This window comes from Hymenobacter bucti, assembly GCF_042681145.1.
GTDB lineage: Bacteria > Bacteroidota > Bacteroidia > Cytophagales > Hymenobacteraceae > Hymenobacter > Hymenobacter bucti.
Map to the genome: position 1 here is coordinate 253,017 of NZ_JBHUFD010000006.1, position 55,204 is coordinate 308,220.

Below are 55,204 nucleotides of genomic sequence, written 5' to 3' on the forward strand. Positions count from 1 at the left end.
CCGATGTTGTGCAGCTGGGCGTAGCGGCGCACGTAGGTGTGGGTGGCCGGCTGGGCCAGCACCAGCGGCGCGTGCTGCCGCAAGAGCCGCTCTTGAAACTCTTCCCGGCTCAGCTCAGGCCGCCGGTAGTGGATTTTGACCAGGCTAAGCGGGTCGCGGTGCTGCGCGCTGGGCAGCAGAATGTACTCGCGGGCAATTTCGCGGGTCACCAGGCGAAACACCGTTTGCTCGTCGGCAATAATACGCTTGTCGTACTGCTCCTGCTTCAGCACGCGCTTGATGTCGGCCTCCGCCGCGTAGGCGATGTAGGCAAAGCCATCGAAGCGCGGGCGCACGTAGGCGGGCACCTGGGCGTAGGGGTCGGCCACGAGCTTGCCATTATCCTGCGTCATGGCCCGGTAGGGCGGGTGGAAATTGGACGACGGGCCGCCCGCCACGCGGTGCACCTGGTCGTAGCGCAGCACTAGCTCATTCTCAGTGCCCGGCTCCTCGTAGGCGAATTTGGGGCCGTGCACCTTGCGCCAGTACTCATCCCAGTGCTCAAAATCGAGGTTGGGATTGCTCTCCAGCGCGATTTCGGCGGGCTCCGCATCGGGGTTTTCGATACCCTCGCCGCGGCGGTCACGGGTGGCACCCTCGTCGATGGTGCGCTCGGTGCGGGGCGTGGTATCGGCCCGCGTGAGGAACGTGGGCGTGACGATGAGCGGCGCCGTGGTGGTGTGGTAGCTGCTGAGCGCGGGCGGCCGGTGGCCATTGTCGGCGCGGTCGTCGGCGGCAGCTAGGCTATTAGGTTGGGTTGACATAAAGGCTGATTAGGAAGAGGAGGAATGAATTAATTAAAAATTACAAATGAAGAATTAAAAATTTGTAAGACAGACTTTTAATTCTTCGTTTATAATTTTTAATTCTCAATTTCAAGCCGTAGGATACGGAATCAGCCGGTCGGTGCGCAGCTGGGCGAAGAGGTCAAAAAACGACTCGTCGCTGCGCTGATACACGTGGAAGCCCGCCTGGCGGCTCTTCGACGTATCGGTCATCACCTCAATGGGGCGCCCTAGGTCGAGGTCGGTGTGCCAGGCCGAGGCCAGCCGGTTCAGGTCGGGCTCGACCAGGTTGTGGCGCGCGGCTAGGTCGCGCCACAGCGGCGCGTCGGCGGCCATGGCGTTTTCGAGCGGGTGCACGGTGCCGTCGAAGCCCGCGGCCTCGATGCCGAACCAGGCGGCCAGCCGCGGCCACAGCCAGCTCCAGCGGAAGTAGTCGCCGTTGGTGACGTTGAAGGCTTCGTTGCGGGCGGTTTCGGCCGTGGCGGCCCAGGCGAGCTGCTTGGCAATCACGCGGGCGTCGGTCACGTCTGATAGCCCCTCCCACTGCGCCTGCGAGCCGGGCCACTGGAAGGGCTGGCCAGTTTCCTTGCAGATACTGGCGTACACGGCCAGTGTGCTGCCCATGTTCATGAGGTTGCCCACGGCCTTGCCAATGATGGTGTGCGGGCGGTGGATGCTCCAGGTAAAGCCATCGCGCTCGGCGGCGGCGTACACTTCATCTTCCTGAGCGTAGTAAAAATTCTCCAGGTCGAGGCGCGGCATTTCTTCGCGCAGCGGCGTGGGCGGCAGCGAGTTGCCCTGGGCGTAGGAGTCGAACGGCCCTAGGTAGTGCTTGAGGCCCGTGACGAGCGCCACGTGCTGCACCGTCTTTTTGGGGCTGAGGGCGGCCAGCAGGTTGCGCACCATGCCGCCATTCACGCGGATGTTCTCGGCCTCGGTGTCGTTGCGGAGCCAGCTGGTGAGGAACACGTGGGTCGGGGCCACGTCGGCCAGGGCGGTGGCCAGGCTGGCGGGGTCGAGCAGGTCGGCGGCCACGGGGTGCAGGCCGGCCAGGTCGGTCTGGGGGCGGCGGGCCAGGCCGTAAGTGGTCCAGCCCGTGGCAATTAGCTCGTGGGCTAGGTTGCTGCCAATGATGCCGCTGGCCCCCACAATAAGCGCTATTTTTTCCATCGAAGTACGTACAAAAAAGAGTGGCTCCGGGGCACTTTAGGCCGCCGGCGCTGGGTGAACGGCGCCCTAGGGCGCCAGTCGACAAAATTACCGGCCCGGCCCAGCGTCTTCTTTGTACGAATCGCAGGATTACTTGTACGTCGTGAATTGCGCCCGATACGCCGACGGCGCCTGCCCCACCGCCTGCCGAAACCAGCGCGAGAAATGGGCCGCATCATAAAACGTGAGCCGGTAGGCAATGTCGCTGATGGGCAGCTGCGTACCAGTTAGCAAAACCCTGGCCTCGGTGGCGACCTTCTCCTTGAGCAAGTTGGCGGCGCTCTGGCCGGTGGCTTGGCGGCACAGCGCGCTCAGCTGCGAAGGCGTCAGGCAGAGGTCGGCCGCGTAGGAGTCCAGGGCCAGCACCGGCTCGGTGGCCGCCGCCAGGCGCGCCGCAATTAGCTGCAAAAACTGCTGCACCACCGGTGTCAGGGTTGTGGCTGGGGCAGCCGGCTGCTCCCAATCGCGCACGTCGGCCAGCAGCAGGCGCAGGTAGTGGCGGGCTTTTTCGAGGTGCGCTTGCTGGGCGTGCAGGTGCTCGCCGCTCTGGGCCAGCGCGGCGTACTCGGCCGGCGTGGCGGCGTGGTACACGTAAGGCGCGCCACCCGCCAGCACCGCCCCCAGCTGGTAGCCCGGCAGCAGGCCCGCATTGTAAAAATCGGGCGAGAAAAAGCAGTACAGCCCAGTTTGCGGGCCTTCGTGCAGGCGCCAGCTCAGGGCCGTGCCCGGCGGCACCAGCAAGATGGACCTAGGTGCCACAGCCACCACCTCGTCGTTCAGGGTGAAGCGGCCGCCACCCTCGCCAATCAGCGACAGCTTATAAAACGCGCGCCGGTGCAGCTCAATGTGCTGGCGGCAGGTGGCAAACCGCTCCTCGCGCCGGTACACTACCAGCTGCTCCAGCGCCTCGGTGGGCAGCTTGGGCAGCCGCGGCTCGGCCGTTTGGGGGTAGGTGTCGAAGCCGAAAGTGGGCAGCGCGGGCGTTTCCATCGGTTGTTAACCCCGGGGCCGGGCAATGGTTGCGGCCGGCCCCAAGCGCCCCCTAGGCTGCGCTTGCCGAGCCGGCGCCAGCAGCACGCGGGCAGCGCCCGCTCGGCGCAGTGAGTGAGGGGCGCTACGCACCCCTCGGGCCGCCGACTAGCCACCGCAAGGCAGCCTAGGCGGGCGGCGCTCCGCCGGCCGCTGGCTCGGTGCGGAAAACGCCACGCCTACGCAGCCCTGTCGAGTGGGGCGTTGGGGCTGGCCGACCTGGTTTGAGCCGCTTGCTCGGCCCGCGTGCGGTTGCGAGCCTGAGCAGCGATGAAATCCAGAAACTCCTCATCCGAGTAGAGCGGTGGCGGTGGCACTACCACGGGTTTTGGCTTGAACAAGTCACGCAATTTTGATAGCAATTCCATGATTAAATATGATTAAATTAATACCTTTCTTATAACGCTCAACCTACCAGTCTTAGTGCACGGCAGGCACGCAGCTGACCCACTATTCTGGGCATCCGGGCTGCACACCGGCGCTGGCGCCGCTACCCAGACGCAACGAGCCTAAAGCTCCAACTCGCTCAGCCGCTTAGCTTCTGCTGCCAAAAAAAAGCAACCTAGAGAGGCCCAGACACACTGCTCGGCGTAGCTACCTCGGCCGTGCCCGGGTGGCGCAGCCCCAGGCCATGGCTCACTTGCAGCAAGGCCCGGCCAGCCTGCACACCCAGGCCAAGGCGCCGCCAGTAAGAGGCCGCCGCGCCGGTTACTATCCGCTGGCTGCCAACGGCCAGAAAAATATAGCGTAGTTTGCTACCTAGGTGGTGGGTTGGCACGGGCTGGCTCGCGGGCGCTGCGGCAAGCCACTAGCAGAGTCTATCGCTTTGCCCGCCGCCGCCGCCCGTGCTTTCAGGGCCTCGCCCGACTCGCAGAGCTTGCTTGGCACCAGTTGCATCTTTTTGGCCGACTCCTGCACCACACCAGCTTTATTGCCCGCAAGGCCAGCTGTTAGCTCAAGCTCCTCGGTGATGCGGCCGCGGCGGCCCCAGCTGCGGGCACCGACGATGCACGTTGCAAAGCGAATGCCCACTACCATCACCACCAGCACGTTAGCCTGACCCAATTGTGGTCTAGGGCAAGCATCTTACCGCCTACCGGCCAGGCGCAACACCGCGCCCGGGGAGGTGAATCAGCGATGAAGAGCGTCCCCGCAAAAATTAAGTTTGTTCGCGCTGTGCGCAAAACAAGGTCAGCCAGCTTAAATTCATCCCGTGCTCGACTTAGTTTGCCTTACCCCCAACTAGTTTCACCTGTATGACCCGCACCTCTATTCTCAACCCCAGGAAGCGCAAGCATTCGCGCAAAAGTGAGTACGCCAAGCCTTTCAACTACAACAGTATAGCCTGGGCACTGCTAGCGGCACTGGCACTTTTTATAGCAGCAGTAAAGTGCTTTTGGTAGCCTAAGCTAGCCGCTGATAGCGTACTCCTTGTCGCTAGAGTCCAGTGCGTGCGCCCCATCACTATTGCGGTCCTCAAGGCAGGCCCGCAGCAAATAGCTATTGCCTTGGCCCATCCGCGGCCACCCGTTGCGAAGGGGCCACTGGCCCGCAGGCCAGCCGCCGCAGGCGCCCCATCAAGCAGAGGACACTGGCCAGCCCCTGGGTGGGGTGCAAGGGGCCCACGCCGATTCTAGCTTTGCCGCCGTTCGCATTGCTTTCTTCTTAAAGGTTCAGCTTGCTGCCAGGCACGCCTGCATGGCTAACTACTTGAATTTTAATGCTATTTAAAGCATAAATTCTCTGTAAAGCCGCACATGAAGAGTTCTTGAATTTTTTCAGGCTATTCCTTCATACTGCCTTAATGGCAAGGGCTTGAGCTTTGTATTACCCAGCACGCCAAAGGCCTTGCGCCGCGGCGACCTATTCCCTCGGTTTTGCTCTCCAGATTTAATTTAAGACCGGCTTTTTTTGCCGGTATTAACTGGTTTTCTGCTAGTTAGGCAGGGCCACTTGCGAAGCATGTAAAAATATTTATTTGGTACCTAGGGCCGCCGGCTTTCCCAGCGGCTCTGCCAACACAACCACGGGCCAATTGAGTAAGGCCGGCTTCCTGTGCTTCAGCGGAGCCGGCCGGCACTATTCGGCTCCTTACTTCAACCCATCATTTTCCGGGATTACCAAGCACCTATCTATGGTACTTAATGCTTTTATAAAGAGAACGTTTTTACTCCTGGCAATGAGCTCGGGCGGCTTGTTTTTTACCAGCTGCGCTGATAAGCAGGAGGAGAAAGAAGAACAAATTAAACTACTGGTCACCAGCCCCCTGCAGAAGGACACGACCATCACCAAGGAGTACGTGGCCCAGATTCACGCCTACCAGCACATCGAGCTGCGGGCCCTGGAAAAAGGCTACCTGCAAAAGATTTTTGTGGACGAGGGCCAGTCGGTGAAGAAGGGCCAGGCCATGTTCCAGATTACGCCCTTGATTTACAACGCCGACCTGCAGAAGTCGCAGGCCGAGGCCAACTACGTGGGTATCGAATACCAGAACACGAAGAACCTGGCCGACAGCAACATCGTGTCGAAGAACGAGTTGGCCCTGGCTCGCGCCAAGTTTAACAAGGCCAAAGCCGACGTATCGCTGGCCAAAACCCACTTGCAGTTCACGTCCATCAAAGCGCCCTTCGACGGTATGATGGACCACTTCCAGGGCCGGCTGGGTAGCCTCGTTGACGAGGGCGACCTGCTGACGACGCTCTCTGACAACAGCAAAATGTGGGTGTACTACAACGTGCCCGAGGCCGAGTACATCGCCTACAAGGAGCACGCAAAAGCCGGCGACAAGGAAGTAAGCGTGCGGCTGATGATGGCCAATAACGAGGTGTTTCCCTACCCCGGCAAGGTGCAAGCCATTGAAGCTGACTTTAATAACGAAACCGGCAACATCGCCTTCCGCGCCACCTTCCCCAACCCCAAAGGCTTGCTGCGCAACGGCGAAACCGGCAGCGTGCTCATGACCGTGCCGCTCAAACACGCGCTCATTATTCCGCAGAAAGCCACCTTCGAAGTGCTCGAAAAGAAGTTCGTGTACGTGGTGGACAAAAACAACGTGGTGCACCAGAAAGAGGTGAACATCGCCTCCGAAATGCCGGACCTCTACATCGTGAAGGATGGCATTTCGCCCAGCGACAAGATTTTGCTGGAAGGCATTCGCAAGGTGAAGGATGGCGAAAAAATCAGCTATACCTACGAGGCGCCCGAGCAGGTGCTGCCCAAGCTGAAGGTGTATTCGGAGTAGTGATTGTCAATTTATTAGCGTGATTTATGTTCAGTAAATTCATTCGTAGGCCAGTGTTTGCCATCGTGATATCGGTGGTAATCGTGTTCATGGGCATTCTGGCCATCAAGACCCTGCCCACCTCGCAGTTCCCCGAGATTTCGCCGCCGATGGTGATGGTGAGCTGTGCCTACCCCGGCGCCAGCGCCAAGGTGCTCACCGAGTCGGTCCTGATTCCGCTGGAGCAGGCCGTGAACGGCGTGCCGGGCATGAAATACATGACCTCCGACGCCGTGAGCGCCGGCGAGGCCAACATCCAGATTGTCTTTAACCTCGGTACCGACCCCGAGCAGGCGGTCGTGAACGTGAACACCCGCATCGCGCAAGTAGTGAACCGCCTGCCAGTGCTGGTGCAGCGCGAGGGCCTCATCGTGAACCGCGTGGTACCTAACATGCTGATGTACGTGAACTTGTACAGCAAGGACAAGAACACGGACATGAAGTACCTGTTCAACTACGCCGGCGTGAACATGATACCCGAGATCCAGCGCATCGACGGTATCGGGCGCGCCAGCATCCTAGGTAGCCGGCAGTATGCCATGCGTATTTGGCTGAAACCCGACCGGATGCGGGCCTACAACATCTCGGCCGACGACGTGATGAAGGCCCTCGGCGACCAGAGCGTGATTGGCTCGCCGGGCCGCATTGGCCGCTCGGACGGCGGCCGTGCCGAAGCGCTGGAATACGTGCTAACCTACCAGGGCCGCTTCAACGACGTGGACCAGTACAAGAACGTGATTCTGAAGGCCAACGCCAACGGTGAAATGCTGCGCCTGAAAGACGTGGCTGACGTATCCCTAGGGTCAGAATTCTACGATATTTACTCCAACCTCGATGGCTACCCTTCGGCGGCTATCATGCTGAAGCAGACCTACGGCTCGAACGCCAGCGACGTGATTGCCAGCGTGAAAGCCAAGCTAGAGGAGCTGAAGAAAACCATGCCGCCCGGCATGGATTACAAAATCAGCTACGACGTGTCGAACTTCCTCGACGCCTCGACCGAAAACGTAATTCACACCCTGCGCGACGCCTTTATTCTGGTGGCCATCGTGGTGTTTCTGTTCCTCGGCGACTGGCGCTCGACGCTCATCCCGATTATCGCCGTGCCGGTGTCGCTCATTGGGGCGTTCACGGCCATGCAGGCGTTTGGGTTGACTATCAACATGATTACGCTCTTTGCGCTGGTGCTCGCCATTGGTATCGTGGTCGATGATGCCATTGTGGTGGTCGAGGCCGTGCACGCCAAGATGGAGGAGAAACACCTCTCGCCCTTTGGGGCGGTGCGCGAGGTAATCGGTGAAATCAGCGGCGCCATTATCGCCATCACCATCCTAATGACGGCGGTGTTCGTGCCGGTGGCCTTCATGAGCGGTCCAGTGGGTATTTTCTACCGCCAGTTCTCGATTACGATGGCCACGGCCATTGTCATTTCAGGTGTCGTGGCCTTGACTCTGACTCCGGTGCTCTGCGCCATGATTCTAAAAAACAACCACGGCCAGCCGCGCAAAAAGACACCCATCAACCGCTTCATCGACTGGTTCAACCGCGGCTTTGAGAAGCTGACTGGCAGCTACACCAACGTGCTGGAGAAGGTCGTAGACCGCCGCGTGTTCACCTTCGGCGTGCTGATTGTGTTTGCCCTAGGCATCTTCGGCATCTCGTCCAAGCTGCCGTCCGGCTTCATTCCGGCCGAGGACCAGGGTATGCTCTATGCCATCATTCAGACGCCCCCCGGCTCGACCCTGGAGCGCACGAATGACATTTCGCAGCGCTTGCAACAGCTGGCCAAGGATGTGCCTGGCATCGAAAGTATTTCGACCCTAGCCGGCTACGAAGTACTGACGGAGGGCCGCGGCTCGAACGCCGGCACCTGTTTGATTAGCTTGAAGCCGTGGAGCGAGCGCAAGGAATCCATCCACGACGTAATTGAGTCGCTGGAGAAAAAGGCCAAGCAGATTCCCGGCGCGACCATCGAATTCTTCGAGCCGCCGGCGGTGCCGGGCTACGGCGCGGCGGGTGGCTTCCAGCTCCAATTGCTCGACAAAACCAACTCGGGCGACTACAAGGCGCTGGAAAAAGTAAACGAGGAGTTCATCGACAACCTGAAAAAACGCAAGGAGCTAGCCGGCCTGTTCACCTTCTTCTCGGCCAACTATCCGCAGTACGAGCTGAAGATTGATAACGACCTCGCCATGCAGAAGGGCGTGAGCATCGGCAACGCCATGAACACGCTGAGCATCATGATTGGCTCGACCTACGAGCTGGGCTTCATCAAGTACCAGCGCTTTTTCAAGGTCTACGTGCAGGCCTCGCCTGAGTACCGCCGCCTGCCCCAGGACATCCTGAACATGTGGGTGAAAAACGAAAAGGGTGAAATGGTGCCGTTCTCGGCCTTCATGAAAATCGTGAAGACGCAGGGTGCCAACGAAATCAACCGCTACAATATGTACACCACAGCCTCTATTCGCGGCGATGCGGCCCAGGGCTACAGCTCGGGCGAGGCCATCAAGGCCGTGCAGGAAGTGGCGGCCAAAACCCTACCTAGGGGTTACGATATCGACTGGGGCGGATTGTCGAAAGATGAATCGTCGCGCGGCAACGAAGCCATCTACATCTTCCTGATTGTGTTGGCGTTCGTGTACATGGTACTCGCCGCGCAGTACGAAAGCTTCCTGCTGCCGTTTGCGGTGGTGCTGTCGCTGCCGGCCGGTATTTTCGGCGCCTTCTTGTTCATCAAACTGTTTGGGCTAGCTAACAACATCTACGCCCAGGTGGGCCTAGTAATGCTGGTGGGTCTGTTGGGTAAGAACGCAGTGCTCATCGTGGAATTTGCAGTGCAGGAGCACGAGCACGGCATGAGCGTCCGCGACGCGGCAATTGCCGGGGCCAAGGCCCGCTTTCGCCCGATTCTGATGACCTCGTTCGCCTTTATCGCCGGCCTGATTCCGCTGGTAATCGCCACCGGCGCGGGCGCCATCGGCAACCGCACCATCGGCACGGCGGCCCTAGGGGGCATGCTGTTCGGGACAGTGTTCGGGGTAGTTATCGTGCCGGGCCTGTACTACATTTTTGGCACCATGGCCGCGAAGAGCAAGCTCATCGATGATGAGAACGAGTATCCGATTAGCGAAGGGTTTGAGCCACGGGTTTTAGTTGAAGAAGTTGAGTCGCATGCTTAAGAGACGCATTTATCAGGGCCTGACCGCCGCCGGCCTCGCGCTGGCGGTGGGGGCCTGCAAACTGCCCGAGCTGGCGCAGCGTAACCCCAACCGCACCACGCCCGCTACCTACGCAGGCAGCCCCCAGGACAGCACCAACTCGGCCCGCACGCGCTGGAAGCAGTTCTTCACCGACCCCAACCTGGTTTCGCTCATCGACAGCGCCCTCCAACGCAACCAGGAGCTCAACATCACGACCCAGGAGCTGGAATTGGCGCGCAACGAAATCCGCGCCCGCACCGGCGACTACATGCCATCAGTGAGCATTGGGGCGGGGGCCGACGTGGCCAAGCCCGGCCGCTACACGCTGCAAGGCGCCACCGAGGAGCGAGTTCCTATTCGGGATGACCGCGCCAACCCCACGCCGCTGGCCAACTACCAGGTGGGCATCTCGGCGAGCTGGGAAGTGGACATCTGGCACAAGTTGCGCAACGCCCGCAAGTCGGCCGCCACGCGCTACTTGGCTTCCATTGAGGGCCGGAACTTCATGGTGACCAACCTGATTGCCGAGATGGCCAACTCGTACTACGAGCTGCTGGCGCTGGATAATCAGCTGGCTATTATCCAGCAGAACATCGAGATTCAGGAAAACGCCCTGCGCATTGTGCGCCAGGAAAAGGAAAATGCCCGCGTGACCGAGCTGGCCGTGAAGCGCTTCGAGGCGCAGGTGCAGAACACCATCAGCCTGCAATACAAGACGCAGCAGCGCATCACCGAGACCGAGAACCACCTCAATTTTCTGGCCGGCCGCTACCCGCAGCCCATCACCCGCGACGACCAAACCTTTAACACCCAGGCGCCAACCGCCATCCAGACCGGCCTGCCGGCGCAGCTGCTCAATAACCGGCCCGACATCCGGCAGGCCGAGCAGCGGCTGGTGGCCGCCAAGCTCGACGTGCAGGTAGCCCGCGCCAACTTCTACCCGTCGCTGGGCATTTCGGGCGGGGCCGGCTTCGAAGCCTTCAAGCCCGGCTTGCTGTTCAACTCGCCCGAGTCGATGTTGTATAACCTGGCCGGCGACCTGGCCGCGCCGCTCATCAACCGCAACGGCATCAAGGCCATGTACTACAGCGCCAATGCCGTGCAGCTACAAGCCGTGTACAACTACGACCGTACCGTGCTGAATGCCTACGTGGAGGTGGCCAACCAGCTCGCCAACATCGGCAACCTGCAAAAGAGCTACGACGCCAAACTCAAGGAAGTGCAGGCCCTCAACCAGTCCATCCGCATCTCCAACAGCCTCTTCCGGGCCGTGCGGGCCGAGTACACCGAAGTGCTCTTCACCCAGCGCGACGCCCTGACATCAAAATTCGACCTCACCGAAACCCGCATGCAGCAGCTCAATGCCACCGTGAATATGTACCGGGCCCTAGGTGGCGGCTGGTATTAGTAGCGTCACTTGCTAAGTTAAGCTTTAGTAAAAAGCCCGTTTCCAGCCTGGAAACGGGCTTTTTTATTACCCTAGGGCCCTAGCTCGCGGGCGATTTCGCAGCCTGGCCGCTAGTTGGTGGGGCCTTTGTCGATGCTGGCTTCCAGCGTATTCTGCAAGCTCAGGGGCAGGGCCGAAAGCAAATCCAGGCCGGCGGCCTTCTCAATGGCGTCGACGCTGGTGCGGTAGCCGCCCCAGTCGGGGTTTACCTTGATGGTGTTGGGGGTAGTGACGGCAATGACGCGGGTGCTGCTTGTGAGGCGGCCTAGGTCATCGCGGCCGGCCGGCAGCACCACCACCACCTTCCAGCAACGGGATGGCACGGTAACCTGGCCGCCCGCAATGGTGGTGTAGTAGCCGGCGCTGCCCGTGCCGCCCCGGCCGTACGAGCCGCAAATGATGTAGAGCTCGTTGCCGCTGCGCACCAGCGAGCGGCAATATTCTTCCAGGTCGGCCCAGGTCTGCTGGTTGTTTTGCGGGGCCTGCGGCATCATGTTGCTCATCAGAAACGTGGCCGAGTTGTCGGCTTCCGAGGCCGTGCGGTCGGCGCTCGGGCAGTTGTGGCCCCGGTCGAAGCCGTAGCCCGAGTAGTCGCTGCTCGTTACTTGATACCAGCCACTGGGCAGGCTTTCATCGCTCCGAAAGTCGTCTTGCCGGGCCGCGCCACCTAGGTCGGCCTGGTCGAGGTGCCACGCTACCCAGTTGGGCTTGCCCTGGTTACGGTTGTAAGACAGGCTGTACTGCGGCTTGGTGAGCAAGTAGTTGGTGGGCGAGGCCAGGCTGGCCACCGCGCCGCTGGGGTTGCCCAGGGTCAGGTGGTTTACCACGTCGGCCGGGGCCACGTCGGTTTGGGAACAGGCGGCGGCCAGCAGCCCTAGGGCAGCCCAGGCGCCGAAACGGGATAGGGAATAATTCATCAAAAAGAAACGGACCCGCAAAGATGGGCCAGCGGCGCTGGGCGGGCGGGCTAGGTGCCCGCCCACGGGCCAATGCTTGGCCCGTGGCTATCGGCGCGGCCGCGGCCGTAGCGAGGCACCGCAGGCCCCACGAACCAGCCGGGTCTGCACAAAGCCCCGCTCAAAATCCACAAAAAAGCCCCGCCAGCAACGGCGGGGCCCATAAGCTTGCTGCGCTCCCAAGCGCTTACCGGTAGATGAGCAGCCTGCCATCGGCCCCTACCCACATCGATGCCTTCGCCGCCGCGTGCGCCCGGCGCCGGGCCCGCCTATCGAAAACCACCAGGTACAGAATACCCAGCAGCGGCCCCAGCGAAACCGAGCTGAGCAGGTGCAGGTGCCAGTACTGCGACTGACTCAGGCCCCAGTGGTGGGCGAGCATTCTGAGAAGGTATTCCATGAATGAATATACGCAATCCCAGCCGTTATGGCGAGGCTGGGCGGCTGCCCGCCCACCCCACCCTAGGGCCTCAGCGCGCGGGCTCCAGGCTATGCCAGGAAAGAAGGGTGAATACTTCGTGGGGCAGGAGCTGCGCGCCGTAGAGGAGCGCCAACGAATGCGAGGTTTGCTGCTGCCAGTGCGTAACTAATAAACTTGTTTCTTCCGCAGTCAGGCTGACCGTGGTTTGCCGGTTGTAGGTCAGCAGCGTGTCCCAGCCCCAACGAGCCAACAGCTGGCCCGCCTGCGTCAGAAACGCCCAAAGCTCATTGAATTGGCGCGGGCCCGCCGACAGCTCGATAGAAATATACAGGCCCATAGGATGCTCGAGCAAGCGCCCTACCGGATTTTCAAAATAGACGTGAGCAGGTGGCAGAGTAGTTGTATTAAACATAGAATAGATTAAAGTTTTTTGTATGCCCAAGTCCTTAGCACAAAGATATTTATCTGTTATCAATAGTCGTGCTATATTTTTACTAAGCTCCCCCGGTCCGCTAAGAATCACAGCTGTGAATCAAGTAGATATATAGCAAAAAAGCTTCGTCCAGGACGAAGCTTTTTTCGGATAGCCAGTTGGCCGGGCCGTTGGGCCGGGTAGCCTACCGCGGGGCTGCTACGTGAGGGGCAAGTGCCAGGCAGAGTGGGCGGCGCTTGGCCGGCACCTAGCCCGGGCCTGCACCACGGTCACGCCCACTTGGGGCGCGCAAAGGTTGCGGAGGGGCTCGTTGAGCGACGCGCACCAGGGGCAATGCCGGGTATTGGTGCCCATCCCTGCTTGCTGCTGGTCCGTTGCAATATGCTGCCCAACGTGGCACTGCGTGTTGTCGTGCCAAAAGCCAGGAGCGGCGGCGCGCGGCCGCGCATGAAAAGGATTGGTTTGCATAAGGAAGCCGAATAAGGTGCACACTACCACGTACGAATACGCTCGGCTAGCGGTTTATTAGATGAAAAAAGGACGACTATATTTTTATAAAATTCTATTTATCAAGTACTTATTTAGCAATCACGATAGCCGCTAGCTTGCCCAGGGGCAACGGGCCCCTGGCAGGGCCGCCCACCCGCGGCAAGAGCCGCCCACCGCCCTTGCCGGGCACTGCGCAGGCGCGGGCTGGGTTTGAGTTTGGCCGGCGGCCAAGCGGCCGGTGAACCATACCTGACCAAGCCGCCTACTACCGGCGGCGCATTAGCGAAGCGTAGCCCGTAACGTGCCGTATCCGTCCTGGTCTTACTAGCCGGCTAATTACCAGCCAGGAAGCCCCGTTAGCTAATGCCAACGGGGCTTCTTGGTTGGTAATCTCCCGGCGCTACGCAACCTCTTCACTGCTCCACAGCCGCGCTGGCTCCTGCCCGCGGCGGCACCTGCCACTGCACGCGTGCCCCGAGCGGTTTCATCCCGTAGCTAGCTGGGGGTGCACGGCCGCCAAGTACTTCGCAGTCGGCTGCCTGGCTCGCTTTCTGCCGCCCCTAGGGGCCCATCTGTAAAGCCTCGGGCCCGTTTGTTTGCGCCAGTAGTGCTGAAGGGCGCAGGGCCACCAGGCGCTCTTGGCAACGGCTAGGTAGCTATGGCCGGGAGACGGGCGCCCTACTCGGCTGGCTCGTCCAGGAATACGATGCGCCAACCTGCTCCCCGCCAGCCCGTCAGCTTAAATACGGGGCCCTGCCTCCCATCGGGGGCTTCTTCTACCAGTTCCTGCTCTCCGGGCAGCATGCCAGGGTGCCACAAATCAACCAAATAGCGCTCTATATCTTCTGAATAATTCATGCTTTTGCCTTACTGAAGAGGCAATTATACGACATGTTTCCCAAATAGTTCATCAATACTTCACTATTGCCACCTCCTTTTTACCTCGTCGCTACCACACTAAACAGGCCCTGGGCAGTGCTAGCGGCCACCTTAGGCAGCTGCCTAGGGTGCCGGCCCACCCACTCAATAGCAGCGGCACTAACGTAGCTGCGCGCAGTATCCGCCACGCAACGAGGCGGCGCAGCCAACTGCCGGGCGGTAGCAGCGGCGGCGCAGGTACAGGGTGGGTATAGCCCACGCGCTGCTGCGCTGCGCTGCAAGCTGAACGCAACAAGCCCCGGCTCCTGGCGGCTAGTCAGCCGCCAGGAGCCGGGGCTTGTTAACACCCGTTGAATAAGCGCGCGGAGCCCCGCAAGCTACCCCGCTACAGCACCGGGTCGGGCCGGAAATACTTGCCGCCGGGGAAGCTGATGACGTAGTCCGACTTGAAATGCGTGCTCGGGCGGTAGTAGTCGGTGCTGATGATTTGGGCGCCCGACTGCTCGGCGGCCTCGAAGCTGCTCTTGTCGTTGCGGCGGGCCTCCTGGGTGTCGCTGTCGGCGCGGGTGCGGATGATGTAGCCCTTCTGCACCAGCGCTTTAATGGCGGCCAGGTCCTTTTTGGCGTTGTTCATGATGTGGATGGCTGCCTCGGGTGTGCCCGGCTCAGCATCGGCAAACAGTACCCGGCCCTTCAGCGAAGGGTGGCCCTGAATGTAGGTGGCGCGCTTCGGGTCCTTCTCATCCAGCACGAACACGAACTTGCCCTGCGCGGCCCGCAGCGTGGGCCAGTTGCGGTGCAAAACGGCGCTTTCGAGGGTGGCGTATTTGCCGCGGACCTGGTCGGGGGTGATGAGTTGGTCGGCCCCTAGGTAGTCGCGGATTTCCTTGTCCAGCGCATCAAACACGGCCGGCGTAAAGGGCTCGGGCGTGGAGAAGCCCGGCCGCGACAGCGCCTCCGCCTTGGCATTCATGGTGATGAAAACCGGGTTGTGCGTGGGGTGGGCCAGCGACCATTTTTTCAGCTCCTGCAAGGCCAGCTTGAAGGTGGGCGCGTTGCTGCGGTAGTCGAGGTCCTGAATGTGAAACACCTTGAAGCCCGGCTCCTTCATGAGGCCGGCCGCGTCGTAGGCGGGCTGGCCGGGCGCCATATCCAGGCCCTTGGGGTGGGCGTATTTACCACCCTTCGTGTCGGCATACACGTCGATTTCCAGGGCCAGCAGCCCGAGGTCGAGCTGCTCGGTAAGGGTAGCGTGCTCGTAGTCAATCTTGCTGAAGCTGGCCGAGTCGGCCTTTTGCAGCATGGCAAACAGCTTGGGGTCAATGGCTTGCTTGTAGCTGTTATGCGAGCCGATGACCTGAATCTGGTTCATCAACGGCTCGGTGGGCTTGGTGAAGGCGAGCGAAGTCAGGCCGAGGAAAGCAGCGGAGAGAGGTAAGAATTTCATGATAATTGTAAAGTGATAGCGGGTGACTCGCCGCTCGTGAACCTCACCCCCCGGCCCCCTCTCCAAAAAAGAGGGGGAGCCTGACGCCTAACAACGTCTATTTGCGGTCGGCTCCCCCTCTTTTTTGGAGAGGGGGCTGGGGGGTGAGGTTCACGAGTTGGTATTAATACCCCGTATTCTGCACTAGATTGGTATTCAGCCGCAGCTCGATGGTGGGCACCGGGTACAGCCGGCGGAAGGTGCTTTTATCCATCTTCAGCACGTCGTTGGGCAGCGGGTATTCGGTCTCGAACTGGCCGAAGCGGATGAGGTCGTTGCGGCGCCAGGCCTCCCAGCTTAGCTCGCGGGCGCGCTCGTCGAGCATGCCGCTCAGGGCGATGCTGGTGGCCTGCTGGGCCCCGGCGCGGGCGCGGATTTTATTGACCAGTACCAACGGGGTTTGCAGCTCGCCGCCCACGTTGGTGGCGGGGGCGCCGCGCAAAATGGCTTCGGCCTTCATCAGGAGCACGTCGGCGAGGCGCAGCAGGGGCACGTCGTTGCCGTTGAGGCGGGTGGCCTGAATGGTGGTAGGGTCGGGGTAATACTTGATGGAGCGCACGCCCGACGCCTGGCTGGCCTGAGTGTTGCCCACGTCCATGGGCTTGGGCGGCACCAGGGTCAGCACCGGGTTGATGTTGATTTGGGTGGTCGAGTTGGGGTAGTAGACCGGCGTGGTGGTGAAGCCGCCGTTGCCATCGGGCGCGTACTGCGGGCCGGAGAGCCAGGTGGTGGTGCGGAAGTCGCCGGGCAGGTTGAAGCGCGCATAGAACTCGGGCGTGGTGCTCATGGCGATGCTCAGGCCCACGTTGAAGCCGTAGGCCTGCGTGAGGTAATAGAAGAAGCCGAAGCGCGTGAACTGGTTGCCCGGAATCTGCTGGTCGTAGGGCACGGCGAAGATGGTTTCCCGAATCTGCGGGCCGTTGTTGGGCAGGAAAATGTCGCGGTAGCGGGCGTCGAGGGCGTAGTTGGTGTTAGCCTGCACGCTGTCGGCCATGCGCACCACGTCGGGGTAGCGGGCGGCGCCCGTGTACACCTCCGCGTTGAGGTAGAGTTTGGCCAGTAGCGCGTACACCATGCCCTTGGTGGGGCGGCCGTACTGCTGGGTGGCGTTGGCCGAGGTTTTGGCGGGCAGCTTGGAGGTGAGGCTAGTCAGCTCGCTCTCAATGAATTTGTAGACTTCGGCCCGCGAAACGGTGGCGGGCGACGCCGCCACCGGGTAGTCGGTCACGAGCGGCACGTTGCCGTACAAATCCATTAGAAAGAAGTAGTAGAGCGCCCGCATGGCCCGAATCTCGGCTAGCCGCGCTTGCTGCTCGCTGGCCGAAAAACCGAACGACGTGGTGACGTTCAGCAGCCGATTGCAAGTGGTGATACCGCCGTAGGCCCACTGCCAGATGGTGAGCACGTTGGGGTGGTCGGGCGTCCAGGTGTGGTAGTGCAGCTGGCGGTACTGGCCGCCGTCGTCGAAGTTGCCGTCGCGGGCCGGAATGATGGCCTCGTCGGTGCTCATGGTTTGCATGCGCCAGTAGGGCACCGCAAACTGCGACGACAGGTTGGAGTACATGGCGCCCACCGAGGCGTTGTAATCGCTGATTGTCTTGGGAAAGTTGGACGCTACAAACTGCGACTCGACCGGTACGTCCAGCTTTTTGCAAGAGTACGTGGCGGTAGCTAGGGCGCTCAGGGCAAGGAGAATAGCTTTGCTTTTCATATAGAGTGCAGCTTAGAACGAAGCCGTTAGCCCCAGCGTGAATGTCCGGGTTTTGGGGTAGTAGTTGTTGTTGTCGATGCCTGGCGTGAGGCCGCCGATATTGATTTCGGGGTCGATGCCGCGGTACTTGGTGATGATGAACAGGTTGTTGGTGTTCACGTAGAAGCGCAAGGCCTTCACGTACTGCGTGTTGGGGCGCAGCGTGTACCCTAGGGAGGCGTTATCGAGGCGCAGGTAGGAGCCGCTTTCGAGGAAGCGGTCCGAAATCAGGTAGGCGTTGATGTCGTTAAAGGACTCGCCGAGGGTGAAGCGCGGGATGTTTTGCAGTCGCGCATCGGCCGGGTTGTTGAGGCCGGCCAGGGTAGCGTTCAGGATTTTATTGCCATACACGCCGCGCACCAAGAAGTTGAGGTCGAAGGCTTTGTAGTTAAAATTGTTCGACCAGCCGTAGATGAGTTTGGGCTGGGCGCTGCCCACCACTTGCTGGTCGGTGGTGAGCGGCTGGGTGGCGGTGGTGCTGCCGTCGGCCTTCTGGAAGGTGCTCACGCCCTGCTCGTTTTTGCCCAGGTAGTGCCACAGCGTGAAGGTGCCCACCGCCGAGCCGGGCTGGATAATCTGGCTATAATTGCCGCTCTGGCCCTTGCCGCCGAGCTGCGCGGTCTGGATATAGGGAATCGTGAACCGGTCGGTGCTCAGGTTGTCGATGCGGTTGGTGTTGTGCGAGAAGTTGAGCGACGAGCGCCAGGTGAAGGATGGCGTTTGCACCGGTACCGCGCTCAGGGCCACCTCGATACCGCGGTTGGTCATGCTGCCCACGTTGGCGGTGTAGGTCGTGTACTGAAACTCGGTGCTCGACACGGGCAGCACGTCGTCGATGAGGTCGCTGGTCTTTTTGACGTAGAAATCGACCGAGGCCGTGAGGCGGTTTTTGAAGAAGCCTACATCCACGCCCAGGTTGGTGGTGGCGGTGCTTTCCCACTTCAAATCGGGGTTCTCGTTGCGCACCGCGTTCACCACGTTCGAGATGGTGCCGTTGTTGAGGTACTTGCTGCTGCCGGGCGGCGTGCCGTAGATGAGGATGGACGAGAAGGCGTCGAAGCCCTGGCTGTTGCCCGATACGCCGTAGCCGGCGCGCACTTTTAGGTCGCTAAACGCGGGTAGCCCGCGCATAAACTCCTCATTGATAATGCGCCAGCCCAACGCCGCCGTGGGGAAGTAACCGTAGCGGTTATTCACGCCGAAGGCCGACGAGCCATCGCGCCGCACCGACACCTGGGCCAAGTAACGGTCGCCGTACTGGTACTGCGCCCGGCCGTACTGCGAGATGAGGCGCAGCGTCGAGATGGGGTTATTGTCGAAGGCAATCTGAGCCAAGGACGACGGGTTGGACAGGTATAAGTTGTTGTAGCCCAGCGCATCGTTGGCAAAGCCCTGGGTCGTGATGCCGAAGCCATCATTCGTGCGGTCCTGCTGGTACGAGTAGCCGCCGAGCAGCTGCAGGTTGTGCTGGCCAAAGCTGCGGTCGTAGTTGGCGTACAGCTCCAGCACGTCGTTGGTGGTTTCGTATTCGTTGCGGCGGGCCACGCCGCCCAGGTTCACCGCCAGGCCCGACTGGCTGTTGAGGTAGCTGTTAAAATTGGTTTGGGTGCGCTGGTTTGAGCCGCTGAGCGTGAGCTTCAGGCCCGTAATGATGTCCACTTGCACCAGGCCGTTGACCAGCGTTTTGCTGTCCTTGGTGACGTAGGTGTTGTTGTTGACCAGCGAGAGCGGGTTCAGCGGGCCGCTGCCGGTGCGCGTGTAGTTCTCCTTGTAGCTGCCGTCGGCGTTGTAGGGGCTCACCGTGGGCAGGTAAAACAGCATGTTTTGCAGCACGCTGGTTTGCGGCAGGTCGTTCTGCGTGGTCGAGCTGTTGATGATGTTCACCCCCAGCTTCAGGCGGTTATTAAAGAAGCGCTGGTTGACAAAGCCCCGGTAAATGATGCGCTCTAGCGAGGTGCGATTTAGAATGCCGTTGTTTTTCAGGTAGTTGACGCTGGCGCCGTAATCGGTCGCGTTGGCCGAGCCGTTGAACGAGAGGTTGTGGTTGGTGGAGTAGCTGGTGCGCTCCACCAGCTTTTGCCAGTCGGTGTTCGAGCCGTCGTCGTCGGTGGGCTGGGCCAGCGGGCGGGTTTTGTTGTCCACCAGGTACTTGCGCAGCTCGTCGCCGCTCAGCATGTCCACCTTCTTCGATACGTTGGCCACCGCGCCGTAGGCGCTATAAGTCAGGCGCGTCTGGCCCGGCTTGGCGCGCTTGGTGGTGATGATGATAACGCCATTAGACGCCCGTGTGCCGTAGATGGCGGTAGACGAGGCGTCTTTCAGCACGTCGATGGTAGCAATATCGTCGGGGGCCAGCAGGTCAACGCTCGCGCCGGGTACGCCGTCAATCACGTAAAAAGGCTCCGTCACGCCCCCGTTGAGGGTGCGGATGGTGCTGGGGCCGCGCAGCACCACCGAGGGGCGCTGGTTGGGGTCGCCGCTCTTGGTGATATTGAGGCCGGCCACTTTGCCTTGCAGCAGCTCGGCGGGCGTCGTGAGCACGCCCTGGTTGAACTCGCCGGCCTTAAGCGACGACACCGACCCGATAATATCCTCGCGGGTTGACGTGCCGTAGCCGATAACCACCACGTCCTTCAGCTTCTGCGCATCGGGCAGCAGCGTCACGTTGAGGTTGGTTTGGGTGCCGGCAATCACTTCCTTAGGCTCCGTCCCCAGAAAGGAGAACACCAGAATATCGGCCGGGCCGTTGGTTTTGATGCTGTACGAGCCATCGGGGGCGGTGCCCACGGCGGTGCTGCCATCTTTGAGGCGCACCGTCACGCCGGGCAGGGCCGCGTTTTTCTCATCCGTCACGGTGCCCTTGATGGTTTGCTGGGCGGCGGCTACGCCGGGGGCCAGCAGCAGCAGCAGCCAGGCGCTGCCCGCGCTGAGCCGCTTGGCAGGCTGCCCAGCATGGGGAGCAGAGTACTTCTTTTTCATACGGACTTATGCTATTCTGAGTAGGCTGTTTTTGAGCACTGCAAAGCACCGAGCGGCCTGTTACCAGAATGTCATTTCAGCATTACGCTTTGTATTAAGCCCATAATTCTTAGCATTTACCTTATGGATTGATGAGCCAGCGGGCTGCCGCAAGGCCCAGCAGCAAGGTCCGCGCCACCAGCGCAACGGCCCCTAGGTAGCTCCCTAGCTTTCCCGCTGCCTATACCCCGAAGCTTAAAATTGGCGCTAAGGCAAATGCCGGGCTGACCGTACTTTTATCCTCCACCGCTACCGCAAGCCCCATGAACGCCCCCGCTACGCCCCAGCTTTTCGTGCACCACGTTTTCTTCTACCTGCCGGCCACCGCCACCGACGCCGACCGGGCCAACCTGCTGGCCGGGCTGCAAAAAATGCGGGCGATTCCCGCCATCAAGCTGGCGCACATCGGCACGCCGGCCGCCACCGACCGCGCGGTTATCGACCGCAGCTACGCCTACTCCTGGCTGTGCTTCTTCGAGAGCGCCGCCGACGAGCTTAGCTATCAGCAGCACCCCCTTCACGATGCCTTCCGGGAGGAGTGCGCGCAGTATTGGGAGAAAGTCGTCATCTACGATGCGGTGGGGCCGGCGGCCTAAACCCCACCCCTGTCGTACCTAGGGCGAGCGCACCGCAGCGCCAGGTAATAAACTATGGATGAGACATTTCGGGACGCGCGCAGCGGCGGCCTTGGCACTTTATGCGCCGGTGGCGGCGCCCGGGCTACCAACGGGCCATCCAACGCCATTTCTAGGGGCCAGCGCCGGCGCAAGGTTATCCCGTAACAGCGCGCTGGCGCGGCCCCGAATTATTCCCGTAGTCACACGCCCCGCTTCGCCGGGCTGCTCATCACTTTTTTGCTGGCAGCGGTTTTTGGCCAGTCACTTTCGGGGGCGCTTGCTCCGCAAAGGCAAGCCGGCGGGCACCTAGGTAGCGGCTTTGCCGCTGGCGGCCGGCCCACCCTATCGCCGAGGCCGGCCGCGCAGGAGTACCCGGCTTTTCAGGCGGCTACAGCAAGGGAATCGGGCCTAGAGCGCCGCTGACTCGGCGCAAATCTTTGATTTTTATACTAATCCGTTTGAATTGCTTCGTTTTGGCGAGAGTCGCCCGGCGGACCTTTGCCTTGCCCGGCCGGCAATAGCGCTAAGGTTGCCGGGCGGGGCGACGCACGCCCGGCGCACTGCCGGGCTTACCCGCCCCCAGCCATTCCTCCTTTATGAGCAACTCCCCTAATACCTCGCCGGCTCCGGCTGGCACCAAGCGCGGCGCGGCCGAGAATTTCTCCGGCACCGCCTGGGTCACGCTGCTGGCCGATACCAACCCGACCGACTGCCTCGTGGGCACCGTCACGTTCGAGCCGGGCGTGCGCAACAGCTGGCACTCGCACCCCACCGGGCAGATTTTGGTCGTTTCAGCCGGCACGGGCTACTACCAGGAAAAAGGCCAGCCGGCCCGGCTGCTCCACCCGGGCGACGCTGTAATTATCGCCCCCAGCGTGGTGCATTGGCATGGGGCTACGGCGACCAGCCTTTTTGCCCACTACTTTATCAATCCCGGCGCCAGCCAGGGCCTCACCGATTGGCTAGCCCCCGTCACGGACGAGGAGTACCGGGCCGCGCACGCGTAGCTGGCGTTCGCTCTTCCGCTTAATCTATGGTCACTTTTAGCGCTGATAATGAGTTTACTAGCCTTAACTTTATGAAGCGCACGCTGCTGCTAGCCGGCGCGCTTAGCGCCGTTTTATTTCTCTCTACTCGCATGACAACGCACGCCCAATCCGCTGCCCCGCTCACCGCGCGCCAGCAAGCGCTGGTTAGCATTTCGGCCTTCACCACCAAGGGCGACTTGCCCCACCTGCACACCGCGCTAGCCCAGGGCCTGGCCGCGGGCCTGACCGTAAACGAGGCGAAGGAAGTGCTGGTGCAGCTGTACGCCTACTGCGGCTTTCCGCGCAGCCTGAGCGGCATCAACACCCTGATGCAGCTGCTGGAAGAGCGCAAGGCCCAAGGCATTCAGGACGTGGTGGGCAAGGCTGCCTCGCCCATCACCAGCACCGCGCCGAAGTACGAGCGGGGTAAGCAAAACCTGGAGAAACTCACCGGCAAGCCCGAAACCGGCCCCAAAACCGGGGCCAACGCCTTCAGCCCGGAAACCGACGTGTTTCTGAAAGAGCACCTGTTTGCCGACATTTTTGAGCGCGACGTACTCACGTTTCAGGAGCGCGAGTTGGCTACCGTAGCGGCCCTCGTGAGCCTGGGCGGCGTGGAGCCGATGCTGCAGTTTCACCTCGGGGCGGGCCTGCACGTGGGCCTGACGGAAGCGCAGCTGCGGCAGCTCATCGGGCTCTGCGAGGCGGCGGCGGGCCAGCCGCAGGCCGATGCCGCCCGCGCCGTGCTGGCCAAGGTGCTGGCGGCCGACCAGAAGTGACCTGAGCACCTACACTCGCTTTCCTTTCATTTACAGCTTATTCCTATGAAAATCATTGCGTTGACTATTGCCCTGGCCCTGGGTAGCGGCCTGGCCACCTTCGCCCAAACCACGCCGCAAGCGCCCGCCGGGCCGCTGAGCGGCCCTTTCCCAAAAGGGGAGCGGGCCCCGGCGGCCAACTTCACCGGCGTGGTGTATGTGTCGACGCTGGTGAAAAACGATGACACGTTTAACTGCGCGAGCAGCAACGTCACGTTTACGCCGGGCGCCCGCTCGCACTGGCACACGCACGCGGCCGGCCAGATTCTGCTGGTCACCGATGGCCTAGGGTACTACCAGGAAAAGGGCCAGCCCATCCGGCGGCTGCGCAAGGGCGAGGTGGTGCAGGCGCTGCCCGGCGTGGAGCACTGGCACGGCGCCTCGCCCAAACAGGGCATGACGCACATCTCGCTCAACGTCAACACCGAGAAGGGCATCGTGGACTGGGGCCGGGCCGTGACCGACCAGGAATACGCCAGCTTCAAGTAAGTGCCCGGCCGCTGCCTTTTCTGCTATAACTCGCTCATCTAATGGCTAAAACAAAACCACAACCCAGTCCGTTAGCAGAGGGCTCGCACCAGCGCCGCCTGCTGGCCAAAGCGCTGAGCAACCCCATGACCGAAGCCCGCCCCTCCGCCCCGCCTTCCCCCTACCACATCGGCGAAGATGTGGAGGTGCTGACCATGCACGAGGCGCGCTGCGGCCTGGGCAACTTCAACCGCCGCGACAAGTTCAAGGTGGTGCTGGTGCTGGAAGGCATCAATGAGCTGCACTACGCCAACCGCGGCTACGTAGTGGACCGGCCCGCGCTGGTGTTCACCAACCGCCTCATTCCCTACGCCTGGGAGGTACCCGAGGGCTTTAACGAGCAGCAGGGCTACCTCTGCTGCTTTTCCGAGTCGTTTTTGCACTCGGCCATGCGCGGCGTCAGCCTCAAAGACCTGGTGCTGTACAAGGTCGATGGCAACCCCGTCTACTTCCTCAACGACGAGCAGGTGCGCTACTTCACCGACGCGTTTACCCGCATGCGGCGCGACCTGGAGTCGGACTACGCGCACAAGGAAGATTTGCTGCGTAACCAGCTCTCCATTGTCATCCACGAAGCGGCCCGCCTGGAGCCGGCCACGCCCCAGCACGCGGCGGCCAACGCCGCCGAGCGCATCACGGCGCTGTTTCAGAACCTGCTGGAGGTGCAGTTCCCCATCACGGCCCAGCTGCGCGAACCGGTGCTGAAATCGGCCGGCGACTACGCCGAGCGCATGGCCGTGCACGTCAACCACCTCAACGCCATGGTGAAGGAGGTCACGGGCAAGTCCACCACCACGCACATCAACGAGCGCCTGGTGACCGAAGCCCAGCTCCTGCTAGCCCACACCGACTGGGGCGTGAGCGAAATTGCTTACAGCCTGGGCTTCGAGTACCCCACGTACTTCAACAACTTCTTCAAGAAGCACACCAGCCTCACGCCGCTGACCTTCCGCCGCGCGCACGTGCCGGCCACAGCCTAGGGGTGCTATTGGCTGGGGCTCCAGTGTGGGCTAACTCGCTGTAGGGCGGCTTGTTCTGGTTGATTTAGCCTCCCGCTCCCCGCTCAGTTACCTAGGGTGAAGTCTTCGTGCCATCAACAACGGGGCTGACTACTACCTAGGAAGCAGCTCGTCCGCCAGGACGACTTTACCCAACTTTCGTTTCCACCACTGCCTGCCGTCAAACGACCGCTGCGGGAAGCGCGTGGCCCTAGGTGACGGCTACTGCTGCTTGAGCCAGCTGAGAGCGAAGAGCGGAAGAAATAGCAGATTAAAATGAATGGACAAGAACACACTCTTTGAAAAGTGTACTAATCCATTTGAAAATTGTACAAATGAGCTTATAAAGGGCCAATACCTTTACTGCTAGCTCTCGTATAATTCTCATACACTTACGCTTGCCAATTAGAACAGATTAGCTATCGCCAGCCAAGTAGTCACTTGGCCGATGGTAGCGTAATTCTGCTTTGGCGCGGGCTCTCTCTGTCCTTATAGTTACTACCCCATGTCTGATTTATTTCCTGACGCCCAGCCGGAGGCCTCGCGCCCGGCCGACGGCTCGCGCCGCTCGTTTATGCAGCAAGCCGGGGGCATCCTGGGCTTTGCCCTGGCCTCGCCCATAGCAAGCCAAGCCGAAAATCTGGCCGAAAAGCTGGCGCCAGTCGACCCCGTGGTGTCGGGGGCCAGCCCGTTGCAGCTCAGCATCAACGGCCAGGTAAAGAACCTGACCCTGGAGCCCCGCGTGACCCTGCTCGACGCCCTGCGCGAGTATATGGACCTGACCGGCACCAAAAAAGGCTGCGACCACGGCCAGTGCGGCGCCTGCACCGTCCACGTCGATGGCCAGCGCATCAATTCCTGCCTGACCCTGGCCGTGATGGCGAAGGGCAAGGAAATCACCACCATCGAAGGCCTGGCCAAGGGCGACGCGCTGCACCCCATGCAGGAAGCGTTTCTCAAGCACGATGGCTTTCAGTGCGGCTACTGCACGCCGGGCCAAATCATGTCGGGCGTGGCCTGCGTGAAGGAGGGCCACGCCACCACCGACGACCAGGCCCGCGAGTGGATGAGCGGCAACCTCTGCCGCTGCGGCGCCTACCCCAACATTCTGGCCGCCGTGCGCGAGGTGGCCGGCCACCAGGGCTAGTCAAACCGATGCCTACAGTCGGCAAGCCCAAGGCTTTGCTACGTGCTGAAAACAAGGCTTTTTACCGGCGGCGCCATGCTCAATCCAGAAGAATTTGAAGCTGCCCTTGACCACTATTTAGCCAGCGATGCGCAGCTAGGTCCGCCGCAGATAGAGCTGATAAAACGCTGGAGTGAGCAGGTAGGTCACCAGGACCTTCCTCCACTAAGCGAGGTAGAACTGGCCGAAACCCGCCGCAAGATGTGGGCGCGCATTCAGGCGCTGACTGCCGCATCGGACGAGCCACCCGCCGCTAGCTAGTGAGAAATTCATCAGCAGCCGGGTACGCTTGTCTGCCTGCTATAACTACTTATCGTACTCCGCCTGCCGTTGGCTACGTCCTTGGCCGCCCACCCCCTTTAATTAAAGATGAACAACTTCAGCTACACCCAGGCCGCCACGGCGAAAGAGGCTACCGGCCGCACCAAAGACCAGCCCCAGGCCGCCTACATTGCCGGCGGCACCACCCTGCTGGATTTAATGAAGGCCAACCTTGCGGAGCCCCCGCAGCTGGTCGACATCAACCAGCTGGCCTTCAAAGGCATCGAGCAAACCAAGGACGGGCTGCGCATCGGGGCGATGGAGCGCATGAACGCCGTGGGCGAGCACCCGCTGGTGAAAGCGCAGTACCCGGCCGTGTCAGAATCGCTGCTGCTGGCGGCCTCGCCGCAGCTGCGCAACATGGCCAGCATCGGGGGCAACATCTTGCAGCGCACACGCTGCGGCTACTTCCGCGACGCGGCCTTTCCGTGCAACAAGCGGGTGCCCGGCTCGGGCTGCCCCGCCCTGACGGGCGATAACCACAACCTGGCCATCCTGGGCGTGAGCGATACCTGCATTGCCAACGCCTACCCCGGCGACCTGAGCGTGGCCCTGGCCGCCTTCGACGCCGTGCTGACGTTGGAAAACGCCAAAGGCAAGCAGCGCCAGGTGCCCGTCACCGAGTTTTACCTGCTACCGGGCAAAACCCCGGAAAAGGAGAATGTGCTGGAGCCTGGCGAACTCATTGTGGCCGTGACAATTCCGACCGCGGCCCACGCCCAGCGCTCGACCTACCTGAAGGTGCGCGAGCGCGCCTCTTACGCCTACGCGCTGGCCTCGGCCGCCGTGGGGCTCGATGTGCAGGGCGGCACCATCCGCTCGGCGCGGGTGGCCCTAGGGGGGGTAGGCGCCCAGCCCTGGCGCTCGCGCGAAGCCGAAAAAGCCCTGGTGGGCCAGCCGGCTACGGAAGCCACTTTTAAAGCGGCCGCGGCTGCGGCGCTGCAAGGGGCCAAGCCCCGTGAGCACAACGCCTACAAGGTGGAGCTGGCGCAGAACACGCTGGTGCGCGCCTTGCAGCAAGTGGCGGGGGTTTAGCGGCCGCATAACGTGACGCCTCACAGAGGGCCCTAGGGGCTCGTGAGGCATACGTTGGGCCAGCACAATACTATTAAGCGACAATCTATCCTAATGAATAGCGAATCAGCATTCTTCGAAACTCCCCCCACACTAGTGGCCGTCGGCCAGCCGCTGAGCCGCGTCGATGGCCGGGCCAAAGTGACGGGCGCGGCCAAATACTCGGCCGAATACAACCACCTGCCCGGCCTGGTGCACGCCGTTATTAAAACCAGCGACGTGGCCAAGGGCCGCGTCACCAGCATCGATACCAGTGCGGCCCAGCGCGAGCCGGGCGTGCTGGCCATCCTCACCCACCAAAACCTACCTAAGCCGGCGCGGACGGCGGAAACCAAGGAGGGCAAGGAAGCCATCGGCATGGCAGTGCAGATGACGTTTATGCCGATGCAGTCCGACCAGGTGTTCTACGCCGGCCAGCCGGTAGCCATCGTGGTGGCCGACACGCTGGAGCACGCCCAGCACGCCGCCGCCAAGCTGCGCGTGACCGTGGCCCCGGAAGCCCCCATCGCCTCGTACCAGGACGCCAAAGCGCAGCGCTACAACCCCGGCGGCAAGCCCGATGCTGATGCCGAGGGCACCAAGCGCCGTGGCAAAGCCGCGGCGGCCTTCGCCGCGGCGCCGGCCCAGGTAACGGCCACCTATACCCACGCCACCAACCACCACAACCCGATGGAGCCGAGCGCCACCATCGCCCACTGGGAGGCCGCCGACCGCCTCACCGTCTACGACGCGACGCAGGGCGTGTCGTGGCAGCAGCGTGCCCTCAGCGGCTTCTTGGGCTTGCCCATGGAGCAGGTGCGGGTGATAACCAAGTACCTAGGGGGCGGCTTCGGCTGCAAAGGCCCCATCTGGCCCCACAGCGTGCTGACGGCCCTCACGGCCAAGGCCGTGGGCCGGCCGGTGAAGCTGGTGCTCACGCGCCCGCAGATGTTTACCAGCGTCGGCCACCGCGAAGACCAGGAGCAAACCCTGCGCCTCGGGGCCACCAAGGAAGGCAAGCTGCTGGCCTTGCTGCACGAAAAGACGTCTACCACCTCGCAGTGGGACGACTACGCCGAAACCAACAGCAAATTCATGGGCATGCTCTACCAGTGCCCCGCCTTCGAAGCCACCACCAAACTGGCCAAGGCCAACGTGATGACGCCCACCTGGATGCGCGCCCCCGGCGAAGCCCCCGGCTCGTTTGCCCTGGAAAGCTCGCTGGACGACCTAGCCTACCAGCTTGGCATCGACCCCATCCAGATTCGGCTGCTCAACCACGCCGACCGCGACCCGAGCACCGGCAAACCCTGGAGCAGCAAAAGCCTAAAACAGTGCTACCAGCGCGGCGCCGAGCTGTTTGGCTGGAACAAGCGCAACCCCAAAAACGGCCTCACCCGCGACGGTAAGTACCTCGTGGGCTGGGGCATGGCCACGGCCACCTACCCGGTCAACGACTCGCAGGGCAACGCCCGCGTGCGCCTCTACGCCGACGGCCACGCCGTGGTGCAGCTGGCGGCCACCGACCTGGGCACGGGCACCTACACCGTCATCACGCAGGTGGCGGCCGACTGCCTGGGCATCGCGCCCGACAAGGTGCGCTTCGAGCTGGGCGACTCGGTGCTGCCGACCACCAATATTTCGGGCGGCTCGATGGGCGCCGGCACCTTCGCCTCGTCGGTGTACACCGCCGCGCAGGATATGTGGCAGAAGCTCACCAAAGTAGCCGTGATGGATGCCAAGTCGCCGCTTTTCCGTGCCAAACCCGCTGAGGTGGAAGTAGTAAAAGGCCGCTTACAGTTGAAAGCTAACCCTAGCAAAGGCGAGGAGTTTGCGGCTCTGATGAAGCGCGGCAACCTGACCGACCTCGAAGGCTTTGGCCAGGGCAAGCACGGCGCGGGCTACGAAGCGGCCCAGGCCGGCGCGGCCGCCCCGGCCAAATCGGACGACGCGGGCAAGGAAGACGGTAGCGCCCACGCCATGCACGCCTTCGGAGCGCACTTCTGCGAGGTGCGCGTCGACCCCGAGCTGGGCACCATCCGCGTCACCAAGTGGGTGAGCGTGGTGGCCGGCGGGCGCATTCTGAACCCCAAAACGGCCCGCTCGCAGGTCATCGGCGGGGCCACGATGGGTATCGGCGCGGCCTTGATGGAGCAAACCGTGCGCGACCCCAACCTGGCCCGCTACACCAACGCCTCGCTGGCCGACTACCACGTGCCCGTCAATGCCGACATCCCGGACCTGACGGTGGAGTTCATCGACGAGCACGACCCCTATATTAACGCGCTGGGCGTGAAGGGTATCGGCGAAATCGCCATCGTGGGCACCGCCGCGGCCGTGGGCAACGCCATTTTCCACGCCACCGGCCGCCGCCTGCGCGACCTGCCCATGACGCCCAATAAAGTGCTGGAGGCCCTGCGCCAACCGGCCTAGCCGGGAGCCCGCGCCTTGGATATACCCAAACCAGTGGGGCTCTCCCAAAGCCAGTTTGGGCTCGAAGAGTGGTGTTAGGCTGATGGGAAAGAAACTAAAAATGCTCACCCTCCCTTCATTATGCTCGCAAGGAAAGTAATTTCTCAGCCAACTCCTTCTGAGTGATTACGTCTTGGAAGTACCGGACCTACCCAACCACGTTCCATTTATCGCCCTATGCAACACCGCCTGCTTTACCTCCTCGCTGGTTCGCTGTCCTTGCTGTCGTGCTCGCGCGATGGCGACACGGCGGCGACGCCTAGTACGCCTCCCGCCACCGGCGCCCCGGTAGAAACCAACGCCCCCAATGCTACTTATCAGCCGGCCTTTGCCGGGCAAACCCGCACGGGGGGCGCTACCACGGCCGCCAGTAGCTACCGGGCCACCGTGCTCACGTCGTCCCTGGCTAGCCCGTGGGGCGTCACCAGCTTGCCCGATGGGCGGTTGCTCGTTACCGAGAAAGCGGGCCAGCTGCGCCTGGTTACGGCGGCCGGCGTGGTTAGTGCGCCCATCACGGGGCTGCCGGCGGTCAATGCTGCCGGGCAGGGCGGGCTCTTAGGCGTGTGCCTCGACCCCGATTTTGCCACCAACCGGATGGTATACTGGTCGTTTTCCGAAGCTCGCCCGGGGGGCAACCTAACGGCAATTGGCAAGGGCCGCCTGGCCACCGATGAGCGCACGATAGAAGCCGCCACCGTCATCTACCGGGCCGAGCCGGCCTACGCTGGCACCCTCCACTACGGGGGCCGCGTGGTGTTTGACCGCACGGGCAACCTGGTGATAAGCACCGGCGAGCGGTCGGACCTGGCCACCCGGCCCCAGGCGCAGGTGGCAACGTCGGCCCTAGGTAAGGTTATCCGCATCACCAAGGCCGGGCAGCCGGCCCCCGGCAACCCCACGTTTACGCAGGCGGGCGCCCGCCCCGAGCTGTACTCGATTGGCCACCGCAACCCGCAGGGCCTAGCCATCCATCCCGCAACCGGGGAGGTGTGGCAAAGCGAGCACGGCCCCCGCGGGGGCGATGAGCTCAACCGCCTCCAGGCGGGCGCCAACTACGGGTGGCCCACCATCACCTACGGCCTCGAATACAGCGGCCAGCCCATCGGGGGCGCCATTCAGCAGAGAACGGGCCTGGAGCAGCCGGTGTATTACTGGGACCCAGTAGTGTCGCCCAGCGGCATGGCCTTCTATACCGGCAACCGGATAGCCGAGTGGCAAAACAACCTGTTTATTGGCGCGCTCAGCGGCCAGCACCTGGTGCGCCTGGTCATCAGCAACAACCGGGTGGTGGGCGAAGAGCGGCTGCTGGCCAGCGAGGGGCAGCGCTTCCGCGACGTAACCCAGGGCACGGACGGCGCCCTGTATACCGTCACCGACCAAGGCCGCCTGTATCGGATAGACCGGCCGTAAGGCATTCTTCTTGGCAACAAGAAAAATTGGGCGGCGCCATTTAGATGAAAGCCATCTTGCCAGCTAGAAAACCGCCATTTGGTTTAGGCGTGTTTAATCTAGCTAGCAAGGTGGCTTTCATCTAAATGGCGCCGCTGCATTGTGGGGTATTCCTGCGCCGAATGCAGTCGCCGCCGGCCCCTGCGCATGAGAGCAGGCTATACTTATCAAAGGGATTGATAAGGTATTCAACGATTTAGGGTGAGACAGGCAATTTTAACGTGATTCTTTCGATGAAGTATTGATGAATTTTTTGTTCATCTAGGCGAGCCTTCGCCGTTGCCGCCCGTAAGCCGGGCCTAGGCGCTACCTGGGCTGGTTGGTTTCACCCCGTTTTGTCGTAATGAGAAGCACCGCAACGTACGCAACCGCTATTATAGCCACGTCTTTGGGGGTATTGGTGCCGAGCCTCGGGTGGGGGCAGGTGCGGCACCAACTCAGCGGCACGGTGCGCGATGCCGCTGGCGCGGCCCTGCCGGGCGCTACCGTGGCCGTGCCGGCCCTGGGGCTGGGCACCGCCACCGACGCGGCGGGCCACTACCAGCTGGAGCTACCCAGCGGCCCGCAGCAAGTCACGGTCTCGTTTATCGGCTACGTGCCGCAGACCTTCCGCGTGAACCTAAGCCAGCGCCAGCAGCGCAACCTGACCCTGGCCGCCAGCCCCAGCGACCTAGGCGAGGTAGTGGTAACGGGCCAACAAACGCTGCGCGAGAAGCTCGAAACCACCCAAATGGGCGTCGAGCACCTCACCATCCGCGAGGCCAAGCTGCTGCCGGCGCTGTTCGGCGAAGTCGATATTCTGAAGACCTTACAGCTCAAGCCCGGCGTGCAGAGCGGCGGCGAGGGCAGCAGCGGCATCTTCGTGCGCGGCGGCTCGGCCGACCAGAACCTGGTGCTGCTCGACAACGCGCTGGTGTACAACCCCAACCATTTGTTCGGCCTGTTTTCGGTGTTCAACTCCGACGCCGTGCAGTCGGTGGACCTTTACAAGTCGGGCTTCCCGGCGCAGTTTGGCGGGCGCCTCTCGTCGGTGATTGACGTGAAGATGCGCGAGGGCAGCCGCGAGAAGTTCACCGTGACCGGCGGCCTCGGGCTCATTGCCTCGCGCCTGAGCCTGGAAGGGCCCCTAGGCAAGCACGCCGCCGGCCAGCCGGCCAAAGGCTCGTTCATCGTGAGCGGGCGGCGCACTTACTTCGATATTTTCACCCGCGCCCTCAACCGGGCCAACGCCGGCGACGAGACGGCTCAGCCCATCCCGGACTACTTTTTTCACGATTTCAGCGCCAAGGCCAACTACTCGCTGGGCGAGAAAGACCAGGTGTTTGCCACCGGCTACCTAGGGCGCGACGTGTTCGGCTTCAATGGATTTGGTGACTTGCAAGCCAATTTTTCGTGGGGCAATACCCTCGGCACGCTGCGCTGGCAGCACACGTTTTCGCCTAAGCTCACGGCCAACACGCAGGTGGGCCTCACCAGCTACCAGTACAACCTAGGTAGTGCGTTCGACATCGTGTCGTTCGGCCTCACGTCCACCATTCGGGACTACAACGCCCGCGTTGATTTTGACTATCAGCCGCACCCGGCGCATCAGGTGCGCTTCGGGGCCAGCGCCACGCGCCACACCTTCGGCGTGGGCCGCCTGCAAGTGGAAACGAACGACAACTCGCTCGACATCGACAACAACATTACCTACCCCGGCCTGGAGGCGGGCCTCTACGCCACCGACAACTGGAAGGTGAGCGACAAATTCCAGGCCGAGCTGGGGCTGCGCCTCACCGGCTTCGGCAGCGGCGGGCAGACCTACGGCGGGCTGGAGCCGCGGCTGGCCGGACGCTATTTGCTCACCGATAAAGTGTCGCTGAAGGCCAACTACGCCCTCATGTACCAGTACGCGCACCTGGTGAGCAACTCGGGCGCCTCGCTGCCCACCGACATCTGGTACCCCTCGCGGCTCAACATCCGGCCCCAGCGCTCGCAGCAGGTGAGCACCGGCGTGAGCTGGCTTCTGGGTGGCGGCAAGTACTTGCTTACCAATGAGGTGTACTACAAGTGGTCCGCCAATCAGATTGACTTCCGCGACGGCGCCCAGATTTTCGCTAACCCCAACCTCGACCAGGAGTTCATCTTCGGCCGGGGCTGGAGCTACGGCAACGAGCTGTACCTAGAGAAAAAAGAGGGCAAAACCACCGGCTGGATTGGCTACACCCTGGCCTGGAGCTGGCGCCAGTTTCTACCCCAAAACGGCACCGACGGCGTGAACGGCGGCCGCCCCTTCTACCCCAGCTACGACCGCCGCCACAACCTCAACGTGGTGGTACTGCACCAGCTCAGTACCCGCGTGAGCCTCACCGCCAGCTTCGTGTACACCAGCGGGGCGCCTACCACGCTGCCGGCCGGGCTTTTTGGCCTGCAAAACGTGCCGGGCGCCGACCTGCTGCCCGTGCCCGTGTACCCCGACCGCAACTCGTACCGCCTCATCCCCTACCACCGCCTCGATCTAGGGCTGGTGTGGAAGCTCAAGCCCGTGCGCTTCGGCACCGAGCGCGACTTAACATTTAGTGTCTACAACGCCTACGACCGGCGCAACGCCTACTTCGTGTATTTCGAAACGACGCGCGACCCTGGTACTGATGTCATCAATGGCTTTCGGGCGCAGCAGGTATCGCTGTTTCCGGTCATTCCGTCGGTCACATACAACTTCAAATTCTGACCGCAGATTTAACGAATTTAACGGATTGCGCAGATACGCCCGGCTGCGCCGGGCTGGCTATGCGGGGGGCGGTTACGGTGGGGATGCTTTTTAAATTATTGTTTATGAATCGATTGATGCGTGTGCTACTGGGTGGCTTGGGGCTGCTGGCCGCTGGCTGCAACCTGGAAAACCAGATTGCGGTGATACCGCCCGCTTATACTAATGAGCTGGTCGTGGAGTGCTACCTGGAGGCCGGCGTAGTGCCGCGCCTCACCGTCACGGAGTCGGGGTCTTACCTACCCACCACGCCGGGCACCGGCCAGCCGGTTATCACGCCGCCTACTGGTTCTACGCCCAGCGTGGGCTTTATTTTGCCTAATGGCACTACTTTGCAGCTGCCCATTGATGTGAGGGTGAACCTTACGCTACCCGGCGGCCAGGTCATGCCCATGCGCTTCGCGCCGGGGTTCGACGCGGCTACGCGCCGGGTGTACACCCACATCGGCACCGCGCCGCTGGCCATGCAGCCGGGCCAGCGCTTCGCGCTTGATGTGCAGGACACCCGCAACCACCACGTCACGGGCACGACCGGCGTGCCCACCGTGGTACCCATCGACTCGGTGCGCTACAGCTTCAATGGGCCCAGCGGCCCCGACCAGCAAGCCCGTTTTGTGACCCGCTGGACCGACCCCGGCGCCACCGCCGACTACTACCGCCTGCTGCTCACCAACCGCGAAGGCCCCAACTCGGCCGTGGGCGAATACCTGGTGAACGACCAGCTCTTCAACGGCCAGCCCTACACCGTGCCGACCACCTACCGCCTCACGCCCGGCGACACGATAACCGCCACGCTCTACCACATCGAGCCGGACTACTTCAATTTTCAGCAGAGCGTGCGCGGCGCCATCTCGGCCAATGGCAACCCATTCGGCCAGCCCGCCCGCATCCGCAGCACGGTGCAGGGCGGCCTGGGCGTGTTCACGGTGCTCGCGGCCGACCGCCGCACCCTGATAATACGCTGATGCACCTAGGCAGGCACTGCCAAACTCGAATGACGCTCCTCTCCTCCCGCCCCCAACCCATGACCGATACCATCTGGCAGCAGGCGCTGCCGCTGCTGCCACCCGAGGCGGCCGGCAACCGCCCCACGGAAACGGCCCGGCCCGATTTTGGGCTGGACTCCCTCGATTTCGTTGAGCTGGTACTGCAGATAGAGCAGCAATTTGACATCCGGTTTTCCGCCGCCGAGGTAACCGAGCTGCGCCGGGTGCAGCTTTCGCTCAGCGGCACCGAGCGCGCCCGGCGGCAGTCGCTGCATGCGCAGTTTTTCGCGCGGCTGCTTCAAAATGGCTCCTGGCTATAAGGCCAGGATTATTCTGAAAAAGACACCTAGGACTTACCTAGAGCGGTTTCGGCGCCAGTATATAGTCGGGCGGTGGTTCCCGGCCGGGCACTGACTTCGAAACCGCTCTAAATGGCTAGGGCATAAAAGCAAGCGGGCGGCTAGCTTTTCGCCAGTCGCCCGCCTGAGCAGTTACTTAACTAGCTTACAGGCCCTTCAGCCGTGCTGAGCCGCCAGTTTTTCTTCTGCTGGTTGCGCCGTTGCTGGCTCTCTATCAGCCGACTGCCGGAAGGCTAGCCAGGCCACCAGAGCGGCTAGTAGCGTAACCACGCTGCTGCCGATATACACCCCAACCGCGCCCGTCAGGTCGAAGAGCAGCCCACCTAGGGCGGCGCCGATGGTAATGGCCAATTGCGTAGTGGCGACTTGCAGGCCGCCGCCGCTTTCGGCTTCGTCGGGCAGCGTGCGGGTCAGCCAGGTGGGCCAGCCCACTTGCACCACCCCGAACGTGGTGCCCCAGAAAGCCACCAGCACCGAGGCCACCACCGGCTGGCGGCCGAATAGCACCAGCCCCGCTACCACGCCGCCCATCAGCAGCGGCATGAGCGTGAGCGTTCGGGCCAGGTTGCGGGTCAGCAAGTGCCGGGCCAGCACCGTGCCCGCCAGGTTAGCCAGCCCAAAACCCAGCAGAATCGTGGTTAAGACATTGACATTTACCCCGGTCACAGTTTCCAAAAAAGGCCGCAGGTAGGTAAAAAACGTGGCGTAGCCCATAAAGACAAACAGCGTGGCCAGCATGCCGGGCGTGACGTGGGGCCGCTTCAGCAACCGCCCCAGCGTGCCCAGGCCGGCCGGCTGGTCGGGCGCCATCGCGGGCAAGGTCAGCGCCTGCCAGGTGAAGGACAGCGCCCCTAGCCCGGCCGCCAGCCCAAACACGACGCGCCAGCCCAGCAGCCCACCCAGGAAACTGCCCAGCGGCGCGGCCACCACCGTGGCCACCGACACGGCCCCAAAAATGGTAGACAGTGCCTTGGGCACGTCTTTACTCGGCACCAAGCGCATGGCCACGGCCGCCGACATGGCCCAGAACCCTCCGATGGCCAGCCCCAGCAGCACGCGCCCGATGGTGAGCACCAGGAAATTAGGCGCGAAAGCCACCAGCGCATTCGATAAAACCTGCAACACCGAAAACGACAGCAGTACCCAGCGCCGGTCCAGGCGCTGGGTCACCACGGCGATGAGCAGGCTGGCGAACATCGCCACCACGGCCGTTATCGAAATGGCCTGCCCGGCCACGCCTTCCGTGATGGCTAGGTCGCGGGCCATCGGCGTGAGCAGGCTAACGGGCAGAAACTCCGAGGTAATCAAACCGGCCACGCCCAACGCTAAGGCGAATACCGCGTTCCACGCGGGCTTTTGAGCCGGCCCTAGGTTATCAGTGCGTTGCGGCATAGCAAGTTGCGTAATTTTCAGAATAGTATTCAGCCCGCGCGTGCTAGGCCGTTTGGCCGCCATCAACCACCAGCGCGTGGCCGACGGTGAAGCCCCCTAGGTCGGAGCACAGCCACAGCACGGCGCTGGCAATTTCCGCGGGCTTACCGGCGCGGCCGATGGGCTCTTGCTCCTCGATTTTTTCGCGGCCTTCGGGGGTGCCGCCGCTGAAGCGGTCCATCATGGGCGTATCGATGAAGCCGGGGCACACGGCGTTGATGCGGATGTTGTGCTTGGCATAGTCCAGGGCCGCCGATTTGGTGAGGCCGATGATGCCGAACTTGGCCGCCGAGTAGGCCGCCTGCCCGGGAATACCCTTCACGCCCGCCCCCGACGAGGTGTTGACGATGGCGCCCCCGCCCTGCTTGAGCAGTAGCGGCAGCTCGTACTTCATGCACAGAAACACGCCGCGCAAATCCGTATTCAGGATGCGGTCCCATTCTTCCTCCTCAATATCGGCCGCCGGCATCTTCTCCTGCTCCACGCCCGCATTGTTGAAGGCGTAGTTCAGCCGGCCGAACGTGTCGATGGTCTGCTTCAGCGCCGCCTCAATATCGGCCGCGCGCAGCACGTCGCAGGTTACTGCCAACGCCCGCCCCCCGGCTTCGGCGACGAGGCGGGCGGTTTCCTGGCCGTGCTCGGCCGAAATATCGGCCACCACCACGCTAGCGCCCTGCTGCGCAAAAGCCAGTGCCGTGGCCCGGCCAATACCCGTGCCAGCGCCCGTGACAAAAGCCACTTTGCCAGTAAAATTTCCTGGTTGATTAATTGACATAGAGAACCTTATTTAGTGTTGGCTGCAAAACCGCAGCAAGCCCCAAGCGGCGGTTCCAAATAGCAGTCCGCCGCCCGTTCGCCGCTGGCTGCACCAGCCAACGAACTACACCACAAAGGTCCCCTACCCCCATGCGGGGCCGATAACGACAATCAAAGGGGTTAGTAATGATTTCAACTAATCGAACCAACAAGCCGCAGCGTGAAGCACCTCATCCAGCGCAATAGGCAGCAGCCCCGACTTCTAACCTCCTACAAATACGCCGTGCACACAGAGACTATTGGATTGAGCCCCCAGTAGAGCTAGGCCGCAACTTGAGTTACTTAGAACTTTGAGGGGCCATCCCAAAAGTTTACCCGACGCCGCCTTGTAAAGAGCAATAAAAAACAACGTTATGCCCTACGAAACCGGCACCAGCGGCAACCCCACCGGCCGACCCAAAGGCAGCGCCAACAAGGCCACCGCCGCCCGCGAAACCATTGCCGCTGCTCTGAGTGGGGCTAACGCCGAAAAGCTGGCCGCCCAGCTCGACGGTCTGACTGGCAAAGACTATAATAGATGCCTACGTGAAGCTAGCTGAGTTCGTGACCCCGAAGCTGCAACGCACCGCCCTGGCTACCGACGAAGAAAAGGGGCCCACACAGGTTACAATACATATCGGTGGCACTTCAGAGCAGCGCAAGGCCAACAGCCGTAACACTGCCAAACTGCTAGAATAAGGCCAGCCGGTTAGCAGATGAGTGTTCCCTAAAAATTTTGGCTACTCAGTTACCGGCTTTAGGGTCAGTGATTCAAAGAACGGTTTGCGCTGAGCTTCGTCACTTTTACCACTGTCAGTAGGTATGAGCTGTAGTACATAGGCTCTTTTATCTACAATTAAGCAGCGAGCAAAGAGCAGTATAGACTGCTGATTATCGGGCCCCATAACCTTAGCCGTGAAATCAACCCCGTCGTAGCCACCTAGTTGGAAGGTGGAGCGACCTACTAGTTTTCCGTTTCCGCTACTCAGGAAACTCTCAACAATAGAATCATAGTATTCCTTACGCCGGGCACCTTGAAAGTCCGCACCCAAAGGCGAGGTGAAGATGGTGTAGGTGCCTACGGCATCTTTTGCTGTTAGCATCCTGGCCGGGGCAGGCAAGGCAGTTTCTTGAGGTTGTACCGGGAGCTGCACCGAAACACGATTATCTAAGCTGACTGGAACCCAGGCGAAGGGCCGGAAAGCTAGGAGGGCAAAGCAAAAGACTAGTAGCCCGAATAGAGTAAAGCTGTTTTTCATATGATAAAAGTAAGAACTGGGAGCTGAATACCCTATCGCTCGGCTGTTGGCGAGTAGCAAGCTAAAAGATGAATGTTCCCTAACAATTTCGGCTACCTTAGTGGGCACTACAGCTGCTAACCTATTCGACTTCCTTACCCACCTGTGACTTACCCCGAATTTGCGGCCCGCTGGCAACCCTCCGGCGGTGCCGAGCGAGCCAACTACGGCCTGTTTCTCACCGACCTCTGCGACCTGCTAGGCGTACCCCGCCCCGATGCCACCACCGACAACCCCGCCCAGGATGCCTACGTGCTGGAGCGGGCCGTGACCTTTGATGACGGGGCCAGCAAAAAGAGTACGGGCCGGATTGACCTCTACAAACGCGGCTGCTTTGTGCTGGAAACCAAACAAGGTACCGACACGCCCGACACAGCCAGCAAAACCGAACTAGCCCAGCTAGGCTTGCCCGCCGAAAAACGCCGCAAGGGCCACGCCCAGCGCGGCACCGCCAAGTGGCGGCAAATGATGGAGGCCGCCCGCCAGCAGGCCCTAGGCTACGTGCGGGCGCTGCCGGCCAGCGAGCCCCGGCCCCTGTTTGTAGTGGTGGCCGATGTAGGCTACTGCCTCGACCTGTACAGCAATTTTGCCGGGGTGGGTGATTCGTTCGTACCGTTCCCCGATTCGCAACGGTTCCGGTTGCCGCTGGCTACCCTGGCTAGTGAGGAAACCCGCGCCCAGCTACGGCTACTCTTTCTCGACCCCCGCGAGCTAGACCCCAGCCGCCGCGCCGCTCAAGTTACGCGCAAGCTGGCCGCCCAACTGGCTGCCCTATCGGCTCAGCTAGAGGCCGCCGGCCACAGTTCCGAAGTGGTGGCCGCGTTCCTGATGCGCTGCCTCTTTACCATGTTTGCCGAAGATGTGCGCCTGATTCCGCGAGAGTCGTTTTTAGGCCTGCTAAAGCAGTACGACACCGACGCGCTACGCCAGCACCTACCCGACGCGCTAACTAGCTTGTGGGCCACGATGGACACGGGCGGCTTTGCCCCCACGCTGGCCGCCCGCCTGCCTAGGTTCAACGGGCAGCTATTCCACGGGGCCACGGCCCTACCCCTATCGGCTGCCCAACTCACCTTGCTGCACGAGGCCGCCGCCGCCGACTGGACTACCGTAGAGCCGGCCATTTTTGGCACCCTGCTCGAGCGGGCCCTCAACCCCAAAGAGCGCCACCGCCTAGGGGCCCACTACACCCCGCGCCGCTACGTCGAGCGCCTGGTGCTGCCCACCGTGCTGGAGCCCTTGCGCCGCGAGTGGGCCGCCGCCCAGGCCGCCAGCGCCCAGCGCCAAAACGAGGGCAAAGACAAAGAGGCCCGCGCCGAGCTGGTGAAGTTCCTCAACCGCCTCACGTCGGTTAAAATCCTAGACCCTGCCTGTGGGTCGGGTAATTTCCTGTACGTGACGCTGGAGCACCTGAAACGGCTGGAGGGCGAAGTGCTATCCGCTATCAACGGTTTTGGGCAAACCGGCCTACTCGACCTAGCCGGGGGCACCACCGTAGGCCCGCGCCAACTGCTAGGGCTGGAGCTGAACCCCCGCGCCGCCGCCATTGCCGATGTGGTGCTGCGAATCGGCTACCTGCAATGGCATATCCGCACCCACGGCCTGACCCAAATGCCGGAACCGCTGCTGACCGACGACCACAATATCCGCCAGCAGGATGCCGCCCTGCACCACGGCCCGCCCGTGCCGCGCCTCGATGCCCAGGGCCAGCCCGTTACCCGCTGGGATGGCACCACCCGCCCGCACCCCGTCACGGGCCTAGCCGTGCCCGACGAAACCGCCCGCGCCGTGGTGCTGGACTACCCCAACCCCCGCCCCGCCGAGTGGCCGCAAGCTGATTTCATTGTGGGCAACCCGCCATTTATCGGGGCCAGCCGCCTACGTGACGTGCTAGGCGACGGATACACTGAGGCGCTACGTAAAGCCTACAAAGGACAGGTGCCTGAATCAGCTGATTTTGTGATGTACTACCACGCGGCTCAAACCGTACAAGCTGGCGCTACGGAACGGTTTGGCTTTATTACTACAAACAGCATAAAGCAGGCGTTTAACCGGCGAGTAATGCAGCCCTTTTTGGAAGGTGATACCCCCCCGCTCACCCTCACCTTCGCCATACCTGACCACCCGTGGGTAGATAGTGGCGATGGGGCCGCCGTGCGGATTGCTATAACCGTGGCCGAGCCTACTGGCCCCGCTCCTGAGCTGGGCCGCCTACTAATTCTGCAATCGGAAACCGTGCCTGAAGGCGACGATGAAGCTGATGTGACTTTTACGGAACAACAGGGAGAGATTCTACCGGACTTGTCAATTGGAGCTAAGCTTGATAGTGCAAAGCAGCTCAAAGCAAACTCTGGTTTAGCCAGCACTGGAGTTAAGCTGCACGGAGCAGGATTTATTATTGAACCACAAAAGGCAATTGAATTAGGATTGTATGAAATTCCAGGAATAACTAAGTACCTGCGCCCCTACCGTAATGGCAAAGACCTTGCTGCTAAGCCAAGGAATGTTTACGTTATTGACCTTAACGGACTTATTGAGCATGATGTAGTTAAGATGTTTCCAAAGGTTTACCAGCATGTTTATGAACATGTGAAGCCTGAACGAGACCAAAATCGCGAGGAATCTCGCCGTAAAAACTGGTGGCTTTTTGGACGTTCTAACGAACAAATGCGCCAATCTCTAACCGGCTTAAAACGATACATAGCAACACCTGAAACTTCAAAACATCGCCTGTTTCAATTTTTAGACGCTGAGATTCTTCCCGATAATAAACTAATTGCTATTGCTTTAGAAGATGCCTATTCACTTGGAATTATTTCAAGTAGGATACATACGGTTTGGGCTTTTGCTACTGGCAGTTTCTTAGGTGTTGGCAATGATTCTGTATATGCTAAAAGCCGCACGTTTGACCCGTTCCCGTTTCCCGATGCTACGCCCGCCCAGCAGGCCCGTATCCGCGAGCTAGCCGAAACCATCGACGCGCACCGCAAACGCCAGCAAGCCCAGCACCCCGGCCTCACCCTCACTAACCTCTACAACGTGGTAGAGCAGCTACGCGCCGGCCAGCCCCTCACCCCCAAAGAGCAAGCCACCAATCAGCAGGGCCTAGCCTCGGTGCTGCTGTCCCTGCACCACGACCTCGACGCAGCCGTGGCCGCTGCCTACGGCTGGCCCACCACCCTCCCCGATGCCGAACTGCTAGCCCGCCTCGTAACCCTCAACCACGCCCGCTCCGCTGAGGAGAAGGCCGGCACCGTGCGCTACCTACGCCCCGGCTACCAAGCCCCCGGCCAGCAGCAAACCGCCCTAGCCCTCCCCACCACCGGCCCCGCCGCCGTAGCCGCTGCCGACACCGCCGCCGCCCAGCCGTGGCCCGCCGAGCTAGCCCAGCAAATGCAAGCCGTGCGGGCCGTGGTAGCCCAGGCCGCCGCCCCGGTTACGGCTGCCCAGGTGGCCGCCCGGTTCCGCCGCACCCGTGCCGCCCAGGTGCAGCCGCTACTCACTACCCTCACGGCCCTGTCCCTACTACGCCACCTAGAGCCCGAAAACGCCTACGCGGCCTAGCCTACCGGCCCTGTTAAAATAGCCACCACCGAACCTCACAAAACCTGACATTTTCAGGCTTTACAACCCGACAACTCCGTACATTCTACGTGCTTGAATAAAGCCTTTAAAAGTTGCCCCTAGGCACCTTTTAGAGGCTTTTTGCTGGTGTTATTGCGCCTGTTATTTCGTATCTTCTCTAACGATTTCGGCAACTTTTGCAAACGCTGTACAATCAGGGCCCGCACCCCCAACTTTCCCGATACTACCGACGAAGTAAAAAGCATCTCACTAGCCTACTTGCGCGAGTCTGGCCTGCTACGCCCCGGCTACCACAACACTACGCTAAGCTGGAGCCGCAACGGCAATAATACCGGCCGCATTACGCTGGAGGTGCATATACTGCCCGATAGCGAGCCCTGCATACGGCTCAAATACACTTATGATAAAACCATCGACCTAGACTACTACGTGACGCTGGAGGCGCTGCCCAGCCACGAACACCGCCCCGGCCGCTACCGGATGCACTGTCCTATATCGGGCAAGCCGGCTACGGTGCTCTACCTACACGGGGGCACCGGCTACTTTGCCCACCGCCTAGCCTACCCCGGCCACCGGCTGTACTATGATTCGCAGCTGACCCCGCACCGGCTACGGGCGCTGGTGCGGCCCTTCCTACTTGACCGCAAAGTAGAAGATGCGTACATGAGCAAGGGCAAGAACCGCAAAACCCACTACCGGGGCAAGCCTACCCGCTGGTATGCTCAACTGCAAGCCCTAGAGGCGAAGGCAGACCGCGCTACCTTTGCCGGGGTTGCTAGCCTTGGCTTAGGTGGGCAGTTTGACCCGTTTTTATAACAAGGCAAAAAAACTTTCTAACATTCTTGTAAGAAAGCCTAACCTGGTTGTCCCACAGAAAAAAGCCGTTCAGAAATTTTGTCCCGCAAGCCGTCCCGCAACAAAACAAAACGCCTTATAAATATCTGATTTCAAGGCATTTATAAGGCGTCAGGGTGGGTCCACTTGGGGGCGATGTTCTGCCGGACGCTGCCGGAATATGCTGCTAATTATCTCACAGTGAAACCATAGGCTGGGCAAGAAGCGAAGCAGTCAGCATATTCCAGCACCGACTTTCTTAAAAACCGGGGGCAAGTTTCGGCTTTGCCCCCGGTTTTGCTTTTGCCCCCGCTCAAGTGCTACTTGGTGCTGCCCAGATGCCCAGCGCCACCTCCCAGGCCTCGAGCAGCCGCGGGCCGTAGCGCGCCAGCGTATCGTAGCCGTAGACGCTGGCCGACACGTGGCCCAGGGCAATCTCTTTTAGGCCGCGCCGCGCCCACCCACGGCGGCCGAAAGCACTGTAGCTCGCCTGCGCTACTACGCCGGGGAGTTGGCCACGCTGCTGGAGCCTTTTCGCCAAACCCGCCTTAACGGCCACGAGGAGCTGCGCGTGCTGCTACAAGACGCAGACACGCGCCCAGCCATCGTAACGCAGGTCTCGCGGTTGCGCAGTTGCATCGCCCAAATCCGCCCCACTTACCTCACCTACAAGCGAGAGGTCGATACCTGGCGCGTAGAATGGGACACCGCCACTGCCGAGCGCCAGCACGAGTTACTTCAGGTGCACCTGGCCCAGGTCACCCAAGGCGTACTGACCGGGCTAGTGCTTCTCAGCGAGGAAACCCAGGCCGACGCTGCCCGCATCGTGAGCTTTCTGCCCGATGCCTTCCCGGATACGTCCAACCAGTGGTGGTACACGGCGCCCCTCAACTACTGGCAGCCGCCTGCTAAGCCGGCTGTCGCTACTCCCTATTCCTGATGCTGCGCACCGCCTCCCGAGTTGATGCCAACCAGCCCGCAGGCTATTTCTCTTTCACAAAGACCAGTGTTGAGACGAAGCCCCCTTGGCCACTAAACGTGCTTTTCAAGATATAGCCCTCCTGGTAAAGCTTGGCAGTAGCTTGTTGAATTGCCTCACCAGTGCTGGTTAAGCTCTTGTTATTAATACTGCTGCTCAGGTCTATCCGCTCGTTTCTGCCTGGTCCACGCACGATAACTAGTTGACTTGCATTCGAGCCATCGGCAATTCGCACTACTACCACGTCCGCCCCACCCGTCTGCGCCATTACTGGTTGAGAAGCCAACGCCACTAGGCACGCCCCCAAGAATAAGAGTTTTTTCATGGCCGCGAATATACCCGACAGTACTTCCCAACCCCAGCCCGCACCGCCTCACCGCGATGCGGGCTACGGCGTGGTAGAGCCCACCGATGGCCGTGGGGCTCGGTTCGTGGCCTGGGCCTGCTCGGAGGCCTGCGCCAAGGCGCTCGCCGCCGTGGCCCGCAAGCATGGCCACCGCCCCACCGATGCCAGCCGCTTCATTAAGCAAAGCGAATCGCATTAGCCATTCGCACCATCACCACGCCCTGATTTATAATGCTCCTAATCCCAACGCTTCTAAAGCTATTGCGCCGGGACAGTTATCCCCTCCGACGTTTCCGCTAAGCCCAATCCTGACCGGGCCAGCTGGTAGGCTAAGTTGTCATCCAATGCCTCTAACTCCTGCCTTATCTCTGCTTCTCGCAGCCACAGGATATAAGGCGACTGGGTGTCTTCAGGTGACTTGCTACGCAGCCACTGCAGGAACTTGACAAAAACCTCCATATCGCTGAGCGCTACTCTAGTTAGGCTGTAATCTACGACGTTCAGCAGCATGTATTTATAAACTAAGTACTATTATTTAGTAAAATAAGTATAAATACAAAATCGGGTATAACTACGCATTTAGTGCTACGATACCCTCACTGCCGCGCCCTGCTCATCCGATTCCCCCTTTTATGCCACCCCTGCCGTCCTCTCCCCATGTACATAATACCTACTACCTGCTCTGCTACCCCCATCCTGCCCCGCACCTTCCTGGCCAGCGAGGTGATCAGTGCCGCCGTGCAGGTAGCGCAACTCACGCTCAAGCACCCCAGTTGGCCCAGCTGCCGCGTGCGGGCCGTGGTGGCCCGGAATCTGAATATAAGCACCGTGCAGTTGCGTTATCTACTGCGACAGGCGGCCAAATGACATTGCGTTACGCTTTTGGCACCCCGCGTTTGTGGCCGCCTAAACTGGTCAGGAACTTCGGGCAATGTCCACTGCTGCCAGAAAACCTGCCACCCCCAAGCTCGACGCGAAGCATAAGCGCTTCGTGGGGGCGTTCTGTGGCGACCCGTCTCTGAACGCCACGCGGGCCGCTATTGCTGCCGGCTACAGCGCCAAAACTGCCGCCCAGCAGGCCAGTCGCCTGTTAAGAAATGTTAAGGTGCGCGACGCCATCGAGCAGGCTTTGGCTAAGGCTGCGATGGGCACCGAGGAGATTGCTTCGCACTGGTCGGCCGTGGGTCGCGTGAACCTCTCCGACTTCTTCACTAAAGTGGAATATGAGGAGACCACGAAAGTGCATCGTCCTCTTATTGAATGGATTGCTGAGCTAGAATACCAATACAGCTTTGAGAACCGAGTAGCTTCTCGCCAAGTGCTTGATGAAAAGCAGTTGCTCGCCCACAGTCTGCGCCAGAACGACCGCCGAAACACCATCATCTGGCTACAGGTGGAACTGGAGATGAATCCAGCAGCTACCTATCAGGCAGACGGCCCAGCAGTCAAGCGCCACCGCATGGAGCTTGACCTAGTGAAGGCCGATGAGCTGGGCGTGCTCGACTTAGCCAAGTCCATCAAGCCGACAGCCTTCGGCACCGCCATCGAGTTGCCCGACCGCCTGGCCGCGCTGGAGCGCCTGGCCAAGTGGCAGGGCATGTTTGTCGATAAGGTGGAGCATAGCGGCTCCATGGGCATTGTGTGGGAGGAAGTCAAAACGTATGAGGGGAAGGGGGCTGAAGTCGCATGAGGCTGACCATCAAGCAGACGCTAGCGCTCGACATCCTCGAAGACGCCGCCACCACCGAACTGCTCTATGGGGGCGGGGCTGGCGGTGGCAAGTCTGCTTTGGGTACCTACTGGGTGCTGAAGAACTGCCTCAAGTATGCTGGCTCCCGTGGACTCATCGGCCGGGCGAAACTCAAGAACCTGAAAGAAACCACGCTGCTGACCTTGTTCGAGGTGATGGGTAAGCAAGGCCTCACCACGGCCCACTACAAGTACAATGAGCAGGCGGGGACGGTCAGCTTCTACAATGGTAGTGTCATCTTTCTCAAAGACTTATTTCAGTATCCCAGCGACCAGAACTTCGATAGTCTCGGCTCGATGGAAATCACCTTCGCCTTTGTCGATGAGTGCAACCAGATAGTGGCCAAGGCCTGGGGCATCGTAAAGTCTCGTATTCGCTACCGCCTAGGCTTCTACTGCCACAAGTGCGGCCGCCCAAACCAGCCGGCCGGCGAGCACCCGGGTAACCAAGTACTGAGCTACGATGCCAATGGCGAGGCCAATCAGTGGCACTGCCACAGCTGCGGCTCAGTAACTAAGAGGCTCGTACCGAAGATGCTCGGCAGCTGCAACCCGGCCAAGAACTGGGTCTATGCCACGTTCTATAAGCCGAGCAAAGACGGCACTCTCAAGCCCTATCGGCGCTTTGTGCAATCGCTGCTCTCGGATAACAAGTACACCGCCGCCAGCTACCGCGAGTCGCTGCTCACGCTCGACCGGGCCAGCATCGAGCGCCTGCTACGCGGCAACTGGGAGTACGACGGTGACCCGGCCACGCTCATCAGCTACGACCGCATCTGCGACCTGTTTCCCAACAGCTTCGTGACTACCGGCCAGCCAGCCATCACGGCCGACGTGGCGCGCTTCGGGGCTGATAAAGCCGTGATTGGCCTATGGTCAGGCCTGCGGCTGGTCAACGTCGTGACCATGGATAAAAGCAAACCACTGAGCTGGTGGCCGTCATTCGCGGGCTGGCGCACACCCATAACGTGCCGATGTCGCGCATCGTCATCGACGAAGATGGCGTGGGCGGTGGCGTAGTGGACGCGCTGCCCGGCTCCATCGGTTTTGTCAACCAGTCGCGGGCCATGCCCTCGCTCGAGGAAATCGAGAAGACTCGGCGCGAAGGCCGCAATCCGCAGCCTGAGAACTACGAGAACCTCAAGGCGCAGTGCTACTTCCTGCTAGCTGGCTGCATCAACAGCGCGGGCATGTACGTGTCGGAGCAGGCCACCACGACCGAGCAACGTGAGGCCATCATGCAGGAGTTAGGCGCGGTCAAACAGCATGACATGGACAAGGACGGGAAGCTGCGCATCATCAGCAAGGATGATGTGAAAGAGCTTATCGGCCACTCGCCCGACTACTCCGACATGATGGCCATGCGCATGCGCCTAGAGCTACAGCCGCCACCACCCAAGCCAATTACAACCTACCAATCCTTTCGCCCCGCCTAATGGAATTGTACCTCCAATACACGCCGCAGCCCTTCCCCTGGGGCTGCCAGTACTACGCCCTCTACGCGCTGCTCGGTGACGCGCGCATCCTCGACGACGTGACCGAGTGCAACAGCACCCGCTTTGAAGAGCGGGCGCGCGAGCTAGGCTACCTGTTGCACCGCATCTATGCCGACACCACCTGCACGGTACCCATGCCGTCGGTGCTGTGGGACAATCTATTCGGTGGCCCCGAAGGCGTGGCCCGCCTCGGTGGCTTCGAAGTGCCGTTCATCATTGACACCAACAGCCTCAGGCACAGAGGTGTCTTTCACACTGTCGGCCTGACGATGACGGGCCGTCAGGTGGAGGGCGGCTGCTCCGATGATTGGTACATCAGCTTCCGGGTGTTCGACCCAGGTGCCGCCGGCGAGAAGGTGTTCGACTCGCTGGGCGCCTTCCTCGACTCGCCCTATGGCCGCGTGTACGAGCTCAAGCAGGTCATGCCGCTCCAGCACTTCGACGAGCTATTTCCCAAGCACTTCGGGCCCGATGCGCCCCATGTGCACCCCGAGACGCGCAAGGCGTGGGAGGCCACTCAACTTGAGAAGGAGTCCGCCTAATGCAGACGCTACCCAATATCCTCGACCTACCCACCAGCTGGGGTAAGGTGACCCTAGGGCAGTTTATGCGCCTCACTGAGCTACCCGAGCAGAGTGACGTGTACAACTTCCTCAGCGTGTTTGTGGACCTAAGCCCGCTGGAGGTGATGAATCTACCGTGGCTCTTCGTTAACGAGCAGGTGCTGCCTGTGCTCGACTTCGCCGCCAGCACGGTGCCCGACTTCGAAAGCTTCAAGCTACCAGCTACCCTTACGCTGCCTGGTGTGCTGCATGGCCACGAGTTGCCCGTGCTCACCTCGCTCGACATCATCAGCTTCGGTCAGGCCACGGACCTAGGTGCGGTGCTGCAAGACGCCGCGATGCCCATGATGCAGAAGCGTCTGCGCACGCTGGCCATCGTGTTCTACCCGGCCTATGTCGGTGGCGACTACGACAGCGATGCCATCGAGGACTTTGCCGAGAAGGTGTGCAGCCAGGCTACGCTCGAGGAGGCGCTGCCTATCACTGATTTTTTTTTGAGCAGTACGACCTCATCTGCCGTGGCCACGCCGCCCAGCTCAAGCGCATTCCCCTTAGTGGAGATGAAAAAGCCGCCGGCCTCGAAGCCCTCGTGGCTGAATGGGATGCGCTGGCTGTGGTCAACGCGCTGGCCGCTGGCGACAAAACCCGCTGGCCCTACTTCTTCCGCCTCAGCTGGGGCGAAGTGAACACGATGATTGAGTTCGAGAATCACCAGGCCTATTACCGCTATCAGCTCCACAAGCGTCAGGAGCGCAAGTAGTCCCACCCATGCAAGCGCTCGCCTCCTGCGGTAAAATCTGCCACAAGCCCACCAAGGCCCGCGCCCTGGTGCTGGCCAGCGAGCACTACCGCCGCGCCTACTACTGCCCCACGTGCCAGGCCTGGCACACCACCAGCCAGCCGCTACCCGCCGGCACCGAACCCATTCACTACCGCACCCAAGCCGCCCGCTACGAACGATGAAACTACCCCACGCCATTCTCCAGGCCTGCGCCGAGCAGGTGCTGCCCGGCTGCTTCTACTACCATGGGGAGCAGGAGCTGGCCAACATCGAGCTGGATAAGACCACGGCCGCCATGCGCATCGTGTACCTCGATGACAAGATGCCCTTCCGCTTCAACGTCAATAAGTTTCAGGTGATGACGGGCACTACCTACTCGCGCCTACTGCTACTGCTGATTCCCTCGAAGCTGGCCGACTCGGCCGAGGTGCGCACCCCTAGGGTGGCCGAGATGGTCGATGCCGCCGCGCGCCTGGTGGCGGCCTTGTCGAAGCACCCCGACGTGGCGGCCGTCAAGCTCGTGCGCCCGGCCGATGTGCTCTTCAACCAGTTCGACCGCAACGCCGATGGTGTGGGCCTCTACCTCGACCTCACCCCGAAAGGTGGGCTCAACATCTGCTTACCCGCTGACCAGCCGCAACTATGAGTGATTTCGCCCCCATCCTGGCCCGCGAGATTCGGCAGCTGCACGAAGACGTGCTCGATGCCATGCAGGCTAATGGCCAGCAGGCCACCGGGCGCACGGCCGCGGCTATCCGTGACGAGTCAGGCCCCGAGTACGCTAGCCTCTTTGGCCCGGCCATTGAAGTATGGCGGTTTCGTGGGTGAAGACGGTGACTGCATTATGCTGCTCTACGCTGATGGCAAGGAGCTTGAGCCGACCATTAGAACCATCTCGGCACCCGATGCCAGCAAGTGCTACGCCACCGATGGGAAAATGCTGAAGGCTGATATCCGGGCCGTATTTCAGATTCCCTCGCTGCTCTACGGTGAGGCCACGGCCGGCAAGCTGGGCACCCAGCAGGAGTTCAACGACGCCACGCTCTACGTGCAAAACATGGTGGTCAACACCAACCAGCGCAGCATCGAGCGCACCCTGGTAGCCGTATTCAGCACTTTCCAATGGCCCGACCAACCCGACGCACCGCTCTGCCCGTCGGGTGATTATTCGATTGACAACCTGCGCCTGGCTTCCGTGGTGGAGGGCGCAGACGAAGAAAGCGAAGCCCAGAAAACGCTCAAGGCCTTGAACACCCTCTCGCCCCTAATGGCCAATGGGGTACTCGGCGCCATGAGCCAGCAACAGATACTAGCGCTGGTTGGCCTCCAAGTCGATGGCCCGCCCGCTCCCAAGCCCGCCGCCAATGGAACTGCTGCTACTCAGCAAGGCTGATTTTAAGGACCACGCCGACTTGGCTGAGTCGCTGAAAATGGACCGTTTGCGGCCCCATATCCTGGCTGCCCAGCGCACTCGGCTGCGGCCGCTGCTGCTCGATGCGCTCACCAATGAGCTGCTGCGCCTAGTCGAAGCCGAGCGCAATGCGCCGCTGGCTAGTCCCGCCCCGCTTGTGTTCCCCTGGAGCACGCTGCGTACCAAAGCCGTGGCGGTCGTGGCCTGCGCGACCATGGCGCACTACCTGCCCTTCTCGCAAACCACGGCCACCAGCAACAGCATGGTGCGCAAAACCAGCCAGTACAGCGAGGCCGTCGATACACGCGACCTGGCCCGGCAAGCCAATATCTACGACGGTGACGCGCTCACCTACGAGGTGGCCCTATCCAAATGGCTCAGGGCCAATGGCGCCGAGTTCGGCAGCTTCTATCCGCAGGCCAATTGCTACGATGCGCCGGCCGCCGGCCGCGCCCCGTCCGTCGTGGTGCAGGGCATTCGCCGGCCCGACGACCGCCCAAGTTTCGACCCCTACCGCCGCTAATGTTTTTGCTTACTACTCCTAGGTCTATGTCTACGCTGCTGACCCTCGAACAACGCGCCGAGCGTAGCGCCCGCGCCGGCGCCCGCTACCACACCAATAAGGCGCTCGGCATCAAGCCCGCGCTGCCTAAGCCAAAACATGCCGAGGTGCAGCAGCAACTAGAGACCGCCCGTTGCTTCAATCCGGCGCCAGATAAGCCCGTGAGCGCCGCCGAGCGCTGGCAGCCCACTGCGAACCTAGAGCGACCGCGCTATGAGCAAGCCGCCCCGCAGCCCCCGGTGCCCTGGTTTGCCTACCCCACCGCCAAGCAACGCCGCGAAGCCATTCTGTCCAAGCTAGACCGCGAGCAGCCGCTCCCTACTTACCACCAACGCTAATGCCTTTCCGCGTCATCTTCCGCGAAACCACTAAGCTGCTCGGCTTCCGGGATGGCAGCGATCTGCTGAGCGGTGCTTTCGGCGTGCAACTCTATACCAGCGGCGCGCTCAAAGGCCTGGCTATCGGCGTGGCCGTGACCAGCCTCACGGCTTTTTGCAGCCATTGGATATGGAATCCGCCCAGCGCCATCCTGCTGCTGCTCTTCCTAGACTTGGCCAACGGCCGCTACGGCTACCAGGTGAGCAAGAAACTGAAGGGCATCGGCTTCCAGTGGAGTGAATTCCAGCGCCTGGGCGGCATCATCATGAACACCATCATCGTGATGGCCATCGTGCGCAATGCCATCAATTCCTACTCCTACTACGACTGGATGGCCGACCTGGTGTTCGGTTGGCTCTTCACCACCAAGGCCCGCAAGGTGGTCGAGAAGATGATTGCCCTGCGCGTGCAGGAGGAGGGCGCGGCCAACATTTTCAAGATGGCCTTGACCTGGCTGCTCAGCTCGAAGCTCGGGCCGCTGCTCGTCGACTCGATTCAGGCCAAGCCCAAGCCAGCTACCGACACGCCGCCCGCCGCCGGGGCCGACCCGGCTACCGACCCTACTGCCACTTCCTAACCTCTTTTCTGCAAATGAGACATTACCTATTACTAGGCATCGGCCTGGTCCTAGCCAGTTGCGCCGCCCAAAAAGCACTGCCGCAGTACTCGCCCCAGCAGCAAGCCGCTCAGCGCGAGAGCATCAGCTATTGGCAGCCCGACTCGGCCAAGGCCATCCCGAAGCTTTCGCCAGCCGCCCAGCGCAAGCTCGACGCCCGCCGCCGCCGCGGCCAGGCGCCCGCCCCACTGCTAGCTGACGGTGGCCAGCGTGCGCTCGATAGCGTGGTAGCGGTGCCGCCAACCGGCGCGCAGCCTGGGCGCAGCACGGCGTTCTGGCACAAGCTCAATCCATTTCGGAGCAAGCAGCCAGCCGCGCAACCCCTGACACAGCAGGCCGCAGCTCCTAACATACCGCGCAAGTGTAAGGGGTGCACTTTCAACGTGGTGGCCGGCAACCAGACCAATCAGCAGACTGGCAAGAAGTCCACTGCCGCCCTAGGTGGCGGGGCCACGGCCACTGTCATTGAGAAGAAAGCCGGCCCCACCATCGTGGCCAGCGATAGCTCCACGCAGAACGCGCTCCTACGTGGCGGCAACCTGGCCGCCGTGCGCGGCAACGGCAACACGCTGCCCCAAACGGCGACCACCCAGCATGCCAGCGATTGGAAGGCAGAGCTGGCCAAGCCCGCCGGCCAAGTAGCCGCCACGGCCGTGGGGCTCGCGCTGCTGGCGGGCGCAGGCTACCTCTTCTTTCTGTGGCGCAAAAAGAAGGCCGTCCAAAACCTGGTTTAACTGATGGCGACCAAACTCACCCCCGAACAAATTGCCACAGCGGCCACCGCCGCCGACTTTGAGCCCCGCGCCGTGCGCGCTGTCATTCAGGTAGAAACCGGCGGCTCGGGCTACGATGCCAAGACTGGCTACCTGCTGATTCAATTCGAGCCAGCCTAGTTTAAACGGCTGCTGCCAAAAGCACTGCTGGCCAGCATCACGGAGGCTGGCAAAGCGAAGGAGCCCACACCCGCCCAGCAGGTGTTGCTCCGCGACTGGCGCATCACCCAGGCTAACCTCGTCGAGGGCCAGCCCCGTGAGCGCCTGGCCTTCGACGCTGCTACCCGCCTCGATGCGCACGCGGCGCTACTGGCCACCAGCTGGGGCCTGCCGCAGATGATGGGCTTCAATGCGCAGGCCTGTGGCTACCCCACCGTTGAGGCGATGGTCGAAGCCTTCCGCGTGTCGGAGGCCAACCATGTGACGGCCATGCTGCGCTTCATCAAGAGCAAGCCGGCGATGGCCGGGGCGCTGAAGAAAAAGGAGTGGGGCGTACTCGCCTACTACTACAACGGCCCAGCTTACAAGCAATTCAATTACGATAAGCGGCTCGCTACTGCTTACGCTCAGCTTACCTAACCTCTTTTCTGCCATGACCAAGTACCTAATCACCGCCGCCGCCTGGGCAGCCCTGAGCTACCCCATCTACCGCTTCATCGGCCCAATGGCCGTCATCATTTACGGCGTCGTGTCGCTCACATGCCTGCTGGTGTGGGCGGGCACGCGCAAAGAATAAGCGGCAGCATCCTGCCCATTTTCTTACTAAAAGCTAATTCATGTTGTACGATATGGAGAATCCGGCATTATCCTGCCTCTACTGGCCGGCCGCCGTGCTGCTGCTGGCCCTGGCTCACGTCGCCAAAGCGGCGGTCGATACGCTCACCCACCAAGCCGGTAACGACATCTTCGAGCGCCTAGGGCCGTGGTTCGACGCCCGCACCTCCTGGCTCAATAAGTATAAAGCTGGGAGTTGGGAGTTAGGAACTCCAGTACCGCGCTTCCTAGGCAGCACCACGGTGTTTGCCTTCGTCACCGACTTCTGGCACGCGGCCGATATGGTGTACCTCACCAGCTACGCGGCGGGCGCGGGCCTGCTCGGCATCCTAGTGGTCACCAGCAGCGGCTGGGTTGTGGCTGCTGGCGCTGGCTGGCGTGAAGGCCGGCGGCGGGGCGGTGTTCCAGGTGTGCTACCGGCTGTTTCGGGTGAAGTAGTACCTTGGCATGCCGGCCGCTGGCGAAGCCGATTGAGAAACCAGAGACATGAAAAAGCCCCGGCCTTGCGGTCGGGGCTTTTTAGTTAACCACTCAAAATCAACTCATCAAAACCGACGGCGCGGCTTACTAGAGCACAGCTTAATAAAAGAATGTTAGTGTAAAAGGTAAATATATAATTAATATATTATATATTTACTTCATAAAAAATTCATTCTGCCTCTTGGCGGCTTTGGCTATCTCTCAGTCAGCACATGCGCAGTCTATTTATAGGAGCCCCAACTACCCCTATAAAATAGAGACGCCTAAGTATTTCACTTCTACGTTCAAAAGAGATGTTGGCATTGATTACATGGCCAGCCAGGAGGGCAATCAATAGGTGTGTGGGTCAAAAGTTCGCCATCAATACCTAGTGATGCAGACGCCTCCGCATTTGAAGAGCGCACTGATAGTCAATTGCTGGAAATGTTTCCTTCTAAATTCGGTAGGGCTCGCATATTTAAGAGAAACCTTGCTTACATCAACGGCAAAAGTTTTTATTACATAGTTGCAGAATATGCTAGCTCAGCTATGCGAATAGAGTATTACGCCCATTTTAAGCTAGGTCGTATTTATGCTGTCATGATGGTTTGCGGCACTGATGAGATAGTTTACTACCGACCAATTTTCAGAAAAGTCATAGAATCTTTTCAATTTGTAAATTGAAGACTCCAAGTAATAGCTAACGGCTTGAGGCATGTAGCCCTATCTCTACATAAAAAAGCCCCGACCTTACCAGTTGGGGCTTTTTCATATACACTATTTGTCGTTTTGTGTACGCTTTGCGCCGATATGCACACGGGGCGCACCCATTTCTGAAACCACGGCCCTCACTGCTCACCATCACACCAGTCCCCGTGGGCGCGCCCACGAGTGCCACCAGTACCTGGCCGTCGTCATACAGCACGCTCGGGTAGCGCTCATCGATGCTAAGCCAGCGTATTTATTGATTGTTGACTACGGTTTTTAATTCTCAGATATAAAAAACAGGGGACAATACCGGAGGCGAAAAATAAAAAACGGCCTTTACGCTATCGTAAAGGCCGTTTCAGTGGGCCCACTTGGAATCGAACTTTCTATTCCTCCCCGACAAAGACTTAGCAAAAGTAGCCTAATTCAACAGAAAAGGCACTTTTCAAAAAGTAACTAGTCGGTATTTATCTGCATAAGTAGGTCTAAATCGCCTAAACTGTCCGATATACTGTCCGACATCGGACAGCTCTGGTGTAGCTTAGCAGTGGCAACACCTACTCGACACGATGGCTAAAGTTTCCTTTCTACTCTACGCTCCAGGCGCAGATAAACCGACTCCCATTTTTGCTTCCATTTCCTTCGACGGACAGCGGCACCGGCTGTATACGGGACTAAGCA

58 protein-coding genes (2 of these 58 only partly in view) are annotated in these 55,204 nt (G+C 61.0%); 40 read left to right on the forward strand and 18 right to left on the reverse strand.

Features of this window, described 5'->3' with window-relative positions:
- The 5 genes from ACFSDX_RS17415 to ACFSDX_RS17435 all read right to left on the reverse strand — a co-directional run.
- On the reverse strand, nt 1-803 hold the 5' portion of the coding sequence (locus ACFSDX_RS17415) for an EthD domain-containing protein (protein ID WP_382315835.1). It extends 223 nt beyond the left edge of the window; the window shows 803 of its 1,026 coding nt (coding positions 1-803); it begins with the start codon at nt 801-803; the stop codon falls past the left edge of the window.
- Between the two features lie 111 nt (nt 804-914).
- On the reverse strand, nt 915-1,994 hold the full coding sequence (locus ACFSDX_RS17420) for an SDR family oxidoreductase (RefSeq protein WP_382315837.1): 1,080 nt from the start codon (nt 1,992-1,994) through the stop codon (nt 915-917).
- Between the two features lie 129 nt (nt 1,995-2,123).
- Nucleotides 2,124-3,023 (reverse strand): helix-turn-helix domain-containing protein, encoded by a 900-nt coding sequence (locus ACFSDX_RS17425; protein ID WP_382315839.1) that lies wholly within the window; start codon nt 3,021-3,023, stop codon nt 2,124-2,126.
- A gap of 218 nt (nt 3,024-3,241) precedes the next feature.
- Nucleotides 3,242-3,430 (reverse strand): hypothetical protein, encoded by a 189-nt coding sequence (locus tag ACFSDX_RS17430; RefSeq protein WP_382315841.1) that lies wholly within the window; start codon nt 3,428-3,430, stop codon nt 3,242-3,244.
- Nucleotides 3,431-3,821: 391 nt separating this feature from the next.
- Complete coding sequence (locus tag ACFSDX_RS17435; RefSeq protein ID WP_382315843.1) at nt 3,822-4,127, reverse strand: hypothetical protein; 306 nt, start codon at nt 4,125-4,127, stop codon at nt 3,822-3,824.
- A gap of 1,069 nt (nt 4,128-5,196) precedes the next feature.
- Here ACFSDX_RS17435 and ACFSDX_RS17440 point away from each other — a divergent pair.
- The 3 genes from ACFSDX_RS17440 to ACFSDX_RS17450 are packed head-to-tail and all read left to right on the forward strand — an operon-like array spanning nt 5,197 to nt 10,950.
- A complete protein-coding gene (locus ACFSDX_RS17440; protein WP_382315845.1) occupies nt 5,197-6,303 on the forward strand; it encodes an efflux RND transporter periplasmic adaptor subunit in 1,107 nt (368 codons plus the stop codon).
- A gap of 26 nt (nt 6,304-6,329) precedes the next feature.
- Nucleotides 6,330-9,521 carry an efflux RND transporter permease subunit gene (locus ACFSDX_RS17445; protein ID WP_382315847.1) on the forward strand — a complete coding sequence of 1,064 codons (3,192 nt, stop codon included), beginning with the start codon at nt 6,330-6,332 and terminating at the stop codon, nt 9,519-9,521.
- Nucleotides 9,514-10,950: an efflux transporter outer membrane subunit gene (locus ACFSDX_RS17450; RefSeq protein ID WP_382315849.1), complete on the forward strand. Its 1,437-nt coding sequence runs from the start codon at nt 9,514-9,516 to the stop codon at nt 10,948-10,950. The genes ACFSDX_RS17445 and ACFSDX_RS17450 overlap by 8 nt, the downstream gene beginning before the upstream one ends.
- A 110-nt stretch (nt 10,951-11,060) precedes the next feature.
- Here the strand turns inward: ACFSDX_RS17450 and ACFSDX_RS17455 are convergent, their stop codons facing one another.
- The 8 genes from ACFSDX_RS17455 to ACFSDX_RS17490 all read right to left on the reverse strand — a co-directional run bounded on the left by ACFSDX_RS17455 (nt 11,061) and on the right by ACFSDX_RS17490 (nt 20,382).
- Complete coding sequence (locus ACFSDX_RS17455) at nt 11,061-11,906, reverse strand: DNA/RNA non-specific endonuclease (protein WP_382315851.1); 846 nt, start codon at nt 11,904-11,906, stop codon at nt 11,061-11,063.
- A gap of 226 nt (nt 11,907-12,132) precedes the next feature.
- Nucleotides 12,133-12,345, reverse strand: a complete 213-nt coding sequence (locus ACFSDX_RS17460) for a hypothetical protein (protein ID WP_382315853.1) — start codon at nt 12,343-12,345, stop codon at nt 12,133-12,135.
- Between the two features lie 70 nt (nt 12,346-12,415).
- Nucleotides 12,416-12,703 (reverse strand): hypothetical protein, encoded by a 288-nt coding sequence (locus ACFSDX_RS17465; protein WP_382315855.1) that lies wholly within the window; start codon nt 12,701-12,703, stop codon nt 12,416-12,418.
- A 294-nt stretch (nt 12,704-12,997) separates the two neighbouring features.
- Complete coding sequence (locus tag ACFSDX_RS17470) at nt 12,998-13,267, reverse strand: hypothetical protein (RefSeq protein ID WP_382315857.1); 270 nt, start codon at nt 13,265-13,267, stop codon at nt 12,998-13,000.
- A gap of 699 nt (nt 13,268-13,966) precedes the next feature.
- Nucleotides 13,967-14,146: a hypothetical protein gene (locus tag ACFSDX_RS17475; protein WP_382315859.1), complete on the reverse strand. Its 180-nt coding sequence runs from the start codon at nt 14,144-14,146 to the stop codon at nt 13,967-13,969.
- Between the two features lie 406 nt (nt 14,147-14,552).
- Nucleotides 14,553-15,614: a phosphatidylinositol-specific phospholipase C1-like protein gene (locus ACFSDX_RS17480; RefSeq protein ID WP_382315861.1), complete on the reverse strand. Its 1,062-nt coding sequence runs from the start codon at nt 15,612-15,614 to the stop codon at nt 14,553-14,555.
- Nucleotides 15,615-15,777: 163 nt separating this feature from the next.
- The gene (locus tag ACFSDX_RS17485; protein WP_382315863.1) at nt 15,778-17,364 is read right to left on the reverse strand and encodes a RagB/SusD family nutrient uptake outer membrane protein; all 1,587 of its coding nucleotides are present in this window, start codon (nt 17,362-17,364) and stop codon (nt 15,778-15,780) included.
- Nucleotides 17,365-17,376: 12 nt separating this feature from the next.
- Nucleotides 17,377-20,382 carry a SusC/RagA family TonB-linked outer membrane protein gene (locus ACFSDX_RS17490; RefSeq protein WP_382315865.1) on the reverse strand — a complete coding sequence of 1,002 codons (3,006 nt, stop codon included), beginning with the start codon at nt 20,380-20,382 and terminating at the stop codon, nt 17,377-17,379.
- 302 nt (nt 20,383-20,684) lie between these two features.
- Between ACFSDX_RS17490 and ACFSDX_RS17495 the strand changes: the two genes are divergently transcribed.
- The 13 genes from ACFSDX_RS17495 (at nt 20,685) to ACFSDX_RS17555 (ending at nt 34,946) form a co-directional block, all read left to right on the forward strand.
- Nucleotides 20,685-21,017: a Dabb family protein gene (locus ACFSDX_RS17495; protein ID WP_382315867.1), complete on the forward strand. Its 333-nt coding sequence runs from the start codon at nt 20,685-20,687 to the stop codon at nt 21,015-21,017.
- Between the two features lie 617 nt (nt 21,018-21,634).
- Complete coding sequence (locus tag ACFSDX_RS17500; RefSeq protein ID WP_382315869.1) at nt 21,635-22,045, forward strand: cupin domain-containing protein; 411 nt, start codon at nt 21,635-21,637, stop codon at nt 22,043-22,045.
- Nucleotides 22,046-22,176: 131 nt separating this feature from the next.
- Nucleotides 22,177-22,845 (forward strand): carboxymuconolactone decarboxylase family protein, encoded by a 669-nt coding sequence (locus ACFSDX_RS17505; protein ID WP_382315871.1) that lies wholly within the window; start codon nt 22,177-22,179, stop codon nt 22,843-22,845.
- 45 nt (nt 22,846-22,890) lie between these two features.
- The gene (locus tag ACFSDX_RS17510) at nt 22,891-23,373 is read left to right on the forward strand and encodes a (R)-mandelonitrile lyase (RefSeq protein ID WP_382315873.1); all 483 of its coding nucleotides are present in this window, start codon (nt 22,891-22,893) and stop codon (nt 23,371-23,373) included.
- 41 nt (nt 23,374-23,414) lie between these two features.
- A complete protein-coding gene (locus tag ACFSDX_RS17515) occupies nt 23,415-24,392 on the forward strand; it encodes a helix-turn-helix domain-containing protein (RefSeq protein WP_382315875.1) in 978 nt (325 codons plus the stop codon).
- A gap of 523 nt (nt 24,393-24,915) precedes the next feature.
- Nucleotides 24,916-25,557 carry a (2Fe-2S)-binding protein gene (locus ACFSDX_RS17520; RefSeq protein ID WP_382315877.1) on the forward strand — a complete coding sequence of 214 codons (642 nt, stop codon included), beginning with the start codon at nt 24,916-24,918 and terminating at the stop codon, nt 25,555-25,557.
- A gap of 75 nt (nt 25,558-25,632) precedes the next feature.
- Entirely contained in the window at nt 25,633-25,857 is a 225-nt protein-coding gene (locus ACFSDX_RS17525) for a hypothetical protein (protein WP_382315879.1), read from the forward strand.
- 108 nt (nt 25,858-25,965) lie between these two features.
- Nucleotides 25,966-26,952 (forward strand): FAD binding domain-containing protein, encoded by a 987-nt coding sequence (locus ACFSDX_RS17530; RefSeq protein WP_382315881.1) that lies wholly within the window; start codon nt 25,966-25,968, stop codon nt 26,950-26,952.
- 93 nt (nt 26,953-27,045) lie between these two features.
- Complete coding sequence (locus ACFSDX_RS17535) at nt 27,046-29,403, forward strand: xanthine dehydrogenase family protein molybdopterin-binding subunit (RefSeq protein WP_382315883.1); 2,358 nt, start codon at nt 27,046-27,048, stop codon at nt 29,401-29,403.
- Between the two features lie 216 nt (nt 29,404-29,619).
- Nucleotides 29,620-30,852, forward strand: a complete 1,233-nt coding sequence (locus tag ACFSDX_RS17540; RefSeq protein WP_382315885.1) for a PQQ-dependent sugar dehydrogenase — start codon at nt 29,620-29,622, stop codon at nt 30,850-30,852.
- 382 nt (nt 30,853-31,234) lie between these two features.
- Nucleotides 31,235-33,601, forward strand: a complete 2,367-nt coding sequence (locus ACFSDX_RS17545) for a TonB-dependent receptor (protein ID WP_382315887.1) — start codon at nt 31,235-31,237, stop codon at nt 33,599-33,601.
- A gap of 104 nt (nt 33,602-33,705) precedes the next feature.
- Entirely contained in the window at nt 33,706-34,605 is a 900-nt protein-coding gene (locus tag ACFSDX_RS17550; RefSeq protein ID WP_382315889.1) for a DUF4249 family protein, read from the forward strand.
- Nucleotides 34,606-34,634: 29 nt separating this feature from the next.
- Entirely contained in the window at nt 34,635-34,946 is a 312-nt protein-coding gene (locus ACFSDX_RS17555) for an acyl carrier protein (protein ID WP_382315891.1), read from the forward strand.
- Nucleotides 34,947-35,141: 195 nt separating this feature from the next.
- On the opposite strand, the gene ACFSDX_RS17560 is transcribed toward ACFSDX_RS17555, so the two are convergent.
- Both ACFSDX_RS17560 and ACFSDX_RS17565 read right to left on the reverse strand, forming a co-directional pair.
- Nucleotides 35,142-36,377, reverse strand: coding sequence for an MFS transporter (locus tag ACFSDX_RS17560; protein ID WP_382315893.1), 1,236 nt, complete (start codon nt 36,375-36,377; stop codon nt 35,142-35,144).
- A gap of 43 nt (nt 36,378-36,420) precedes the next feature.
- Nucleotides 36,421-37,191, reverse strand: a complete 771-nt coding sequence (locus ACFSDX_RS17565; protein WP_382315895.1) for an SDR family oxidoreductase — start codon at nt 37,189-37,191, stop codon at nt 36,421-36,423.
- A 394-nt stretch (nt 37,192-37,585) separates the two neighbouring features.
- On the opposite strand from ACFSDX_RS17565, the gene ACFSDX_RS17570 reads away from it, so the two are divergent.
- Complete coding sequence (locus tag ACFSDX_RS17570; RefSeq protein WP_382315897.1) at nt 37,586-37,771, forward strand: DUF5681 domain-containing protein; 186 nt, start codon at nt 37,586-37,588, stop codon at nt 37,769-37,771.
- A 180-nt stretch (nt 37,772-37,951) separates the two neighbouring features.
- Here ACFSDX_RS17570 and ACFSDX_RS17575 read toward each other — a convergent pair whose 3' ends face one another.
- A complete protein-coding gene (locus tag ACFSDX_RS17575) occupies nt 37,952-38,470 on the reverse strand; it encodes a hypothetical protein (RefSeq protein WP_382315899.1) in 519 nt (172 codons plus the stop codon).
- Between the two features lie 144 nt (nt 38,471-38,614).
- On the opposite strand from ACFSDX_RS17575, the gene ACFSDX_RS17580 reads away from it, so the two are divergent.
- The 3 genes from ACFSDX_RS17580 (at nt 38,615) to ACFSDX_RS17590 (ending at nt 43,868) form a co-directional block, all read left to right on the forward strand.
- Nucleotides 38,615-42,073, forward strand: coding sequence for a class I SAM-dependent DNA methyltransferase (locus ACFSDX_RS17580; protein ID WP_382315901.1), 3,459 nt, complete (start codon nt 38,615-38,617; stop codon nt 42,071-42,073).
- Nucleotides 42,074-42,352: 279 nt separating this feature from the next.
- Nucleotides 42,353-42,910 (forward strand): hypothetical protein, encoded by a 558-nt coding sequence (locus tag ACFSDX_RS17585; protein WP_382315903.1) that lies wholly within the window; start codon nt 42,353-42,355, stop codon nt 42,908-42,910.
- 529 nt (nt 42,911-43,439) lie between these two features.
- Nucleotides 43,440-43,868, forward strand: a complete 429-nt coding sequence (locus ACFSDX_RS17590) for a hypothetical protein (protein ID WP_382315905.1) — start codon at nt 43,440-43,442, stop codon at nt 43,866-43,868.
- Between the two features lie 43 nt (nt 43,869-43,911).
- Here ACFSDX_RS17590 and ACFSDX_RS17595 read toward each other — a convergent pair whose 3' ends face one another.
- On the reverse strand, nt 43,912-44,232 hold the full coding sequence (locus ACFSDX_RS17595; RefSeq protein WP_382315907.1) for a hypothetical protein: 321 nt from the start codon (nt 44,230-44,232) through the stop codon (nt 43,912-43,914).
- On the opposite strand from ACFSDX_RS17595, the gene ACFSDX_RS17600 reads away from it, so the two are divergent.
- Complete coding sequence (locus ACFSDX_RS17600; RefSeq protein ID WP_382315909.1) at nt 44,231-44,452, forward strand: hypothetical protein; 222 nt, start codon at nt 44,231-44,233, stop codon at nt 44,450-44,452. The two genes, ACFSDX_RS17595 and ACFSDX_RS17600, sit on opposite strands and share 2 nt — an antisense overlap.
- 59 nt (nt 44,453-44,511) lie before the next feature.
- Here ACFSDX_RS17600 and ACFSDX_RS17605 read toward each other — a convergent pair whose 3' ends face one another.
- Entirely contained in the window at nt 44,512-44,763 is a 252-nt protein-coding gene (locus ACFSDX_RS17605) for a hypothetical protein (protein WP_382315911.1), read from the reverse strand.
- 147 nt (nt 44,764-44,910) lie between these two features.
- Between ACFSDX_RS17605 and ACFSDX_RS17610 the strand changes: the two genes are divergently transcribed.
- From ACFSDX_RS17610 to ACFSDX_RS17700, 19 genes are all read left to right on the forward strand, one after another.
- Entirely contained in the window at nt 44,911-45,120 is a 210-nt protein-coding gene (locus tag ACFSDX_RS17610; protein WP_382315913.1) for a hypothetical protein, read from the forward strand.
- Nucleotides 45,121-45,184: 64 nt separating this feature from the next.
- Nucleotides 45,185-45,943, forward strand: a complete 759-nt coding sequence (locus ACFSDX_RS17615) for a terminase small subunit (protein ID WP_382315915.1) — start codon at nt 45,185-45,187, stop codon at nt 45,941-45,943.
- Entirely contained in the window at nt 45,940-47,022 is a 1,083-nt protein-coding gene (locus tag ACFSDX_RS17620; protein WP_382315917.1) for a hypothetical protein, read from the forward strand. Before ACFSDX_RS17615 ends, ACFSDX_RS17620 begins: the two co-directional genes overlap by 4 nt.
- On the forward strand, nt 46,977-47,438 hold the full coding sequence (locus ACFSDX_RS17625) for a hypothetical protein (RefSeq protein WP_382315919.1): 462 nt from the start codon (nt 46,977-46,979) through the stop codon (nt 47,436-47,438). Before ACFSDX_RS17620 ends, ACFSDX_RS17625 begins: the two co-directional genes overlap by 46 nt.
- Nucleotides 47,438-48,040 (forward strand): hypothetical protein, encoded by a 603-nt coding sequence (locus ACFSDX_RS17630; protein WP_382315921.1) that lies wholly within the window; start codon nt 47,438-47,440, stop codon nt 48,038-48,040. Before ACFSDX_RS17625 ends, ACFSDX_RS17630 begins: the two co-directional genes overlap by 1 nt.
- Nucleotides 48,040-48,747, forward strand: coding sequence for a hypothetical protein (locus tag ACFSDX_RS17635; protein WP_382315923.1), 708 nt, complete (start codon nt 48,040-48,042; stop codon nt 48,745-48,747). The genes ACFSDX_RS17630 and ACFSDX_RS17635 overlap by 1 nt, the downstream gene beginning before the upstream one ends.
- A gap of 82 nt (nt 48,748-48,829) precedes the next feature.
- Nucleotides 48,830-49,024 (forward strand): hypothetical protein, encoded by a 195-nt coding sequence (locus ACFSDX_RS17640; RefSeq protein WP_382315925.1) that lies wholly within the window; start codon nt 48,830-48,832, stop codon nt 49,022-49,024.
- Nucleotides 49,021-49,488, forward strand: coding sequence for a hypothetical protein (locus tag ACFSDX_RS17645; RefSeq protein WP_382315927.1), 468 nt, complete (start codon nt 49,021-49,023; stop codon nt 49,486-49,488). Before ACFSDX_RS17640 ends, ACFSDX_RS17645 begins: the two co-directional genes overlap by 4 nt.
- Nucleotides 49,485-49,670, forward strand: a complete 186-nt coding sequence (locus ACFSDX_RS17650; RefSeq protein WP_382315928.1) for a hypothetical protein — start codon at nt 49,485-49,487, stop codon at nt 49,668-49,670. The genes ACFSDX_RS17645 and ACFSDX_RS17650 overlap by 4 nt, the downstream gene beginning before the upstream one ends.
- A 16-nt stretch (nt 49,671-49,686) precedes the next feature.
- Nucleotides 49,687-50,235, forward strand: a complete 549-nt coding sequence (locus ACFSDX_RS17655; RefSeq protein ID WP_382315929.1) for a hypothetical protein — start codon at nt 49,687-49,689, stop codon at nt 50,233-50,235.
- Entirely contained in the window at nt 50,207-50,776 is a 570-nt protein-coding gene (locus ACFSDX_RS17660; protein ID WP_382315930.1) for a DUF6712 family protein, read from the forward strand. The genes ACFSDX_RS17655 and ACFSDX_RS17660 overlap by 29 nt, the downstream gene beginning before the upstream one ends.
- Nucleotides 50,777-50,802: 26 nt before the next feature.
- Entirely contained in the window at nt 50,803-51,153 is a 351-nt protein-coding gene (locus ACFSDX_RS17665; protein WP_382315932.1) for a hypothetical protein, read from the forward strand.
- Nucleotides 51,153-51,770 carry a hypothetical protein gene (locus ACFSDX_RS17670; protein WP_382315934.1) on the forward strand — a complete coding sequence of 206 codons (618 nt, stop codon included), beginning with the start codon at nt 51,153-51,155 and terminating at the stop codon, nt 51,768-51,770. The genes ACFSDX_RS17665 and ACFSDX_RS17670 overlap by 1 nt, the downstream gene beginning before the upstream one ends.
- 14 nt (nt 51,771-51,784) lie before the next feature.
- The gene (locus ACFSDX_RS17675) at nt 51,785-52,543 is read left to right on the forward strand and encodes an LPXTG cell wall anchor domain-containing protein (RefSeq protein ID WP_382315936.1); all 759 of its coding nucleotides are present in this window, start codon (nt 51,785-51,787) and stop codon (nt 52,541-52,543) included.
- A 3-nt stretch (nt 52,544-52,546) separates the two neighbouring features.
- Complete coding sequence (locus ACFSDX_RS17680) at nt 52,547-52,702, forward strand: hypothetical protein (RefSeq protein ID WP_382315938.1); 156 nt, start codon at nt 52,547-52,549, stop codon at nt 52,700-52,702.
- 81 nt (nt 52,703-52,783) lie between these two features.
- Entirely contained in the window at nt 52,784-53,161 is a 378-nt protein-coding gene (locus tag ACFSDX_RS17685; protein ID WP_382315940.1) for an N-acetylmuramidase domain-containing protein, read from the forward strand.
- A gap of 13 nt (nt 53,162-53,174) precedes the next feature.
- Nucleotides 53,175-53,318 carry a hypothetical protein gene (locus ACFSDX_RS17690; protein ID WP_382315942.1) on the forward strand — a complete coding sequence of 48 codons (144 nt, stop codon included), beginning with the start codon at nt 53,175-53,177 and terminating at the stop codon, nt 53,316-53,318.
- A gap of 40 nt (nt 53,319-53,358) precedes the next feature.
- Nucleotides 53,359-53,883 (forward strand): hypothetical protein, encoded by a 525-nt coding sequence (locus tag ACFSDX_RS17695; protein ID WP_382315944.1) that lies wholly within the window; start codon nt 53,359-53,361, stop codon nt 53,881-53,883.
- A 1,209-nt stretch (nt 53,884-55,092) separates the two neighbouring features.
- Nucleotides 55,093-55,204, forward strand: the 5' portion of a protein-coding gene (locus tag ACFSDX_RS17700) for a site-specific integrase (RefSeq protein ID WP_382315946.1). It continues 1,115 nt past the right edge of the window; the window shows 112 of its 1,227 coding nt (coding positions 1-112); it begins with the start codon at nt 55,093-55,095; its stop codon lies beyond the right edge, outside the window.

What these genes read in the sequence shown, in the direction of transcription:
- ACFSDX_RS17420 (WP_382315837.1), bottom strand. Translation starts at nt 1,994, where the DNA reads ATGGAAAAAATAGCGCTTATTGTGGGGGCCAGCGGCATCATTGGCAGC.
- ACFSDX_RS17425 (WP_382315839.1), bottom strand. Translation starts at nt 3,023, where the DNA reads ATGGAAACGCCCGCGCTGCCCACTTTCGGCTTCGACACCTACCCCCAA.
- ACFSDX_RS17430 (WP_382315841.1), bottom strand. Translation starts at nt 3,430, where the DNA reads ATGGAATTGCTATCAAAATTGCGTGACTTGTTCAAGCCAAAACCCGTG.
- ACFSDX_RS17440 (WP_382315845.1), top strand. Translation starts at nt 5,197, where the DNA reads ATGGTACTTAATGCTTTTATAAAGAGAACGTTTTTACTCCTGGCAATG.
- ACFSDX_RS17445 (WP_382315847.1), top strand. Translation starts at nt 6,330, where the DNA reads ATGTTCAGTAAATTCATTCGTAGGCCAGTGTTTGCCATCGTGATATCG.
- ACFSDX_RS17450 (WP_382315849.1), top strand. Translation starts at nt 9,514, where the DNA reads ATGCTTAAGAGACGCATTTATCAGGGCCTGACCGCCGCCGGCCTCGCG.
- ACFSDX_RS17455 (WP_382315851.1), bottom strand. Translation starts at nt 11,906, where the DNA reads ATGAATTATTCCCTATCCCGTTTCGGCGCCTGGGCTGCCCTAGGGCTG.
- ACFSDX_RS17460 (WP_382315853.1), bottom strand. Translation starts at nt 12,345, where the DNA reads ATGGAATACCTTCTCAGAATGCTCGCCCACCACTGGGGCCTGAGTCAG.
- ACFSDX_RS17465 (WP_382315855.1), bottom strand. Translation starts at nt 12,703, where the DNA reads ATGGGCCTGTATATTTCTATCGAGCTGTCGGCGGGCCCGCGCCAATTC.
- ACFSDX_RS17470 (WP_382315857.1), bottom strand. Translation starts at nt 13,267, where the DNA reads ATGCAAACCAATCCTTTTCATGCGCGGCCGCGCGCCGCCGCTCCTGGC.
- ACFSDX_RS17475 (WP_382315859.1), bottom strand. Translation starts at nt 14,146, where the DNA reads ATGAATTATTCAGAAGATATAGAGCGCTATTTGGTTGATTTGTGGCAC.
- ACFSDX_RS17480 (WP_382315861.1), bottom strand. Translation starts at nt 15,614, where the DNA reads ATGAAATTCTTACCTCTCTCCGCTGCTTTCCTCGGCCTGACTTCGCTC.
- ACFSDX_RS17485 (WP_382315863.1), bottom strand. Translation starts at nt 17,364, where the DNA reads ATGAAAAGCAAAGCTATTCTCCTTGCCCTGAGCGCCCTAGCTACCGCC.
- ACFSDX_RS17490 (WP_382315865.1), bottom strand. Translation starts at nt 20,382, where the DNA reads ATGAAAAAGAAGTACTCTGCTCCCCATGCTGGGCAGCCTGCCAAGCGG.
- ACFSDX_RS17495 (WP_382315867.1), top strand. Translation starts at nt 20,685, where the DNA reads ATGAACGCCCCCGCTACGCCCCAGCTTTTCGTGCACCACGTTTTCTTC.
- ACFSDX_RS17500 (WP_382315869.1), top strand. Translation starts at nt 21,635, where the DNA reads ATGAGCAACTCCCCTAATACCTCGCCGGCTCCGGCTGGCACCAAGCGC.
- ACFSDX_RS17505 (WP_382315871.1), top strand. Translation starts at nt 22,177, where the DNA reads ATGACAACGCACGCCCAATCCGCTGCCCCGCTCACCGCGCGCCAGCAA.
- ACFSDX_RS17510 (WP_382315873.1), top strand. Translation starts at nt 22,891, where the DNA reads ATGAAAATCATTGCGTTGACTATTGCCCTGGCCCTGGGTAGCGGCCTG.
- ACFSDX_RS17515 (WP_382315875.1), top strand. Translation starts at nt 23,415, where the DNA reads ATGGCTAAAACAAAACCACAACCCAGTCCGTTAGCAGAGGGCTCGCAC.
- ACFSDX_RS17520 (WP_382315877.1), top strand. Translation starts at nt 24,916, where the DNA reads ATGTCTGATTTATTTCCTGACGCCCAGCCGGAGGCCTCGCGCCCGGCC.
- ACFSDX_RS17525 (WP_382315879.1), top strand. Translation starts at nt 25,633, where the DNA reads ATGCTCAATCCAGAAGAATTTGAAGCTGCCCTTGACCACTATTTAGCC.
- ACFSDX_RS17530 (WP_382315881.1), top strand. Translation starts at nt 25,966, where the DNA reads ATGAACAACTTCAGCTACACCCAGGCCGCCACGGCGAAAGAGGCTACC.
- ACFSDX_RS17535 (WP_382315883.1), top strand. Translation starts at nt 27,046, where the DNA reads ATGAATAGCGAATCAGCATTCTTCGAAACTCCCCCCACACTAGTGGCC.
- ACFSDX_RS17540 (WP_382315885.1), top strand. Translation starts at nt 29,620, where the DNA reads ATGCAACACCGCCTGCTTTACCTCCTCGCTGGTTCGCTGTCCTTGCTG.
- ACFSDX_RS17545 (WP_382315887.1), top strand. Translation starts at nt 31,235, where the DNA reads ATGAGAAGCACCGCAACGTACGCAACCGCTATTATAGCCACGTCTTTG.
- ACFSDX_RS17550 (WP_382315889.1), top strand. Translation starts at nt 33,706, where the DNA reads ATGAATCGATTGATGCGTGTGCTACTGGGTGGCTTGGGGCTGCTGGCC.
- ACFSDX_RS17555 (WP_382315891.1), top strand. Translation starts at nt 34,635, where the DNA reads ATGACGCTCCTCTCCTCCCGCCCCCAACCCATGACCGATACCATCTGG.
- ACFSDX_RS17560 (WP_382315893.1), bottom strand. Translation starts at nt 36,377, where the DNA reads ATGCCGCAACGCACTGATAACCTAGGGCCGGCTCAAAAGCCCGCGTGG.
- ACFSDX_RS17565 (WP_382315895.1), bottom strand. Translation starts at nt 37,191, where the DNA reads ATGTCAATTAATCAACCAGGAAATTTTACTGGCAAAGTGGCTTTTGTC.
- ACFSDX_RS17570 (WP_382315897.1), top strand. Translation starts at nt 37,586, where the DNA reads ATGCCCTACGAAACCGGCACCAGCGGCAACCCCACCGGCCGACCCAAA.
- ACFSDX_RS17575 (WP_382315899.1), bottom strand. Translation starts at nt 38,470, where the DNA reads ATGAAAAACAGCTTTACTCTATTCGGGCTACTAGTCTTTTGCTTTGCC.
- ACFSDX_RS17600 (WP_382315909.1), top strand. Translation starts at nt 44,231, where the DNA reads ATGGCCGCGAATATACCCGACAGTACTTCCCAACCCCAGCCCGCACCG.
- ACFSDX_RS17595 (WP_382315907.1), bottom strand. Translation starts at nt 44,232, where the DNA reads ATGAAAAAACTCTTATTCTTGGGGGCGTGCCTAGTGGCGTTGGCTTCT.
- ACFSDX_RS17605 (WP_382315911.1), bottom strand. Translation starts at nt 44,763, where the DNA reads ATGCTGCTGAACGTCGTAGATTACAGCCTAACTAGAGTAGCGCTCAGC.
- ACFSDX_RS17610 (WP_382315913.1), top strand. Translation starts at nt 44,911, where the DNA reads ATGTACATAATACCTACTACCTGCTCTGCTACCCCCATCCTGCCCCGC.
- ACFSDX_RS17615 (WP_382315915.1), top strand. Translation starts at nt 45,185, where the DNA reads ATGTCCACTGCTGCCAGAAAACCTGCCACCCCCAAGCTCGACGCGAAG.
- ACFSDX_RS17620 (WP_382315917.1), top strand. Translation starts at nt 45,940, where the DNA reads ATGAGGCTGACCATCAAGCAGACGCTAGCGCTCGACATCCTCGAAGAC.
- ACFSDX_RS17625 (WP_382315919.1), top strand. Translation starts at nt 46,977, where the DNA reads ATGTCGCGCATCGTCATCGACGAAGATGGCGTGGGCGGTGGCGTAGTG.
- ACFSDX_RS17630 (WP_382315921.1), top strand. Translation starts at nt 47,438, where the DNA reads ATGGAATTGTACCTCCAATACACGCCGCAGCCCTTCCCCTGGGGCTGC.
- ACFSDX_RS17635 (WP_382315923.1), top strand. Translation starts at nt 48,040, where the DNA reads ATGCAGACGCTACCCAATATCCTCGACCTACCCACCAGCTGGGGTAAG.
- ACFSDX_RS17640 (WP_382315925.1), top strand. Translation starts at nt 48,830, where the DNA reads ATGCAAGCGCTCGCCTCCTGCGGTAAAATCTGCCACAAGCCCACCAAG.
- ACFSDX_RS17645 (WP_382315927.1), top strand. Translation starts at nt 49,021, where the DNA reads ATGAAACTACCCCACGCCATTCTCCAGGCCTGCGCCGAGCAGGTGCTG.
- ACFSDX_RS17650 (WP_382315928.1), top strand. Translation starts at nt 49,485, where the DNA reads ATGAGTGATTTCGCCCCCATCCTGGCCCGCGAGATTCGGCAGCTGCAC.
- ACFSDX_RS17655 (WP_382315929.1), top strand. Translation starts at nt 49,687, where the DNA reads ATGCTGCTCTACGCTGATGGCAAGGAGCTTGAGCCGACCATTAGAACC.
- ACFSDX_RS17660 (WP_382315930.1), top strand. Translation starts at nt 50,207, where the DNA reads ATGGAACTGCTGCTACTCAGCAAGGCTGATTTTAAGGACCACGCCGAC.
- ACFSDX_RS17665 (WP_382315932.1), top strand. Translation starts at nt 50,803, where the DNA reads ATGTCTACGCTGCTGACCCTCGAACAACGCGCCGAGCGTAGCGCCCGC.
- ACFSDX_RS17670 (WP_382315934.1), top strand. Translation starts at nt 51,153, where the DNA reads ATGCCTTTCCGCGTCATCTTCCGCGAAACCACTAAGCTGCTCGGCTTC.
- ACFSDX_RS17675 (WP_382315936.1), top strand. Translation starts at nt 51,785, where the DNA reads ATGAGACATTACCTATTACTAGGCATCGGCCTGGTCCTAGCCAGTTGC.
- ACFSDX_RS17680 (WP_382315938.1), top strand. Translation starts at nt 52,547, where the DNA reads ATGGCGACCAAACTCACCCCCGAACAAATTGCCACAGCGGCCACCGCC.
- ACFSDX_RS17690 (WP_382315942.1), top strand. Translation starts at nt 53,175, where the DNA reads ATGACCAAGTACCTAATCACCGCCGCCGCCTGGGCAGCCCTGAGCTAC.
- ACFSDX_RS17695 (WP_382315944.1), top strand. Translation starts at nt 53,359, where the DNA reads ATGTTGTACGATATGGAGAATCCGGCATTATCCTGCCTCTACTGGCCG.